The 54,919-nt window shown below is 67.2% G+C and carries 55 protein-coding genes and 3 tRNA genes; 17 read left to right on the forward strand and 41 right to left on the reverse strand.

What is annotated here, in order from left to right; genetic code table 11:
* From ACMPH2_RS04940 to ACMPH2_RS05065, 26 genes are all read right to left on the reverse strand, one after another.
* Positions 1-155, reverse strand: a 155-nt coding sequence (locus tag ACMPH2_RS04940) for a BMC domain-containing protein (RefSeq protein ID WP_417118907.1), incomplete at its 3' end; no start/stop codon positions are given.
* Between the two features lie 48 nt (positions 156-203).
* Positions 204-1,106, reverse strand: a complete 903-nt coding sequence (locus tag ACMPH2_RS04945; RefSeq protein WP_062530923.1) for a phosphate propanoyltransferase — start codon at positions 1,104-1,106, stop codon at positions 204-206.
* 15 nt (positions 1,107-1,121) lie between these two features.
* Positions 1,122-1,391: a EutN/CcmL family microcompartment protein gene (locus tag ACMPH2_RS04950; protein WP_062530921.1), complete on the reverse strand. Its 270-nt coding sequence runs from the start codon at positions 1,389-1,391 to the stop codon at positions 1,122-1,124.
* Positions 1,378-1,683 carry a BMC domain-containing protein gene (locus tag ACMPH2_RS04955; RefSeq protein WP_062530919.1) on the reverse strand — a complete coding sequence of 102 codons (306 nt, stop codon included), beginning with the start codon at positions 1,681-1,683 and terminating at the stop codon, positions 1,378-1,380. Before ACMPH2_RS04955 ends, ACMPH2_RS04950 begins: the two co-directional genes overlap by 14 nt.
* Positions 1,676-2,524: an ethanolamine utilization protein EutJ gene (gene eutJ, locus ACMPH2_RS04960; RefSeq protein WP_062530917.1), complete on the reverse strand. Its 849-nt coding sequence runs from the start codon at positions 2,522-2,524 to the stop codon at positions 1,676-1,678. Before eutJ ends, ACMPH2_RS04955 begins: the two co-directional genes overlap by 8 nt.
* Positions 2,525-2,527: 3 nt before the next feature.
* Positions 2,528-3,142: a hypothetical protein gene (locus tag ACMPH2_RS04965; protein ID WP_062530915.1), complete on the reverse strand. Its 615-nt coding sequence runs from the start codon at positions 3,140-3,142 to the stop codon at positions 2,528-2,530.
* A 56-nt stretch (positions 3,143-3,198) separates the two neighbouring features.
* The gene (cutD, locus tag ACMPH2_RS04970) at positions 3,199-4,143 is read right to left on the reverse strand and encodes a choline TMA-lyase-activating enzyme (protein ID WP_417118770.1); all 945 of its coding nucleotides are present in this window, start codon (positions 4,141-4,143) and stop codon (positions 3,199-3,201) included.
* A 66-nt stretch (positions 4,144-4,209) separates the two neighbouring features.
* Positions 4,210-6,756 (reverse strand): choline trimethylamine-lyase, encoded by a 2,547-nt coding sequence (cutC, locus tag ACMPH2_RS04975; protein ID WP_062530912.1) that lies wholly within the window; start codon positions 6,754-6,756, stop codon positions 4,210-4,212.
* Positions 6,757-6,758: 2 nt separating this feature from the next.
* Complete coding sequence (locus ACMPH2_RS04980) at positions 6,759-8,297, reverse strand: aldehyde dehydrogenase family protein (protein ID WP_417118771.1); 1,539 nt, start codon at positions 8,295-8,297, stop codon at positions 6,759-6,761.
* 10 nt (positions 8,298-8,307) lie between these two features.
* On the reverse strand, positions 8,308-8,619 hold the full coding sequence (locus tag ACMPH2_RS04985; protein ID WP_304437896.1) for a BMC domain-containing protein: 312 nt from the start codon (positions 8,617-8,619) through the stop codon (positions 8,308-8,310).
* A gap of 9 nt (positions 8,620-8,628) precedes the next feature.
* A complete protein-coding gene (locus ACMPH2_RS04990) occupies positions 8,629-8,925 on the reverse strand; it encodes a BMC domain-containing protein (protein WP_062530906.1) in 297 nt (98 codons plus the stop codon).
* Positions 8,926-8,938: 13 nt separating this feature from the next.
* Positions 8,939-9,205 (reverse strand): hypothetical protein, encoded by a 267-nt coding sequence (locus ACMPH2_RS04995; protein ID WP_009278957.1) that lies wholly within the window; start codon positions 9,203-9,205, stop codon positions 8,939-8,941.
* Between the two features lie 2 nt (positions 9,206-9,207).
* Positions 9,208-10,299, reverse strand: coding sequence for a hypothetical protein (locus ACMPH2_RS05000; RefSeq protein WP_062530904.1), 1,092 nt, complete (start codon positions 10,297-10,299; stop codon positions 9,208-9,210).
* A 668-nt stretch (positions 10,300-10,967) separates the two neighbouring features.
* Entirely contained in the window at positions 10,968-11,717 is a 750-nt protein-coding gene (locus tag ACMPH2_RS05005; protein ID WP_062530903.1) for a type 1 glutamine amidotransferase, read from the reverse strand.
* A complete protein-coding gene (locus tag ACMPH2_RS05010) occupies positions 11,714-13,066 on the reverse strand; it encodes a MurT ligase domain-containing protein (protein WP_417118772.1) in 1,353 nt (450 codons plus the stop codon). The genes ACMPH2_RS05005 and ACMPH2_RS05010 overlap by 4 nt, the downstream gene beginning before the upstream one ends.
* A complete protein-coding gene (locus ACMPH2_RS05015; RefSeq protein ID WP_082719535.1) occupies positions 13,066-13,668 on the reverse strand; it encodes an Asp23/Gls24 family envelope stress response protein in 603 nt (200 codons plus the stop codon). Before ACMPH2_RS05015 ends, ACMPH2_RS05010 begins: the two co-directional genes overlap by 1 nt.
* 48 nt (positions 13,669-13,716) lie before the next feature.
* Complete coding sequence (locus tag ACMPH2_RS05020; protein ID WP_314638617.1) at positions 13,717-14,085, reverse strand: DUF2273 domain-containing protein; 369 nt, start codon at positions 14,083-14,085, stop codon at positions 13,717-13,719.
* Between the two features lie 3 nt (positions 14,086-14,088).
* On the reverse strand, positions 14,089-14,850 hold the full coding sequence (gene amaP / locus ACMPH2_RS05025; protein WP_417118773.1) for an alkaline shock response membrane anchor protein AmaP: 762 nt from the start codon (positions 14,848-14,850) through the stop codon (positions 14,089-14,091).
* A gap of 148 nt (positions 14,851-14,998) precedes the next feature.
* A complete protein-coding gene (locus ACMPH2_RS05030; RefSeq protein WP_062530896.1) occupies positions 14,999-15,367 on the reverse strand; it encodes an arsenate reductase family protein in 369 nt (122 codons plus the stop codon).
* A 39-nt stretch (positions 15,368-15,406) separates the two neighbouring features.
* Positions 15,407-15,967 (reverse strand): DUF454 family protein, encoded by a 561-nt coding sequence (locus ACMPH2_RS05035; protein WP_009278949.1) that lies wholly within the window; start codon positions 15,965-15,967, stop codon positions 15,407-15,409.
* Positions 15,968-16,073: 106 nt separating this feature from the next.
* On the reverse strand, positions 16,074-17,039 hold the full coding sequence (locus ACMPH2_RS05040) for a bile acid:sodium symporter family protein (RefSeq protein ID WP_314638619.1): 966 nt from the start codon (positions 17,037-17,039) through the stop codon (positions 16,074-16,076).
* Between the two features lie 119 nt (positions 17,040-17,158).
* Entirely contained in the window at positions 17,159-17,521 is a 363-nt protein-coding gene (locus ACMPH2_RS05045) for a hypothetical protein (RefSeq protein ID WP_314638620.1), read from the reverse strand.
* A 22-nt stretch (positions 17,522-17,543) separates the two neighbouring features.
* Complete coding sequence (locus ACMPH2_RS05050) at positions 17,544-18,395, reverse strand: PTS system mannose/fructose/sorbose family transporter subunit IID (protein WP_062530889.1); 852 nt, start codon at positions 18,393-18,395, stop codon at positions 17,544-17,546.
* A gap of 2 nt (positions 18,396-18,397) precedes the next feature.
* On the reverse strand, positions 18,398-19,261 hold the full coding sequence (locus ACMPH2_RS05055; RefSeq protein WP_062530887.1) for a PTS mannose/fructose/sorbose/N-acetylgalactosamine transporter subunit IIC: 864 nt from the start codon (positions 19,259-19,261) through the stop codon (positions 18,398-18,400).
* 39 nt (positions 19,262-19,300) lie between these two features.
* Positions 19,301-19,798: a PTS sugar transporter subunit IIB gene (locus tag ACMPH2_RS05060; RefSeq protein ID WP_009278944.1), complete on the reverse strand. Its 498-nt coding sequence runs from the start codon at positions 19,796-19,798 to the stop codon at positions 19,301-19,303.
* 28 nt (positions 19,799-19,826) lie between these two features.
* Entirely contained in the window at positions 19,827-20,258 is a 432-nt protein-coding gene (locus ACMPH2_RS05065; RefSeq protein WP_009278943.1) for a PTS sugar transporter subunit IIA, read from the reverse strand.
* 286 nt (positions 20,259-20,544) lie between these two features.
* On the opposite strand from ACMPH2_RS05065, the gene ACMPH2_RS05070 reads away from it, so the two are divergent.
* The 7 genes from ACMPH2_RS05070 (at position 20,545) to ACMPH2_RS05100 (ending at position 27,243) form a co-directional block, all read left to right on the forward strand.
* On the forward strand, positions 20,545-21,381 hold the full coding sequence (locus ACMPH2_RS05070; protein ID WP_314638624.1) for a Cof-type HAD-IIB family hydrolase: 837 nt from the start codon (positions 20,545-20,547) through the stop codon (positions 21,379-21,381).
* 175 nt (positions 21,382-21,556) lie between these two features.
* Entirely contained in the window at positions 21,557-22,318 is a 762-nt protein-coding gene (sufC, locus tag ACMPH2_RS05075; protein WP_417118774.1) for a Fe-S cluster assembly ATPase SufC, read from the forward strand.
* A gap of 28 nt (positions 22,319-22,346) precedes the next feature.
* Entirely contained in the window at positions 22,347-23,765 is a 1,419-nt protein-coding gene (sufB, locus tag ACMPH2_RS05080) for a Fe-S cluster assembly protein SufB (RefSeq protein WP_062530959.1), read from the forward strand.
* Entirely contained in the window at positions 23,765-24,886 is a 1,122-nt protein-coding gene (locus tag ACMPH2_RS05085) for a SufB/SufD family protein (RefSeq protein WP_417118775.1), read from the forward strand. The genes sufB and ACMPH2_RS05085 overlap by 1 nt, the downstream gene beginning before the upstream one ends.
* Positions 24,883-26,151, forward strand: coding sequence for an aminotransferase class V-fold PLP-dependent enzyme (locus ACMPH2_RS05090; RefSeq protein WP_062530882.1), 1,269 nt, complete (start codon positions 24,883-24,885; stop codon positions 26,149-26,151). Before ACMPH2_RS05085 ends, ACMPH2_RS05090 begins: the two co-directional genes overlap by 4 nt.
* Positions 26,144-26,644: a Fe-S cluster assembly sulfur transfer protein SufU gene (gene sufU, locus ACMPH2_RS05095; protein WP_417118776.1), complete on the forward strand. Its 501-nt coding sequence runs from the start codon at positions 26,144-26,146 to the stop codon at positions 26,642-26,644. Before ACMPH2_RS05090 ends, sufU begins: the two co-directional genes overlap by 8 nt.
* A gap of 107 nt (positions 26,645-26,751) precedes the next feature.
* Positions 26,752-27,243, forward strand: coding sequence for an RrF2 family transcriptional regulator (locus ACMPH2_RS05100; RefSeq protein WP_009278936.1), 492 nt, complete (start codon positions 26,752-26,754; stop codon positions 27,241-27,243).
* A 137-nt stretch (positions 27,244-27,380) separates the two neighbouring features.
* Here ACMPH2_RS05100 and hcp read toward each other — a convergent pair whose 3' ends face one another.
* On the reverse strand, positions 27,381-28,994 hold the full coding sequence (gene hcp, locus ACMPH2_RS05105) for a hydroxylamine reductase (RefSeq protein WP_417118777.1): 1,614 nt from the start codon (positions 28,992-28,994) through the stop codon (positions 27,381-27,383).
* A gap of 112 nt (positions 28,995-29,106) precedes the next feature.
* On the opposite strand from hcp, the gene ACMPH2_RS05110 reads away from it, so the two are divergent.
* A complete protein-coding gene (locus tag ACMPH2_RS05110; RefSeq protein WP_417118778.1) occupies positions 29,107-29,832 on the forward strand; it encodes a Crp/Fnr family transcriptional regulator in 726 nt (241 codons plus the stop codon).
* Between the two features lie 149 nt (positions 29,833-29,981).
* Here ACMPH2_RS05110 and ptsP read toward each other — a convergent pair whose 3' ends face one another.
* From ptsP to ACMPH2_RS05135, 5 genes are all read right to left on the reverse strand, one after another.
* Positions 29,982-31,685, reverse strand: coding sequence for a phosphoenolpyruvate--protein phosphotransferase (ptsP, locus tag ACMPH2_RS05115; RefSeq protein ID WP_062530873.1), 1,704 nt, complete (start codon positions 31,683-31,685; stop codon positions 29,982-29,984).
* A gap of 82 nt (positions 31,686-31,767) precedes the next feature.
* The gene (gene pfkB, locus ACMPH2_RS05120) at positions 31,768-32,694 is read right to left on the reverse strand and encodes a 1-phosphofructokinase (RefSeq protein WP_062530871.1); all 927 of its coding nucleotides are present in this window, start codon (positions 32,692-32,694) and stop codon (positions 31,768-31,770) included.
* A gap of 179 nt (positions 32,695-32,873) precedes the next feature.
* Positions 32,874-32,950: transfer RNA gene (locus ACMPH2_RS05125), tRNA-Arg, on the reverse strand.
* 75 nt (positions 32,951-33,025) lie between these two features.
* Positions 33,026-33,997, reverse strand: a complete 972-nt coding sequence (locus tag ACMPH2_RS05130) for a type I phosphomannose isomerase catalytic subunit (RefSeq protein WP_062530869.1) — start codon at positions 33,995-33,997, stop codon at positions 33,026-33,028.
* Between the two features lie 39 nt (positions 33,998-34,036).
* Positions 34,037-34,684, reverse strand: coding sequence for an NUDIX hydrolase (locus ACMPH2_RS05135; protein WP_314638719.1), 648 nt, complete (start codon positions 34,682-34,684; stop codon positions 34,037-34,039).
* A gap of 226 nt (positions 34,685-34,910) precedes the next feature.
* On the opposite strand from ACMPH2_RS05135, the gene ACMPH2_RS05140 reads away from it, so the two are divergent.
* From ACMPH2_RS05140 to ACMPH2_RS05155, 4 genes are all read left to right on the forward strand, one after another.
* The gene (locus tag ACMPH2_RS05140; protein WP_417118779.1) at positions 34,911-36,482 is read left to right on the forward strand and encodes a DEAD/DEAH box helicase; all 1,572 of its coding nucleotides are present in this window, start codon (positions 34,911-34,913) and stop codon (positions 36,480-36,482) included.
* A gap of 501 nt (positions 36,483-36,983) precedes the next feature.
* On the forward strand, positions 36,984-37,574 hold the full coding sequence (locus ACMPH2_RS05145; RefSeq protein ID WP_314638721.1) for a hypothetical protein: 591 nt from the start codon (positions 36,984-36,986) through the stop codon (positions 37,572-37,574).
* Positions 37,575-37,643: 69 nt separating this feature from the next.
* Positions 37,644-38,501: a hypothetical protein gene (locus ACMPH2_RS05150; RefSeq protein WP_417118780.1), complete on the forward strand. Its 858-nt coding sequence runs from the start codon at positions 37,644-37,646 to the stop codon at positions 38,499-38,501.
* A gap of 43 nt (positions 38,502-38,544) precedes the next feature.
* On the forward strand, positions 38,545-41,445 hold the full coding sequence (locus ACMPH2_RS05155) for an InlB B-repeat-containing protein (protein WP_417118781.1): 2,901 nt from the start codon (positions 38,545-38,547) through the stop codon (positions 41,443-41,445).
* A gap of 468 nt (positions 41,446-41,913) precedes the next feature.
* On the opposite strand, the gene ACMPH2_RS05160 is transcribed toward ACMPH2_RS05155, so the two are convergent.
* Positions 41,914-41,989: transfer RNA gene (locus tag ACMPH2_RS05160), tRNA-Lys, on the reverse strand.
* Positions 41,990-42,004: 15 nt separating this feature from the next.
* Positions 42,005-42,080 (reverse strand) — tRNA-His (locus ACMPH2_RS05165).
* Positions 42,081-42,183: 103 nt separating this feature from the next.
* Here ACMPH2_RS05165 and ACMPH2_RS05170 point away from each other — a divergent pair.
* The 4 genes from ACMPH2_RS05170 to ACMPH2_RS05185 all read left to right on the forward strand — a co-directional run bounded on the left by ACMPH2_RS05170 (position 42,184) and on the right by ACMPH2_RS05185 (position 45,576).
* Positions 42,184-43,041 carry a hypothetical protein gene (locus ACMPH2_RS05170; protein ID WP_417118782.1) on the forward strand — a complete coding sequence of 286 codons (858 nt, stop codon included), beginning with the start codon at positions 42,184-42,186 and terminating at the stop codon, positions 43,039-43,041.
* 117 nt (positions 43,042-43,158) lie between these two features.
* Complete coding sequence (locus ACMPH2_RS05175) at positions 43,159-44,046, forward strand: transporter substrate-binding domain-containing protein (protein WP_129583173.1); 888 nt, start codon at positions 43,159-43,161, stop codon at positions 44,044-44,046.
* Positions 44,047-44,114: 68 nt separating this feature from the next.
* Entirely contained in the window at positions 44,115-44,753 is a 639-nt protein-coding gene (locus ACMPH2_RS05180) for an amino acid ABC transporter permease (RefSeq protein ID WP_009278922.1), read from the forward strand.
* On the forward strand, positions 44,746-45,576 hold the full coding sequence (locus ACMPH2_RS05185) for an amino acid ABC transporter ATP-binding protein (protein ID WP_314638727.1): 831 nt from the start codon (positions 44,746-44,748) through the stop codon (positions 45,574-45,576). The genes ACMPH2_RS05180 and ACMPH2_RS05185 overlap by 8 nt, the downstream gene beginning before the upstream one ends.
* A 175-nt stretch (positions 45,577-45,751) precedes the next feature.
* Here the strand turns inward: ACMPH2_RS05185 and ACMPH2_RS05190 are convergent, their stop codons facing one another.
* The 5 genes from ACMPH2_RS05190 to ACMPH2_RS05210 form a co-directional block, all read right to left on the reverse strand.
* The gene (locus ACMPH2_RS05190) at positions 45,752-46,294 is read right to left on the reverse strand and encodes a glutathione peroxidase (protein WP_417118783.1); all 543 of its coding nucleotides are present in this window, start codon (positions 46,292-46,294) and stop codon (positions 45,752-45,754) included.
* 124 nt (positions 46,295-46,418) lie between these two features.
* On the reverse strand, positions 46,419-47,426 hold the full coding sequence (locus tag ACMPH2_RS05195; protein WP_417118784.1) for a CPBP family intramembrane glutamic endopeptidase: 1,008 nt from the start codon (positions 47,424-47,426) through the stop codon (positions 46,419-46,421).
* 185 nt (positions 47,427-47,611) lie between these two features.
* Positions 47,612-48,262: an FAD-dependent oxidoreductase gene (locus ACMPH2_RS05200; protein ID WP_417118785.1), complete on the reverse strand. Its 651-nt coding sequence runs from the start codon at positions 48,260-48,262 to the stop codon at positions 47,612-47,614.
* Positions 48,198-49,574, reverse strand: a complete 1,377-nt coding sequence (locus ACMPH2_RS05205) for an oxidoreductase (protein WP_417118786.1) — start codon at positions 49,572-49,574, stop codon at positions 48,198-48,200. Before ACMPH2_RS05205 ends, ACMPH2_RS05200 begins: the two co-directional genes overlap by 65 nt.
* A gap of 153 nt (positions 49,575-49,727) precedes the next feature.
* The gene (locus tag ACMPH2_RS05210; RefSeq protein ID WP_417118787.1) at positions 49,728-51,047 is read right to left on the reverse strand and encodes a M18 family aminopeptidase; all 1,320 of its coding nucleotides are present in this window, start codon (positions 51,045-51,047) and stop codon (positions 49,728-49,730) included.
* A gap of 110 nt (positions 51,048-51,157) precedes the next feature.
* On the opposite strand from ACMPH2_RS05210, the gene ACMPH2_RS05215 reads away from it, so the two are divergent.
* Positions 51,158-52,126 carry a 3'-5' exonuclease gene (locus ACMPH2_RS05215; RefSeq protein WP_417118788.1) on the forward strand — a complete coding sequence of 323 codons (969 nt, stop codon included), beginning with the start codon at positions 51,158-51,160 and terminating at the stop codon, positions 52,124-52,126.
* A gap of 141 nt (positions 52,127-52,267) precedes the next feature.
* Here the strand turns inward: ACMPH2_RS05215 and ACMPH2_RS05220 are convergent, their stop codons facing one another.
* Together ACMPH2_RS05220 and htpG are read right to left on the reverse strand one after the other, a co-directional pair.
* A complete protein-coding gene (locus ACMPH2_RS05220) occupies positions 52,268-52,501 on the reverse strand; it encodes a hypothetical protein (protein WP_009278915.1) in 234 nt (77 codons plus the stop codon).
* 424 nt (positions 52,502-52,925) lie between these two features.
* A complete protein-coding gene (gene htpG / locus ACMPH2_RS05225; RefSeq protein ID WP_417118789.1) occupies positions 52,926-54,911 on the reverse strand; it encodes a molecular chaperone HtpG in 1,986 nt (661 codons plus the stop codon).
* Positions 54,912-54,919: the final 8 nt, after the last annotated feature.

Raw genomic sequence — 54,919 nt, forward strand, 5'->3', positions numbered from 1 at the left:
TCGCCGCGGACGAAGACGGTCACGAGGCCGCCCCCCACGCGCTCCTTGCCGACGAGGCGGACGTTCGCCGCCTTGACCATGGCGTCGGCGGCCTCCACGGCCCCGACCATCCCCTTGGTCTCGATCATGCCCAGTGCCTCAGTCATGCCTGCCATCTTTCTTCCTCCCTGGGCGTGCCGCCCATTCCCGAGCTGGCGCTCGCGTTACCTGACTACCCGAAGCGTGGAGCCGCACTTGACGTGAAGCGCGTTGGCCTCCTCGGTGTCGATGTGACAGTCGAGGTTGCCGCTCTCGGTCACGCGGACGATGACGTTGTCGAGCGTGCCGCCGCGCTCCCCGCCGACCTTCAGCGAGACGACCTGTCCGTCGTGGAAGCCGCGCTCCGCCGCCTGTGCCGGGCTCATGTGGATGTGACGGGCCGCGACGATGGTGCCCTCCTCGAGGACGACGGTGCCCTTGGGGCCGATGACGGTGACGCCCGGCGTCCCCTTGAGCTGCCCGGAGAGGCGAACCACCTGGGGCACGCCCAGCTTGAACGTGTCACCCGCCAGGACCTCGACCTGCGTCTGGGGACGCACGGGCCCCAGCACGCGGACCTTCTGGATGACGCCCTTGGGGCCGGCGACGGTCACGCACTCCTTGGCGGCGAACTGTCCGGGCTGGCTCAGGTCCTTGAGGGGGGTGAGCTGGTAGCCCGCGCCGAAGAGCCGCTCGAGGTGCTCCTGCGACAGGTGGATGTGACGGCCCGAGACCCCGACGGGGACCATGTCCGGGTCGACGGCAGGGGCCTTGAGCCCGAAGATGCCCTCGACGTCCTCCTTGCTCCAGATGCCCCGCTCGAGGGCCGCGGAAATGACCCGCTCGAGCTCGTCCGCCGAGAGCGGGGGCTCGACGGGCCTCTCGCCCTCGTGCGAGCCTGGCTCGTGGTGGACGGCAGCCGGCGCCTTGCCGTCGTGCGAGGCGGGGCACGGGCCCTCGAGGAGGACGCCCCTCTCCCTTGCGACGTCGCGCGCCTGGGCGGTCACGATGGTGTTCTCGTCCACGACGAGGTTCTCGTGGCGCTCCGCCGCAGCCACGACCTCCCGAGCGCTGATCAGCCTCTTCATCCTTTCCTCCCTTCCCTAAAGACTCACGTCTTCGTCGATGATCCCTACGATTACCGCGTCGACCGGCGCGTTCCTCTGGAACTCGTCCCTCACGAAGTGGTAGGCGGCCGCACCGGTGGTGACTATGACCCTATCCCCCACCCCTGCGCTGATCGTGTCCACGCAGATGAGCTGGGAGCCCACCTCCCCTCCCGCAAGCACCTCGACGCGCATGAGCTTCATGCCGCTGAGTTCGTCGTACTTGCGGGTGGCCCAAATCGAGCCGACGAGCCTACCGACGATCATGGGTGCCGTCACCTCCGCCGCGTATCTTCTCCAGGCATTCCATGACCTCCGCCGTCTCGCCCGCGATGGCGAGCATCACCATGTTCTGCGGGCAGGAGCCCCTCACGTCGGTCACGGTCACCCCCGCCGTCTTCTCGGCGATGTCACTCGCGACCACCATCTCGATGAGCTTGCCCTGCACCAGCCCCACCGCCGCCGGACGGAAGTCCTCGCCCCAGCGGGCGCCGCTCCTCTGGCGGATGATCTGCATGGTCCCCTCGGCGGGGGCCCTGATGACCCTCACGTCAAGCATCCCGGCGCTCCCTTGCCTTGAGCGCGCAGCCGAGCGCGATGCCCATGGGGGTGACGAACATGGGGTGGCTGGGCTTGTGGACCTCCATGCCCAGGCGGCTCGCCACACGCCCCTCGATGCCGGAGAGCTCGGCGGTGCCACCCACCAGGACGACCTCGGGAACGTCGTAGTCCTCGCAGGCGCGCTGGATGATGGTGGTCACCTTGTCGATGGTGGGAGCAACGATGGGAAGGACCTCCGCGTGGTGCTCGGGAGCCCTCTTGTACAGCTCCGCGTCATCGAAGCTCATGCCCTTGGCGCCCGCGAGCACGAGGGAGAAGTGGGTTCCTCCCGTGGACTCGTCAACGCACCTCACGACCTCCCCATCCCTGAAGACCGAGATGCCCGTGGTCCCGCCTCCGATGTCGACGACGGCGCCGTTCTGCACGCCCAGGAGGAGGTTTGCCGCCGTGGGCTCGTCGAAGACGGCCGTGCACTCGAGGCCGCAGCTCTCTGCGACGTTTCGCACGACGCCTCCGTCCAGCGACTCGGTCTGGGGAGGGATGGCCACCGCGCACTCCCCCAGCTCAACTCCCAGCTCGGACTCGACCTGCTCCTTGAGGCCCCGCGCTATGTCGCAGGCGCCGACGTAGTCGACCACCATGCCGTCACGCACCACGCCGGCGAACTGGTACTTGCAGTCGACGGGGCTGCCGTCCTCGTCCAGGACGACGAGCACGATGAAGGCGGTTCCCAGGTCAAGCCCACAGTAGAGGCGCTTGCCGGCCCGAGGGGCCCTGGGCTCGTCCACGCAGGAGAGCAGCTCCTCCAGCCTCCTGTTTGCCGCATCGAAGTCTGACATTGGCTACACCTCCCTTCCCGCTCGCTCCACGGACGCCCGCAGCGTCTCGCACATCCCTGACAGCTCCCTCAGCCAGGCGGCTATGACCCGTGCCTCCTGCGGCCCCGCCCCCTCCTGGGCCCGCCCCCACGCGTGGGCGAAGCGGCCCAGCTGGGCATGCGCGCACGACATCTCGAAGTAGACGGGATGCACGCCGGCGTCGAAGGGGGGAGCCGGGGCCTGGGGCGGCAGCTCCGGGGCGGTCGCATCCCCTTCCCCGCCGAGGACCAGGTCCTGGGGCGACCCCGCCACCTGCCAGCGTCGTCCCAGGGACTCCGCCTCGCGGGCCACGGAGTTGTCGACCCCCAGGGACCTGCGGGCGAGGAGTCGCAGCCCCGCCCCCAGGAGGTTCGCGTCGTGCACGAGCGCGCCAAGCTCGCAGCCGTCCTCTGTGCCCCTCGGAGCCCCGACGGAGCCAGCCTCGGCGCGCGGCGACGCCTCCGGCCCGAAGGCGATCCTGAAGTCAATCAGGAACTGCCGTGCTCCCGGAGTGAGGCGAGAGCCCTCGGGCAGCTCATAGCGCCCGAAGGGGGCGGCGGCAAACGCCTCGCGGAGCTCGTCCTCGGTCACGTAGTGCATTTCTTCCTCCTCCCTGTGCCTTCGGCCCCAGACTCCGGGGCATACGTTCCTTTGGGCTAGTGCCTCACGAGGTTCACCTTGAAGTCGGCGTCCTCGATCCAAGACTCCACGCGGTTGAGGTCCTCGTCCGTGAGCGACGGGTCGTCCTTGATCTCGTAGTCGCGGCCGAGCGACGCGTACTTCCCAACGCCCAGCTTGTGGTACGGGAGGAGGTCGACGCCGTCGAAGTTCTTCTGGTAGCGATAGGGCTTGAAGAAGGCGATCACCGCGTCGACCTCCTCCTTGGAGTCGTTCACCCCCTTGAGCAGGGGCATGCGCACGCGGACGTTGAAGCCGTTCTCGAGGAGCTCCCTCACGTTCGAGAGGATCTGCTCGTTGTTGACGCCCGTCCAGAACTTGTGCTTGACCGGGTCCATCTGCTTGATGTCGAAGAGGAAGAGGTCAACATAGCGGGCGACCTTGAGGATGGTCTCCGTAGGCGCGTATCCGCAGGTCTCGATGGCGGTGTGGTAGCCGCGGGCCTTGGAGGCCATGAGGATGGCGAGCGTGGCCTCGCTCTGGGCGAGCACCTCTCCGCCCGAGAGGGTGATGCCGCCGCCCGACATCCTGTAGAAGTCCTTGTCCTCGTCGAAGAACTCCACGATCTCGTCCACCGACCTGTCGTCGCCCATGACCTGCAGGGCGCTGTACATGCAGGCACGCTCGCACTGGCAGCAGCCGATGCACTGCACCCCGTGGTCGACGACGTGCGATCCGTCGACCATCTTGTGCACTCCGACGGGGCAGACGGCGACGCAGGCGCCGCAGTTGGCGCAGTTGGCGCTCTTGAACATGACCTCGTGCGCGCGCAGCTGGCTCTCTGGGTTCGAACACCACTTGCAGCGCAGGGGACAACCCTTGAGGAAGGCCATGGACCGCACGCCGGGCCCGTCGTACATGTTGTACTTCTGAAGGTTGAAGACGCGTGCCTTGCGCTCCACGCTTCCCTGCTCATGGCTCATTGCGGTCTCTCCCTTCTCCCTGACGTGCCGCGGCGTGCGGCTGGCCTGATTGGCGAACCTTGGCTCCTAGAACCTGGTGAGCATCGTGCGGCTGATGATCTCGTCCTGGACGTCCTTGCAGAGCTCGTTGAAGAAGGCGGAGTACCCCGCGACGCGGACCACGAGGTCGCGGTGCTTCTCGGGATGCTGCTGGGCGTCGATGAGCGTCTTGTTGTCCAGGTAGTTGAACTGCATCTCTCCGTTTCCGAACATGGAGGCGGTGCGCAGCAGCGTGATGAGACCGTTCTCGCCCTCGGGAGTGTCGAGTAGTCCGCTCATGAGTTTGAAGTTGTGCACCATGCCGATGTTCATGGAGTCGTTGGAGAGCTTGGAGACGGACTTGATGATGGCGGTGGGGCCCTTGTGGTCGGCGCCCTGGGTGGGGCTGATGCCGTCGGACAGCGGGGTCCATGCGTTGCGGCCGTTCGCGGTGGCGCCGGTCATCTCGCCGAAGGGCGTGTTGTTGGAGATGGAGAGGGTGCCCGTGGACATGTGCGAGTACAGCGTCTTGAAGTCGAGGTGGATGCGCTCGGTGTAGTCGATGATGTCGGCCGCGATGCTGTCGGCGTAGTCGTCGTCGTTGCCGTACTTGGGGGCGTCCAGGCAGTCCTGCCTCATCTGCTCGAAGCCCGCGAAGTCTGCCTTGAGCCCCTCGAAGAGCTCGCCGAGGGTGTACTTGTGGTCGTCGAACACGAGCTTCTTGATTGCCGCCATGGAGTCGGCATAGGTCGCAAGGCCCGTCCACACGACGCCGGGGCCATAGTTGTACATGGCGCCACCGGACGAGACGTCCTTGCCGCTCTCCATGCAGCCCTCGTACATGATGGACATGAGGGGCTTGGGAGCCACGTCGCGCGCGACGCGCTGCGAGATGACCGTGGCGACGTCGGTCCACTTGGTCACGTAGTAGATGGTCTTCTTGACCGCCTCGTCGAACTCCTCGAAGGTCTTGTACTGCGAGGGGTCGCCGAGGTCCGGCGTGACCTGCTTGCCGTACCACAGGGGGACGCCGTGGTTGAGCGTGAGCTCGATGCAGATGGGCCACTGGGTGTAGGAGGTGGATGTCCACTGGTAGAGGCGGCCGGACTTCTGGGGTTCGACGCAGCCCATCATGCAGTAGTCGCGCGCGTCCTCGACCGAGACGCCCTTGGCGAGCATCATCTTGATGTGGGTGTCGTCGAAGTGACAGGCGGGGAAGCCCATGCCGGAGCGCACGATGTCGACGATCTTGCGCATGTACTTCTCGGGCGACTTGTTGTGGATGCGGCAGGCGATGGAGGGCTGGTAGACCTTCACGTGGCGCACGGCGTCCATGAGGACGTAGGTGAGCTCGTTGGTGGCGTCGTGCCCCTGGCGGGTGACTCCGCCCAGCGTCATGTTGACGAAGGGCTGGTAGCCGGCGAAGAACTCGGACTGCCCGCGGGAGGTGACCCACATCATCTCGCTCATCTTGATGAGCATGCAGCCGGCGATGTCGAAGGCCTGGTACGGGGTGAGGCGTCCCGCCTCGATGTCAGCCTTGTAGAAGGGATACATGTACTGGTCGACGCGGCCGAGTGACATGCCGGTCTGGTTCTCCTCGACCGGAAGCAGGCTCTCGATGACGAAGACGGACTGCACCGCCTCCCAGAAGGTGCTGGGCTTGTGGGCGGGAACGTGCGAGAGGATCGTCGAGATCTGCTCGAGCTCGGCCTTGCGCTTGGCGTCGTGGCAGGCGGAGGCAAGCTCGTGGGCGTAGTCGCTCATGCGCTTGGCGTAAGTCATGACGCCCTCGGTGGTGTCGATGACCGACTTGTAGAAGTAGATCTTGTCGAGGTCGTCGGGGTTGGCGTAGTCCAGATGGGCGAGATGCTCCTTCGCCTCGTTCTGGATGTCGATCATGCCCTTCTTCATGAGGATGACGTCATAGCCGGGGTTGGAGTCGCCGCCGCCGCTCATGGCGTGGTAGGAGCAGTCAGAGACGAAGGACTCGCCGGAGAGCTCCCACACCCCCGCCTCGCGGTACTGGTCCTCGCAGACCTCGTCCTGGGACTTGCCCTCCCAGAAGGGGAAGAGGACCTCGCGGCAATACTGCTTGTCCTCCTCCGAGATGTAGAAGGGGTCCTGGGGGCGGTCACCGATGGTGTCGAGCTCGTCGCGCAGCCAGCGCCAGGCGAGGTCGGGCGAGAACGCGCCCGCTCGCGGCGCGCCACAGGGAGCTCCCACCACGAGCTCGTCGTCCTGGATGACCAGAGGGGCGGTCTCGCAGCAGCGGCGGAAGGCCTTGGCGCGCAGCTCGATCTTGGGCATGCCCGGGTTGGCCTTCATGGTCTCGGTGACCGCGCGGGCGCGGTGCATGGTGATGGTGGGGACCTGCTTGAGGAAGTTGTCCTTCAGGCGAAGCTGGCGGTCGGTGGGGCCGTCGGGCACGTCGTAGGGATCGTGCGAGCCGGCAGTGGCCGCGTGCCCCTCGGACAGCGGCACCTCGAGCTGGTCGGCCACCTTCTCGAACATGCGGCGAACGGTGGCGCGCTGCTCGTCAGACATGTCCTTGGTCGCCTCGGAAAGCTCCTTCGCGAACTCCTTGATGTCCATTCTCACTCCTCCACGAAATCGTTCTTCATTGCTTGCACCACGCCAGAGAACCAGTCCTGCGGCTCCTTGCCTGACCCTGCGGCGACCTCCCGCCGCGTTCCGCCCGGCCCGTCGGGGTCGGGAAGGCGAACCTTGATGACGACGGGCGTGTGGTCGCATGACCCCGCCTTGTCGAGAAGGGCCCGCTCGGCCTCCCCGCCCGATATGCCCACCTGGCGCCTTCGTACGAAGTCCTCGTAGGTGACGCCGAGCCTGGACGTGGTGGCACTGTTCCAGCCCGTCACCGTGAGCGTCTTGGGAAGGTCGCTGTGGCAGCCGATGCATCCCAGCGCGGTGCTCACGTTCACGAGGACCCTGCCGACGGGCTTCTTGAGGATGAACTGGCGAATGACCTCTGGGTCCTTCGAGAAGATGGCGAGGGCGTTCCCGCTCCCGCTGCCCAGGATCAGCTCTATGCACTTCTCGCAGGCGTGGCGCCAGTCGTCCTCGACGAAGTACGAGAGCACGGGCCCGAACTTCGCCCTCGAGAAGAGGCTCCCCTCGCTCACGTAGGGCCTCTCCACGACCAGGACCTTGGTGGACTCGAGGACCTCGACGTCAGCCCGACGGGCGAGGTCGAAGGCGCTCTTGCCGATGAGCTCGCGGTAGGGGCGGCCGTCGGGCATGAAGAGGGACGAGACGAGCCGCTCCGCCTCCTCGTCGCTCAGGAAGTGGCAGCCGCGACGGCGCAGCTCTTCCTGGAAGCGTGTGTCGACGGCGCGCTCCACCACGACGCTCTGCTCGGCTCCAGGGAGCATGCCGTAGCAGTACGACTTGCCCAGCACCACCTCGTCCGCGCAGGCGCTCAGGTCTGCCGTGGACTCCACGAACACGGGGTTGTTGCCCAGCGTCGCGAAGTAGACGTCCTTGCCTGCGGCGTCGAAGCGCCGGGGGTCCGAGCCGTCCTCGCGCGAGTCGATGACCACGCGCACGCAGGGCTGGGAGCAGACCCACTCCTCGCCCTCGGGGCAGAAGATGCTCAGGTACCCGAGCGCCTCGGCGGGATAGTGGCAGAACTCGGCGATCTTGAGCACGTCTCCCATGACCATCGCGCAGGTCTCGTGCACGCGCGCGCTCGCCGAGAACACGACGGGGCTCTTGGAGCGCACCGCCATGACGAGCTGGCTCAGCATGGTGGGTACCGAGAGCCAGTCGGGGAGCAGCGAGACGACGACGCCCTTGGGAAGGCAGACCTCCGCCGAGCCGTTGCTGGAGCGGACAATCCTCTGCACGGGCGTCTGGGCGCTGACCTCCCCCAGAAGGTCGGTGAGGACCCACTTCGTGAGGCCCGCCTCGTCCTCGGGAGAGCAGTAGTCGCTCTCTGCGAAGGCTTCCTCCGCGTACTCCCCCGCCTTGGGGAGCAGTCCCTCCCGCAGGTGCTGGAGGAAGTCGTCGACCAGCGTGCCCGGGAGCCCCTCGAGGACCTCCGCGGAGTCCGCGGCACGCTCCAGGAGGATGCGCGCCTCCTGGATGGAGAGAAGGTCGTTGTCGATGAGAGACATGGGCACCCCCTTAGTAGGGCAGGAGCTTCTCGACGGTGTACTTGTCGGTGATCTTCTTGAGGCTGGGGTGGGGGCGGGCGATCACGACGGAGCTGTAGACCTCCGCCCCCAGGGCCTCGACGGCCTTGACGCCGGCGGTGACCGCGGCCTCGCAGGCGGCGACGTCGCCCTCGACGAGGATCGAGATGTAGCCGGAGGCGGTGTTCTCGTAACCGATGAGCCTGACGTCTCCCGCCTTGCACATCGCGTCACCCGCCTCGAGCACCCACACCAGGCCGAAGGTCTCGATGGCGCCGAGCGCGTTCATAGCAGAATCAGACATGGGATCCTCCTAGTAGTCCACGTCGTGCACCGAGACGACGTCGCCGATCTCTGGCACGGGGCGCTTCATCACGTTGTGGGCAGTGAGCTTTCCGATGCGGGCGGCCGCCTCTGCCCCCGCCTTGACGGCCGCCTCGCAGGCGGCGACGTCGCCCGTCACCACGACGGTCACCAAGGTCGAACCGACGTTCTCGTACGACACGAGCTCGGTGTCACCCGCCTTGAGCATCTTGTCGGCGGCCTCGAGCGCGGGGACCATCCCGATGGTCTCTATGAGACCGATTGCCTGCTCTCCCCTGTATCGCATGGGCTGCTCCTCGCTACTTGATGTAGGAATCGATCGTCTTGCGCTGCTCGTCGGTCGCGCGGTAGTAGACGCGCAGATCGCCGGCGGGGTCGAGGTCGAAGCGAGACTCCTCGATGAGGGCGTTCTTCTCTGCCGTCATCAGGGCCTCCTGCACCTTGTCCTTCGTGAAGGCGGCGAAGCCGGAGTACTCGCCCTCGAGGGCCTCCAGGACGTCGTCCGCGCACGCCTCGTCGACGGTGGTGAAGTGCTTGAGGATCGCGTAGTTCAATGGCCTGCTCATGCTTACTGCTCCTTCTTAGACAGGTAGTCCGCAGGGTTGACGGCGACCAGGAAGATGCCGACGACCATGACCGCCGCGGCGATCCATGCGATGGGCGCCAGGGCGTAGCCGTTGATGCCCATGGCAAGCCCGACGATCAGCCAGGTGAAGAAGGGTCCATGGAAGGTGTAGGTGCCGTTGCAAGCCATGCCCAGCGCGGTGCCGCACATGGAGTTGCCGCGATACCAGCGGGCGAACGAAAGGTACGCGCACAGGCCGCTCAGGATGAAGAAGACGAGCGAGGGGAGGTCAGTGAGGGCGTCACCCACGTAACCGAAGGTCTCGCCAAGAGAACCTGCCCCGACGAGGGTGAGGACCGGGAGCACCACGATGAGGTTGAGGATGCCCGAGGTGGTCTGACGGATGGTGATGCCGATCTGCGAGTCGATCATCGCGGTGCCATAGCCGGCGATGCAGCCCTCCGCACCCCAGCCTACGGCGGCCAGGAAGGCGAGCGCCAGTCCGAATCCGGTGCCAGCGGGCACGTCACCGGTGAGCCCGGTGGAGCCGATCATGACTCCCGCGATGACACAGACCACGATGCCTGCGACCATGTGGGGCTTGAGGGGCTGCTTGTAGAGGACGCGGGCGAGAATGGCGCCGACGGCGGGGTTGAGCGCGGCGATGGGCACGGCAAGGGTGCCGGCCTGGCTCAGCGCGATGACGTAGGCGACGCTGGCGATGGGGCCTCCGACGGCTGCGGCGCAGATCATGATGACGCCCGGCTTGGTCTTGAGCGTGCGACCGAAGTCGGCGAGCTTGCCCTGGGCAGCGGTGATGATGAGCGCCCAGACCGCGCTGATGCTGTCGTTGAGCGTGGAGGCGATGGCGGGGAGGATGAACACGGCGAGGAAGCTTCCCGCGGTGACGGTGGTCGCCCACCCCACCCATGCTCCCGTGTTCTGTGCGGCCGTGATGAAGGCCGTGTAGAAGCCATACAGAAGACCCGAGAACAGAGCGACCAGGATTCCCTTCTTGAAGAAGTTCTGGTCGAGCTGCCTCTTCTTCTCTGCTGCCAGCGAGTCGCTGGCGACCGTCGTGGATCCCTCAGCCATTCCCCCCACCCTTCCAGAATCGATTCGTCACATACCGCTCCTTGCGCACGTGGCAAGGAGCCGCCGCACCAATGCGTTCGGCGGTAATTGGGACTCGTTTTAGGGATTGCCCCTTGGGGAAGGTCAAGGGCTCTTGCGCGGCACGTTCAAACGGAACGGGCCAAGGGGGTGAGCGGCGTAAATTCATTGGCAAGCGGCAGGGTTTCCTACCTTTCTTTTCCTCGCCTTAAAAATGCTCGTCGCTCACAAGCATTTTTTTGTGCACGACGGGCGGCTGTTGCGTATATGCTGCAGTCTTGCTCGTAATTTCCCCGGCACACGCTCATGGATCACGTCCGTGCTGGTAGACGCAGGTTCGCCCTGTCGTCTCAAGCAGCTTTCCCATCGTGTCAGACTTTGGGAGAAATCTTGGATAGTCCCTTGCGGTCACCACGCACGCCATCGAAAAAACTGCATCGAATTACACTGCAATGCATGCGTCGAGCGGGATGTGAGGCCCCCACGCACCAACGGCGCGAGCCGCAGGACGGCCGCCGTCCAGACGTCTGGGACGACGGACGTCCTGTCGGTACGTGCCTGCGTGCCTCCCCGCGCGTGCGTCCCGCCATTCCGATTCCGGCGGCGCGTCGCCTCGTGTCGCGAGCGTCTATCCGCCTGCGGCCCGTCGGTCACATCCTTGGTGTCGCGTGGGCCAGCATGCGATCGAGCATCACCTGATTGGCGGCGAGCTCCTCCGAGTCGTCGAGCGGCTCCAGCTCCGCCGTGCCGTACCTGCGCTCCAGGGCGCGCAGGAGGAGGTGGTCGGCAACCCCGGGGTTCTTGGGCAGCAGCGGCCCATGCACGTAGGTGCCCACGACGTTCTTGTAGAGGCAGCCTTCGAAGCCGCTCTTCCCATCGTTGCCGAAGCCGCTCACCACCTCGCCCAGGGGTTCGACGCCGGGTCCCAGGTGGGTCCTGCCCCCATGGTTCTCGTAGCCCACGATGGGCTGGGGGCTGATGCGGCTGCGCACCGCCACGTTGCCGATGAGCCGGGGGGTGGCACGGGTCGTCTCGAGGTCGACGAGCGAGAGGCCCTCGACCTTCTCGCCCCCCATCTCGTAGCTGTGGCCGAGGAGCTGGTAGCCACCGCAGACCGCCGCGAGGACCCCGCCGTCCTCGATGAACGACTCGAGCTCCGCACGCTGGTCGAGCAGGCGCTCGCACACGATGCGCTGTTCGCGGTCGGTTCCCCCTCCTATGAACACCATGTCGAAGTCGACGAGGCTCGGCCTGTCGCCCATGTGCACCTCGGTGATGCCGCAGCCAAGGCCGCGCCAGGCAAGGCGGCGTCGCAGCACGAGCATGTTGCCCGAGTCTCCATAGAGGTTGAGGAGCTCGGGGAAGAGGTGCGCGATGCGCACGCCATGCGCATGGCTCATCGGCGCCCACCCTGCCTTTCCAGCTCCTCCTTGGCGGGGAAGAGCGCTGAGTAGTTTGCCAGCACGTAGAGAGGGCGGTCGGTCGGCACCCCAGAGAGCCTGCCCACCACCTCCGAGACGCTCTCGCAGACCTGGGCGTCGATTCCCGCGTACTTCATGCGGACCTGCACGTCGTTCGCCCGCGTGCCACCGGCGAAGACGAGTGGCGCGCGTCCGCCCTCCACCATCCGTTCGAAGTCGACGTCCCAGATCCACGAGACGTCCGTCCCGTCGTTGGCGTTGTCGTTCACCAGGACGAAGAGGGCCTTCTCGCGCTCGTCCTGCTCGAGCAGGCTCAGGTTCTGGTTGAGCCCGGCAGGATTCTTCGCCAGGTTGAGGACGACCTCCCTGCCGCCCACCTCGAAGCGCTGGAGGCGGCCGTTCTCGGGATGGTAGCCGTCGAGGGTCCTCTGGAAGTCGGCGACGTCCACGCCAAGAAGGCTCGTCGCGGCGAAGGCGGCCAGGAGGTTGTAGACCATGTAGGTGCCACCGAAGCCCGCGCTGACGCGGGAGCCCGGGGCAATGCCCGGACCAGAGACGTCGAACGACACCCCCTCGCGCCCGACCTCGACGCCGGTGGCCACGAAGTCGAGCGTCGGCCGCGCGAAGTCGCCGTTGGGACAACGGAACGCACCAAGCTGGGCATAGCTGCGGTAGAGGTACTCGAGCTCCGCGCCGCACACCTGGCAGAAGCGCGCCTCGGGCACCCTGTCCTGGCGAAGTCCAAGGTCCTCCCCTATGCCAAACGAGAGGACCCTCGTGCCGCCCGCTGCGGCCCTCATGGCAACGCTCACGCACAGGGGGTCGTCCCCGTTCACGACCAGGGTGGTGCCCGAGGACCCGAGCAGGGCCCGGACGATGGTGTCCTGGACGCGGTCTATCTCTCCCGCGCGGTCGAGCTGGTCCCGGAACAGGTTGAGGAGGACGAGGTAGTCAGGCCTCAGCTGGGGGAGGATGTGCACGGTCGAGAGCTCGTCGGCCTCCATGACCGCGAAGTCGGCCTCCCTGCCGGGCAGGAGGGCCGAGACGACGCCGGGCGCCATGTTGGCGCCGACGCGGTTGCAGAGCACCACGTTGCCCGCCCCCTCGAGCGCCGCGGCGATCACGTTGTTGGTCGTGGTCTTGCCGTTGGTCCCGCAGACGACGACGGAGGCGCGCCTGGCCTTGCGGGCAAGCTCCCTCATGAGCTGGGGGTCTATGGCCAGGGCGAGCCTCCCTGGAAGCTGGGAGGCGTTGCGGTGGAGCACGCTCGAGAGGCCCCAGTGGGCGAGCCTGCCCGCGCCCGTGGCAAGGGCGCTTCTGACCGACACTAGCGCCCGTCCTCTTCCGTCGCCTCGGCAACGGCGTCCTGGCGGGACTCCTCGGACTTGCTGGCGGCATACTCCTCGGGCGTGAGAACGTCCTCGATGCGCAGGTTGACCCCCGCGACCTCCAGTCCCGTCATGCCCGTCACCTGCTTGACCACGGTGCGCTTGACGTCCTCGAACACCTGGGGCGCGTAGGCGCCGTACTCGATCAGCACCGAGATGTTCACGCGCACGGCCGAGTCCGGCGTGACCTCGACGGTCACCCCCTTGCGCGCGTCGCTGGCGCCCAGCACGTCCTGGATGCGGTTGAGCCACCCGCCCTTCATACCGATGACGCCGGGCACGTCGCGCATCGAGATGGCGACGATCTTCTCGATCACGCCGTTCGAGAAGGTGAGGGAGTCCTCCGAGTCGAGGTCCTCGTCCTCTCCCGCCAGCTGTACGGCCTGGCCCTCGGCCGGCCCCTCGTCTGTGGGGACGACCTCGGCGGCGATCGGCTCCACGGGCGCGGGCGCCTCGTCGGCCTCGTCTGCGGGGGTTCCCCCCGCCAGGTCAACGACCTCCTCGGTGATGGCGTCGGGCTTCTGGGTCTTGGGTTCGGACATGGCTGTCTCCTCTCGGATGCCTGTGCTGGTCAATGGGGGTTCATCACGTTAGCCCTGGTTGCCCCTCAGGACGCGCTTGATGGCGTCGAGCGCCCGGGTGTCGCCATCGAGGCTCTGCCCGACCACCACTCCGACGGCCACGCAGAGCGCGACGAAGAGGGCCCTCCACAGCCCCAGGGCAAAGACGAGGACCGCGACGCAGAGGCCGGCGAGCCCTCCCACGACCGCTCGCTCGTGCCCCCTTGCCATCCGTCGCAGCGAACTTCCGAGCTCGCGCGCGGAGGTCTCCTCATTGGGGCCCTGGCCTGTGCGCACCTCGGGCGAGAGGTCTCCCTCCTCCCCATTGGGAGTACCTTTCACCTGCGGCTCCTCGTCGCTCGCATCCTCTATTGCGAGCCGTGGCCTCTTCTCTGCCATGGGCTACCCCTCCCTCGGGACGGACGGTGCGTCCTCGTTCCCATGGGCCGCGCGACCCATGGGAACCGTGATCTCTGACGTGTCGCCCGAGTCGGCGGACGTGGGGTCGGCGGGCCGATGCGCCAGGGCGTCCTGCCCAAGGTCCGTCTTGGCCACCGTGACGGCACCCATCGGCTCGGGCTCCGCCGGCGGCTCGAGGGACGGCTCGGCTGCGATGGCCCGGGCATCCGCGAGCTCGGACTCGCTCTGGTACTCGCTCGCGTCGAGGAACTCCAGGTCTATGGAGTCGACGTTGTCCCCGCAGACGACGCGCAGCCCGGACGCGAGCCTCTCGTGGAGGTCGGACCCAGACTGTGCCACGTCAACCGTGTGCACGGGCTGGACGCGCGCGGCCACGCTGACCTTCCCGCGCCTGCCGATCCGCACGTCGACCCTCTTGGCCCTGAGGAAGTCCCCCTCCTCGATGACGTGGGTTGCCTGGGAGGCGATCGCATCGCGGGTCACGCTCACGTGGTCGGATCCCTCGCGCGCGACCTCGACCGTCGGACGACGGTGCTGGGCGAAGATGGAGCGAAGCAGGAAGAGGAGGAGGCCGCCGGCAAGGACCGCGACCATGCCCTCCACGACGTAGTAGTAGACGTCGACTCCCATGAGGGCCGTCGCCTCGCGAGTCCAGGGACCCCACCAGGGCAGCACCAGCGCGGCCAGGGCGAGTAGCCCGGCCAGCGAGAACACGAACAGGCACAAGCGCTTCATGATGCCCATGAGCCAACACCCCTCCCTCGGGCGCCACCCTGCCGTGGCGCAGACGTCAGCTCAGAGGATAGCGCAGGGACGAGGCGGGGCGGACATGGAGTCGGCGCGCCACGCACCCCGCACGACAAAAGGCGGGCACGGGCCGTGCCAGGCATCCCTAGAGGAGGCGGCCCTCCCACTCCCGCTCGCGAAAGCCGACGAGCGCGAAGCCGTCGCCCACCACGAGGGGCCTCCGCACCAGCATGCCGCTCGTGGCGAGAAGCCCGTAGCACTCCTCGTCCGTCATTCCGGCGTCGAGCCGAGCCCTCACGCCCTGCTCGCGGTAGAGCGTGCCGCTGGTGTTGAAGATCCTGCGGATGGGAAGGCCGCTCAGGCGATGCCAGGCGGCAAGCTCCTCCGCGCTGGGGTTGTCCCGCACGATGTCCCTGAGCTCGTACGGGATGCCGTGGTCGTCGAGCCACCTCAGGGCCCTCTTGCAGGTCGAGCAGCGCGGGTGGCAAAGGACCAGCAGGTCACGCTTGGACATGGGTTCCTCCCTTGGACGTTGGCCCGTGGCGGCGTGACGCTAGCGCCCGCCGCCCTTGATCGTAGCCTCGGGGTCGCGCACGTACAGGTAGAGGTAGCACCAGCTGACGACCCATGCGAGCGACACGACGATGCGAAGCCCCCAGCGGACGTAGCGCGCGATGGGCAGGACGAGCGAGGAGGCCAGGAGCAGCGCCATCCCCACCGAGATTCTCGTCATTACGACGTCCTTGCGACGGTGCGCCATGACGGGACGCCTCGCCTTTTCCTGGGGCTCGTTGAGCTTCTCGATGAGCCAGCGGTAGATCCTGGTCGACCTGAGGAAGCGCCCGAAGGACGGGAAGGCGTGCGAGAGCGATATCGCGGCGAGCACCCAGAAGGGGATGGCGGGCAGCACCGGGAAGATCGCCCCTATGACGGCAAGGACCACGCACGCCACGGTGGCGAGCAGATAGAGCGCCCGCTCGGCAGGGGTGGGGGGCTCGTCCTCGTCGAAGTCCAGGTCGAGGAAGGGGTAGCGGTTACCGCTCCTCTTGCGCGCGCGTCGTGCCTCGACGCGCATACTGACGCCACCGAGCTTCCTCTTGCCTCGTGCCTTCATTCACCACCGCCCGTCACAGAGGGCGCCCCCTTGGGCGCGAACTCCCCCATCCTATCCAAGCGGTGGCGGAGAGGTGTGAAGTTCCCACGCATTCCCGCGGGCGTGACTACGCCTCCGGGGAGGGCTCCCCCTCGCCGCCGAAGCGACGCCCGAGGAGGGAACCGAAGGCGGCGGCGAGGAACTGCTGGAACAGCGTCCCCATCATGACGGGAAACATGACGGCCGGGCCAAAGAAGCGCTCTGCGATGACGGCACCGGCGCTGATGTTGCGCAGCCCGCAGTCGAAGGTGAGCGTCACCGCCTGGGGCCTCCCCAGCCTCATCAGCTTCCCCAGCAGGAGCCCGACGACGAACCCCGCGCTGGCGAAGCAGCCGACGAAGAGCATGATCCCCAGCAGGCGCGGGCTCAGGTGCAGCATGTAGTCGGATATCCCCGTGGAGTTCGCCGCGATGATGAGGACGAGGATCACCCTGCAGGCAGGGGAAAGCGCGGGCGAGAGGACCTCGCCTCCCCAGCCGCGGCTCAGCTGGTTGACGGCCATCCCGGCCACGGCGGGCAGCGCGATCATGAGGAGCATCTCCTGCATCATGGCCAGCGGGTCCATGCTCACGGTCGCGCCCACCAGAACGGAGAGCATGAGCGGGATGCTGAGCGGCGAGAGGAGCGTGGAGGCCATGAGCGTCGCCAGGCCGAGCGTCACGTCCCCCTCGAAGAGACCGACCCACATGATGGAGACGACCCCGATGGGGACGCTGTACTCGAGCACGAGGCCGCAGGTGGTCTGGGGGTCCCGAAAGATCGCCTGGCCGAGCGCGCAGGCGACCGCCGGCATGGCGACCGAGGTCACCAGGAGGGCGACGATGAGGGGAAGCGGCCTCCTCAGGCAGGCGAGGAGGTCGTCGAAGCCGCTCGTGAGGGAGCCTTGGAAGGTCATGAGCGCGAACAGCGCCGGCACCACGGGGTTGAGGCGGGAGAACACTCCCGGCAGGAAGATGCCTCCCGCAAGGCAGAAGGGCACGATGTAGATCATATGCCCTGCGATGAACCTGCCAAAGGCCTGCCACCTGGCCATGCGACGCCCCTCTCCACGGAGGAACATCCTACGCCAAGCGTCGGCGCGCACCGCGAAGAGAGGGGCGGCCCGCAACCTTCCGGTCACGGGCCGCCCCGTCTGCCAAGCATCGGTCTGGGCTACGCGTAGCGCCTGCTGGAGCTCTTGGGGTCGATGGGGACCTTGCCGTGCTCCGACTCGTAGGCCTCTATCATGCGGTCCACGTTGCGCTTGGCGTTGCGGATGCCCAGGTGGAGCACCACTGACGCAGGCACGGAAAGGACGAGGAGGGCTATTCCCGCCACGCCCGCCCACCTGTCTCCGGCCCCGTAGAAGCCCCATCCCACGAGGATGGCACCAACCGCCAGGCCAGAGTAGGCAAGGCGCTTCCAGGTCTCCAGGCGCATGATCGCCTGGGTCTGCAGCTCCGCCTCCCTGAGCAGGGCGTCGCGCGCGGGAGCGCGCCCACCCCTCCGTGACTGCCTGCCGTCCGCCTTCGCCATCTGCGCTCCCAGCCGCCCGCGCCTAGTAGGAGAGGCCGGGGTTGAAGATGGAGGTGTTGATGCCAGGGATCGTGATGCAGCCCACGAGTGCGACGATGACCAGGATCAGCATGACGATGGTCGGCGAGATCTTCTTCTTGGTCATGAGCCACCAGCACAGCCAGACGAAGAAGAAGTTCAGGGCCTTGGGCATGATACCGTCAAGCGTGTTCTGAAGCGCGAAGGAGGAGTCCGCGCCGAACTCGACCGCGAAGGAGGTCGAGATGTTGATCCACGTCGCCGCGACGGCGCCGATGACCATGGTGCCCACCATGACGATGGAGCTGCGCAGGGCCGCGGACTGGGGACCGACGAGGGCCTCGACCGCCGAGCCGCCCAGGGAGTAGCCCTGGTTGTAGGCGAACTTCATGCCGAAGTACATGAGCACGTTCCAGGCGACGATGTAGAAGATCGGGCCCAGGGGGTTGCCGCCGGTGGAGAGGCCCAGGGCGATGCCCAGCAGGATGGGGATGAAGGTGCCGACGATGATGGAGTCGCCGAGGCCCGCGAGCGGGCCCATCAGTCCGGCGCGGATGCCGTTGATGGTCTCGGCGTCCATGGGCTCGCCGTTGGCGCGCGCCTCCTCGAGGCCGACGGTCAGGCCGACGACCATGGTGCCGATCTGGGGCTCGGTGTTGAAGAAGGTGGTGTAGGTGCGCAGCGCCTCGACCTTCTCATCGTCGCTCTCGTACAGCTCGTCGACGATGGGAAGCATGGCCCACAGGTAGCCGAAGGTCTGCATGTGCTCCTGGGAGAAGCAGGTCAGGTTGCCGTAGATCCAGTGGAGGAACGACGCCTTGCGCGCGGACTCGGAGGTCTTCTTGAGCTCTGCCATGATTAGATGTCCTCCTCATCGTCGTCGTCGACCGACGCCGCCTGGGCAGCCAGGGCCGGGCGGTTGGTCTTGACGGACTGGATCTCGAAGTTGATAAGTGCGAAGAAGACGGCGATGATGGCGGACGCGATGAGGTTGCAGCCCATGACCGCGGCGAGCAGGAAGCCCACAGCGAAGGTGACCCAGTCAAGCGGCTTGGTGATGACCTGCTTGCAGAGGATGCCGACGCCGACTGCGGGGAGCAGCGAGCCCACGGTGAAGAGGGTCTTCATCGCGAGACCATCCATGGGGAGGTACTCCTTCATGAGGTCGACCATCGTGGGACCTGCCATGCAGATGACCACGGTGGGGATGAAGGAGAACAGGATGTGGGAGACCCAGGGGAGCACCGTCTCGACCATGGGGATGGTCTTCTTGATGTTGTCCCACCTGCCACCCTCGACGGCCTTCCAGCCGATGCCCTGCCACACGAGGTTCAGGGTCGCGGTGCCATAGAAGAGGACGGTTCCCAGGGTGCCGACTGCGGCGCCCAGGGCGGCGGCGAGGCCGGTGGCGGCGTCGGACGAGGGGTCGAGGCCCTGCGCCGAGATTGAGAGCATGGCCAGCGGGATGCCGATGTAGGTCACGGCGCGCACGTCGGCCGAGACGGTCCCGCCGGGGGTCACGAGCGCGATGTAGACGACCTGGATGGCAGCGCCGACGATGATGCCGAGCTGCAGGTTGCCCAGGATGATGCCCACGACGAGGCCGCCCACGAGGGGACGTCCGAGCGTGTAGTTGCCGATGGTCGTGCCGCCCATGCCCGGAAGGGACGCGAGGCACGCGAATATTCCAAGCAAGACAGCCTGGAAGATGCTGATCGTCATAGTCAAACCCACCTTCCCAGTTTGTGGTTCGCCCGAGCGCTAGTGGACGTCGAACTGGCCGCGGAACTTGGGCCAGTCACCAATGGATACGTCGGGGAGCAGGGCGAACTTGACCTCATAGCCAGCCTTGGCCATGTCCTCGAAGGCCTGGGCCTCCTCGGCGGTGATTGACTGGTTGTTGCCCAGCTTGGTGGTGCCGGGACGGTCGTTGCAGGGTCCGACGACGACGCTCTTGACGTCAGAGGGGACGAACTTCTCGTCGACGAGGATCCTCTTCATGTCGAGGGGGTTCTTCGTGATGAGGAAGTAGCGCGACGCCGAGGAGAGGACCGTGTCCTTCTTCTCGAGGAAGTGCTCCATCGTCCAGACGAAGATCTTCTTGTCTGGCGCGGCGCCCTTGTAGGCGGCCTTGAGCACGGAGTTGCTCGCGGCCACGTCGTTGACGGCGATGATGCCGTCGCAGGGCCGCTCGAGGGCCCAGCGCGTGACCGTCTGACCGTGGATCATGCGGTCGTCAATGCGAACGAACGAAATCATTTCCACTCCTCTTGTCTGCCTGCATTGCCTACAGGTCGTCCTCGTCCTCGTCCTCGACCTGCAGCTGGATCTCCCTGACCGCCTCCTTACCGTCGTTCAGGATGCTCGCCTTGAGCGCGGCATCGTCGAGTCCGTCGTCGAAGCCCATGAGGGCGGCTATCGCCATGGCGAGGTTGAGCCCGCCAAAGGCCACGGTGTTGCCGAGGAGCCCGGCCTCGGTGAGGGTGTTGAGGGCGTTGGTGAGGGGCGAGCCGCCCATGATGTCTCCCAGGACCACGACCGAGTCCTCCGGCCTGATGGGGGCGATGACCTTGCGCACGCCCTCGACGTAGGCGTCTGCGCCGACGCCGTCCTCCATGCTGTGGGCGAGCACGTCCTCGCGCGGCCCCAGCAGCATGTCGATGACGCTCTTCACCCCAGGCGCCATCGTTCCGTGGCTTACCATGAGCAGATACCTCATAGGACCTCTCCCTTCGCGTCGTCCGCGCTTGGGGGCGGCTGGGACTGCTGGCTCGCAGTGGGTCGACCAAGCCGGTGACCTAGTGCAGACATGCCAATACAATCTCACCAAGTATACACAATTATCCCAAAGACCCTCCACAAGTTTGCACTTTCCCAAAACCCGTCCGGCTTCCCGGCCGACGGAAGCCGACACGGGCCCAGGAGAGGGACTCCCCCCCCTCCCCTGGCCTGATGGGATGCCGGCGTGGGATACAATCCATGCAGTGCCGAACAAGGGGGGACGCATGTACAAGATCGTTGCCAGCGACATGGACGACACCTTCCTCGCGAGCGACCACACCATCCCCGCGGCGAACGTCGACGCCGTGCGCCGCCTGCGCGAGCTGGGCTGCCTCTTCGTCCCCTCCTCCGGGCGCGCCTACGGCTCGATCATGGAGTCCCTGCATGCGCTTCCCTCGGACCTCCTCGAGGGCTCCTACGTCATCTCGTACAACGGCGGCTGCATCACCCGCGTGGGGGACGACGCGCCGCTCTCGTCGCACTCCCTCCCCTTCGAGCGCGTGCGCGCCCTCTTCGAGTACGGCCTCGAGCAGGCGGGGCTAAGCTTCCACGTCTACGAGCTGGGCGGGAAGGTGTGGACCTACCGCCTGCAGCAGGACGAGCGGGACTATCTCGAGGGCCACATGGGCCACGAGGAGCTGCGGGAGGGGTCGATTGACTTCCTGCGCGACGTGCCCCTGGCGAAGATCCTCTACTGCCTCCCCGACGGCCTGTCCGAGCTGCACCGCATCCTCGACCAGATGCCGCGCGAGCTCTGGGAGGGGACCCTGCCCACCTTCTCGAGCCACCGCTACCTCGAGTTCAACCCCGAGGGCGTGGACAAGGGGGCCGGCCTCAGGCGCCTGGCGGAGCTGCTCGGCGTGGGCATCGAGCAGACCATAGGCTGCGGGGACTCCCTGAACGACCTGGCCATGATCCGTGCCGCCGGGGTGGGCGTGGCCGTCGCCAACGCCAGCGACGGCATCGAGCTCGAGGCCGACTACCATGCCCGATCGACCAACGACGACGGCGTCATCGCCGAGGTCGTGCGCGAGCTGGTGGAGCCTGCCGCACGGGGCTAGACGAGCCGAAGCGCGGCGTCGTTGCGCTGCGAGCGTTTTTTGCGATCGAGGGGCCTACGTTCCCCGTGGCGGGGTAAAATACCCCCCGGTAAGTAGGATTTTGAGAGAGGCCATGGCGGCGGGGGCCGCACGCCTCGCCAACGACCGCGCAGACGCGCATCCAGAGAGAGGCACCATGGCCAGTCAGCTGCTCAGCATCTCCGGGCTCTCGGCCGGAACCGAGGACAAGCCCATCCTTCATGACATCGACCTCGAAGTCGGCGCGGGCCAGACCCACGTCCTCATGGGACCCAACGGCGCCGGCAAGTCCACGCTGGGCCACGTCATCATGGGCGACCCCAGCTACCGCGTCAGTTCCGGCAGCATCGCATTCGATGGGGAGGACATCACCTCCCTCTCGCCCGACAAGCGCTCGCTCGCGGGCATCTTCCTCTCGTACCAGGCCCCGGTCGAGGTTCCCGGCGTGCCCCTCTACAGCTTTCTGCGTACCATCTGCCAGATGAGGCCCGAGCTCAAGATGACCGCCCGCAGGTTCCGCGAGCGCGTGGCGCAGATCTCGGAGCAGCTCGACATGGACGACGCCTTCCTCACCCGCGAGCTCAACGTGGGCTTCTCCGGCGGCGAGAAGAAGAAGGTCGAGATGCTGCAGCTCCTCCTCCTTCGCCCCAAGCTCGCCATCCTGGACGAGACGGACTCCGGCCTGGACGTGGACGCGCTCTCCATCGTATCGCGCGGCATCGAGGCCTACCGCAGCGAGTGCGACGGCGCGCTCCTCATGATCACGCACAACACCCGCATCCTCGAGAGGCTCGACGTCGACCGCACGCACGTGATGGTCAGGGGTCGCCTGGTGGCCGAGGGCCCCGCCTCCCTCATCGAGGAGATCGACTCCAACGGCTTCGCCCGCTTCGAGTCCGAGCAGATTGCCGAGGCCTAAGGTGAGCGAGAGGTATAACGCGGGCGAGGTGGACGAGAGGGGCCGCTCAAAGGTCGCCGACGTCGACCGCTCCCTCTATGACTTCGTGAAGAGCGAGGAGGGCTACGAGCGCTACGCCGACGGGCTCACGCCCGAGATCGTGCGCGCCATCAGCGCCAAGAAGAACGAGCCCGCCTGGATGCTCGACCTGCGCCTCGAGGCCCTGGAGGTCTTCCACGAGCGCAGGATGGCGGACAACTGGGGCCCGGACGTGTCGGGCCTGGACATGGACCACATTTCCACCTACGTGAGCCCCCAGACCAAGCAGGCCCGCGACTGGGACGACGTGCCCAAGGACATCAAGGACACCTTCGAGCGCCTGGGCATCCCCGAGGCCGAGCGAGAGAGCCTGGCCGGCGTGGGCGCCCAGTACGACTCCGAGATCGTCTACCACAACATGCGCGAGGAGGTCGCAAAGCAGGGAGTGGTCTACACCACGATCGAGGACGCCCTGCAGGACCCCAGGTGGGAGAAGGTCGTCCACGAGTACTTCGGCAAGCTCATCCCCATGCGCGACCACAAGTTCGCGGCCCTGCACTACGCCGTGTGGTCGGGCGGCTCCTTCGTGTACGTCCCCGAGGGCGTCACGCTCGACTACCCCCTGCAGAGCTACTTCCGCCTGAACGCCTCCGGCGCCGGCCAGTTCGAGCACACGCTCATCGTGGTCGAGCCCGGAGCAGACCTGCACTTCATCGAGGGATGCTCCGCGCCCAAGTACTACGAGGCCAACCTCCACGCCGGTGCCGTGGAGCTCTACGTGAAGGACGGCGCGCGCCTGCGCTACTCCACCATAGAGAACTGGTCCAAGAACATGTACAACCTCAACACCAAGCGCGCCACCATCGGCTCCGACGCGCGCATGGAGTGGGTCTCGGGCTCCTTCGGCAGCCACGTGAGCTACCTCTACCCCACCACCATCCTGCAGGGCGACCGCTCGAGCTGCGAGTTCACCGGCATCACCTTCGCCGGTGCCACGCAGGACCTGGACACGGGCTGCAAGGTGATCATCAACGGCGCCGACTGCACGACGTCCGTCGACACCAAGTCCATTTCCAAGGACGGCGGCATCAACACCTTCAGGAGCTCGCTGGTGATCGGCCGCCACGCCGACAGGGCGAACGCCTCGGTGTCCTGCTCCTCGCTCATGCTGGACGACATCAGCCGCTCTGACACCATCCCCGCCATGGACGTGCGCAACCGCACGGCCCAGGTGGGGCACGAGGCGACCATCGGCCGCATCTCGGACGACACCGTGCTCTACCTCATGAGCCGCGGCTGCTCGGAGTCCGAGGCCCGCACCATGGTGGTCAACGGGTTCGCCAACCCCGTCTCGAAGGAGCTCCCGCTGGAGTACGCCGTCGAGATGAACAACCTGATCAAGCTCGAGATGGAAGGGGCGATCGGCTAATGGCAGAGACGATTGCCGAGGCGCCGTCGTACGCGGCCGTCGAGCACGTGAACCAACCGCCCGCGCAGACCTGGAACCACCTCAGGATCAACGGGTGCAGCCTCCGCCTCCCCTCCCCCGCCCGCAAGGGAGAGGTGCTCGCGCGCCTGCCTAGAATCTTCTCCCAGCTCGAGTGCGGCATCGGCGACGAGGCCGTGAGTTGGGTCGAGTCCGTGGCGGGAGACGCCCGCTACGTGGAGGTCCCCCAGGGGACGCGTCGCGTGGAACCTATCGTCGTGGACGTCGACGCCAGCGGATTCGCCGTCGAGGACACCGGCGTGATGCTGCGCGAGGGCTCGGAGGCCACCGTCGTGGTCTCGGTCCGCGGCCAGGGCGGCCACTCCGCCTCCCTCCTCCGCGTCATCGCCGAGGCGGGCTCCAGGCTCCACCTCGTTGAGGTCGTCGCTCCCGGCAGTGGGAGCACCCACCTCGAGGGGGTGGGCATCGAGGCCGCCGAGGGCGCCCGCATCGAGGTGCGCCAGTACGCGCTGGGGGGCAAGAGCCTGGCCATGGGCTTTGCCACCAAGCTCGGGGGCACGTCGTCGCGCCTGCAGCTCGACTGCCGCTACGTCGTGCGCGACGCCGACGAGCTCGACGTGAACCACGTCGTGCGCCAGCTCGGCCGCAACAGCCGCAGTGACATCGTCACCTCGGGCTTCCTGGGCGAGAGGGCCCACAAGGCCATGCGCGAGACCATCGACCTCACGCACGGCGCCAAGGGCGCCCGCGGCAACGAGACCGAGACCGTCCTCATGGGCGGCGACGAGGTCGTGAACAAGACCCTTCCCGTCATCCTCTGCGACGAGGACGACGTCCAGGGCAACCACGGCGCCTCCATCGGCTCCGTCAGCGCCGAGCAGCTCGGCTACCTCACCGACCGCGGCCTCAGCGAGGAGGAGGTCAACGACCTCTTCGTGCGCGCCATCTTCGACGACGCCGCCATCCACGCGCCCGAGGCGAGCTCCCGCGAGGCCGCACTCGCCCGTGCGGAACAGCTGCTCGGGCCCGAGGCCGCCCGCGACGTGGCCGAGGGCCTGGGCCTCTCGCCTGCCACCACCGACGCCAGAGAGGTGTCCGCATGAGTCTCGACGCATCCCAGCTCGCGAGCATCGCGGAGAACCCCTACAAGGATGACTTCCCCCTGCTCGCCAAGCATCCCGAGATCTGCTTCCTCGACAGCGCCGCCACCTCCCAGCGGCCGGCGGCCGTGCTCGACGCACAGAGGCGCTTCTACGAGGAGATGAACGCCAACCCGCTGCGCGGGCTCTACGGCCTGTCGGTCGAGGCGACCCAGGCCATCGAGGGCGCGCGCGACCACATAGCCCGCTTCATCGGCGCGGTGGACGACGAGGGAAGGCCCCAGGGCAGCGAGGTGGTCTTCACCCGCAACGCCTCGGAGTCGCTCAACCTCGTCGCCCAGACCCTGGGCAGGAGCGTCCTGCACGAGGGCGACGAGGTCGTCGTCTCGATCATGGAGCACCACTCCAACATCATCCCCTGGCAGCAGGTCTGCGCCCAGACGGGCGCCCGCCTCGTCTACCTGAGGCTCGACGACGACTTCCGCATCACTCAGGAGGAGCTCGAGGCGAAGGTCGGCCCCAAGGCGAAGATCGTCTCGGTGACGCAGGTCTCCAACGTGCTGGGCGTGCAGAACGACATTCCCGCCATCTCCACGCGCGCCCACCAGATGGGCGCCCACATGGTGGTCGACGGGGCGCAGAGCGTCCCGCACCTCAAGGTGGACGTCCGCGAGCTGGGTTGCGACCTCCTGGCCTTCAGCGCCCACAAGATGGGTGGCCCCATGGGCATCGGGGTCCTCTGGGGCAAGGCCGCCCTCCTCGACCAGATGCCCCCCTTCCTCACGGGAGGCGAGATGATCGACTCCGTGAGCGAGACGGACGCGGTCTGGGCGCCCGTCCCACAGAAGTTCGAGGCGGGCACGCAGGACGCGGCGGGCAGCTACGCCTTCGACGCGGGCCTGGGCTACCTCGAGTCCAAGGGCTTCGCCGCCCTGGAGGCGCGAGAGAGGCTCCTCTCCGCCTACCTGACCGAGAGCCTGGCAGCCCTCGACTTCGTCGACGTCATAGGCCCCGAAGACGGCTTCCGCCACGTCGGTGCCGTCGCATTCAATGTACGTGGCGTCCACCCACACGACGTGGCCTCCATCCTGGACGGGTCGGGCGTCTGCATCAGGGCCGGGCACCACTGCGCCCAGCCCCTCCTCTCCTACCTCGACGTGGCCATGGGCAGCACCTGCCGCGCGAGCGTGGCGTTCTATAACGACAAGCAGGACATCGACCGCCTGGTCGACGGCCTCAAGACGGTTTGGCAGGTCTTCAATGGCTAATGCGAGCGTCGCGTCACTCTACAACGCACAGTTCATGGACCACGTGTCCCACCCCGACTACAAGTACCCGCTGGAGGACGCCACCCTCACGCACGAGGGCGTGAACCCCTCCTGCGGCGACGAGCTCACCTTCTACGTCCGCCTGGGGGACGACGGCACGATAGAGGAGGCGGCCTACCAGGGCCACGGCTGCGCCATCAGCCAGGCCTCCGCGGACATGATGAGCGACCTCGTGGTGGACAAGACCCCCCAGGAGGCCATCGGGCTCTGCAAGCTGTTCGGTCGCATGGTGCGCGGCGAGGAGACCGACGCCGACACGCTCGCGCAGCTGGACGAGGCCGCCTCGCTCAGGGACATCTCGCACATGCCCGCACGCGTCAAGTGCGCCGAGCTCGCCTGGCGCACGCTCGAGGAGATGCTCGAGGCCGGGAGCGAGGAGGCCAGCGTGGCCGTTCCCTTCCACACGCACGAGCACGACGGGGCGAACGACTAGACGAGGGCAGGCGCCTGGGGAGAGGACCACCACGTCCCCATCCCGCGCACCCACATGCACGTAGGACGACCACGGTAGGCGGCAGGGGCGAGAGGGGGTAGGCACGGATGGCTGGCATGTTCTCCACCAGGGGCAAGTACGCCCTGCGAGCCATGGCGGACCTTGCCATGCACGACGGGTGGGTGTCGCTGGGCGACGTCTCCCGCAGGCAGAATATCTCGCGCAAGTACCTCGAGCAGGTGGTGTCACGCATGCACAAGGTGGGCTACGTGCAGAGCCTTCGCGGCAAGGGCGGTGGATACCGCCTGAGCAAGCGACCCGAGGAGTACACCCTCGGCCAGATCCTTCGTGCGGCAGAGGGCTCGCTCGCGCCTGTGGCCTGCCTCGACTGCACGAACGGCGAGATCTGCCCCATCATCGACACCTGTCCCACCGTCACCGTGTGGCGGGACCTCGGGAAGGTCACCGCCGAGTACCTGGACAGCAAGACCCTGGCGGACATCGTCCGCGACAGGCAGGAGATCGCAGGCCTCACTGACTGGAACCCGCGCGAGAGCCGAGGACCACAACAGAGTCAGGGACGCGTGAGCTGCGACTAGTCACCCTGAGCCAGGGAGCGCACCCCCTGGCGTTGTCGCGACAGCCGGCTCCGGACGGCTCGACCTTCCCGGCAGAATGACGCCCGCATCCCCTCGGGGGATGCGGGCGTCCCTTTGGCATGGCTCCGTCCCGAGCCCTAGGCCAGGCACTTCGCCAGGTCGTCCTCGACGTTGGTGGTGGGGGCGATCCCGTAGTTCCTCACCAGGACGTCCAGTACGTTGGGCGAGATGAAGGCGGGCAGGGAGGGCCCCAGCAGGATGTCCTTGATGCCCAGGTGCAGCAGCGTCAGGAGGATGCAGACCGCCTTCTGCTCATACCAGGAGAGCACGAAGGAGAGGGGCAGCTCGTTGACCCCGCAGTCGAAGGCCTTCGCGAGCGCCACCGCGACCTGGATCGCTGAGTACGCGTCGTTGCACTGGCCCATGTCCAGGATGCGCGGAAGGCCGGCCACGGTACCCAGGTCGAGGTCGTTGAAGCGGAACTTGCCACAGGCCAGGGTCAGGACCACGGAGTCCTCGGGCGTCGCCTTGACGAAGTCGGTGTAGTAGTTGCGGCCGGGCTTGGCGCCGTCGCAACCGCCCACCAGGAAGAAGTGGCTGATCTGACCAGCCTTGACGGCGTCGACCACCTTGTCGGCGACGCCCAGCACGCTGGCGTGGCCAAAGCCCACGGTCACGCGATGGCCGCCGTTGATGCCCGTGAGCTCCTGGGGTTCGGCATAGCCGCCCAGCTCCTTTGCCTGTGCGATGAGTGCCGAGAAGTCCTTGTGGCCCCTCTCGTCAGCCTCCACGTGGGCGCAGCCGGGATACTCCACGACCCCCGTGGTCCACACCCGGTCGCCATAGGAGCCGCGAGGGGGCATCAGGCAGTTCGTGGTCCAGAGCACGGGAGCGGGAATGGCGTCGAACTCCCTCTGCTGGTTCTGCCAGGCGGTACCAAAGTTGCCCTTGAGCTGGGGGTAGCGCTTGAGCTCGGGATATGCGTGAGCGGGGAGCATCTCGCCGTGGGTGTACACGTTGACGCCCGTGCCCTCGGTCTGTTCGAGGAGCTCCTTGAGGTCGCAGAGGTCGTGGCCCGTCACGACGACGAAGGGGCCGGGCTCGACGGTCAGCGGAACCTCGGTGGGAACCGGGGTCCCGTAGCTCGAGGTGTTGGCCTCGTCCAGGAGCGCCATGCACTCCAGGTTGACGGCGCCGGCCTCGTCGACCAGCGCCAGCAGGGCGTCCGCGTCATCCAGACCGGCGATTCCCGCCAGGGCCTTGTAGAAGAAGGCGCTCACCGCCTGGCTGCGGCGGCCGAGAGCGGCGGCATGGTAGGCATACGCCGCGATGCCACGGATGCCAAAGAGCACGAGCGACTTCAGGGAGCGCAGGTCGACGTCCTCGGCGTGCCACACGAGGTTCAGGTCGTAGTCAGGCGTGTCATCGCCGGGCGCGATGCCGTCCTTCGCGGCATGGACGCGCGCGATCATGGCACGAACGGAGACAGCGTCGAAGTTGACGTTGGTGATGGTCGTGAAGAGCCCCTGCACGACGACATCGTCCGTGAGCGCGTTGGGCGTGGCGCCAGACATCACCGCCTGGGAGAGGGCCACCATGGCGCCCGTGAGCTCGTCCTCGAGTCGGGCGACCTCCGCCGACTTGCCGCAGACGCCCTGCCTGGAGCTGCAGGCGACCCCACGCGCGGTCTGCTCGCACTGGAAGCAGAACATCTCCTGTACCTTCTCGGGCGTAAGCGTGGTTTGAACCATTCTTCTCCTCCTTGCCTGACGGCCCTTTGGCTGCCGTCCCCGTCCTTCGAGAAGAAGGGTATTGCTATGATTCAAACGTTTCCGTTGCTTTTACAACATAAAGGGAAGAAATATGACAAAATCGAGAGAGAAGGAGATGGCCAAGGTCCCGACGGGCCTCTCGCTCGTGCCCAAGGAGCTTCTCCCCCAGGTCGAGGCCGCACGCAGGACCCAGCTCTTCTCCGGCATGGACGCGCTCGAGGTCGCCCGCATGCTCCCCTGCCTCGGGGCGAGGACGGTCTCGTTCGAGGAGGGCGAGTACGTCCTGCGCGTGGGAGAGCGGGACGCCCACGTGTGGGTGGTCGAGTCGGGCGAGGTGCACGTGATCCGCGAGGACTGGCTCGGCAATCGCAACATCCAGGGCAGCTTCGGACCGGGAGAGTCCTTCGGCGAGGCCTATGCCTGCTCCCCAGACGCCAAGCTCCCGGTATCCGTCGTGGTGGTGAGGGACGTCCGGCTCCTCAGGCTGGACGTCCGCCGCATGCTGCGGACCTGCTCGTCCGCCTGCCCCTTCCATCTGCGCCTCCTCTCCAACCTGGTAGGGCAGATGGCCTCCAAGAACCTCATGCTGGGAAGCAAGCTCCGCTACCTCAGCCAGCGCAGCACGCGCGACAAGCTCCTTGCCTTCCTCTCCGACGAGTCGGCACGCCAGGGCAGTCCCAGCTTCGCCATCCCCTACACCCGCCAGCAGCTCGCGGACTACCTCTCGGTCAACCGGAGCGCCCTCTCAAGCGAGATCTCGCGCCTTCGCGACGAGGGCGTCCTGCAAAGCGAAAGGAACCAGTTCACGCTCCTGTAGGTGGAAGCCAGCACGAGGGCACCATGGCCCGGGTTCCAGCAGGCCTGGCGCCGGTCGGCCCTGCCAAGACGGGCGAGGCTTCACAAAAGGGAGGGGGAGGGCGCCAAGGCGGCGGCCCTCCCCCGACGGAGTCTATGACGCGCCAAGAGCTACTTGGCGGCCGCCTGCAGGACGGCCTTGACCTCGGCCGCGGTCTTGAGGCTCAGGACCTTCTCCGTGAGGGCGTCCGCCTCCTTCTTGGTCCACTCGCTGATGATGCGGCGAGTGCGCAGGATCGAGGGGGCAGAGACGGAGTACTCGCCCAGGCCGAAGGAGATGAGCACGGGGATGAGCAGCGGGTCTGCCGCGGCCTCGCCGCACATGCCCACCATGATGCCCGCCTTGTTGCCCTCGGTGATGATGCGCTTGAGCGAGCGAAGCACCGCGGGCTGGTAGACCTCATAGAGGTAGGCGACGCAGTCGTTGCCGCGGTCGGCGCACATGGTGTAGCCGATGAGGTCGTTGGTGCCGATGGAGAAGAAGTCGCACTCGGCGGCGAGGTCGTCGGCGACGAGGGAGGCCGCGGGGGTCTCGATCATCGTGCCGACCTCGATGTCCTTGTTGTAGGCGACGCCGCGGGCGTCGAGCTCCCTCTTGCACTCCTCGATGAGGGCCTTGGCCTGGCGAATCTCCTCGAGGGAGGTCACCAGCGGCAGCATGATCTTGATGTCGCCGAAGGCGGAGGCGCGCAGGAGGGCGAGGAGCTGGACCTTGTACTGCTCGGGGTTGTTGAGGCAGTAGCGGATGGCCCTGAAGCCCATGAAGGGGTTCTCCTCCTTCTGGAGGTTCAGGTAGGGGATCTCCTTGTCGCCGCCCACGTCGAGGGTGCGGATGATGACCGGTTGGTCCTTCATGCGCAGGGCGACCTTCTGGTAGGCAGCGAACTGCTCGTCCTCGCTGGGCAGCTCGGAGGCGTCCATGAAGAGGAACTCCGAGCGGAAGAGGCCGATGCCCTCGCAGTCGTGCTCGGCGGCGTTGTTGGCGTCCTCGGGATTGCCGATGTTGGCGACGAGCAGGACCTTGTCACCGTCGCCGGTCACGGTGTCCTTGCCGCGATAGGCCTCAAGCGCGGCCTTCTCGTCCGCATACGCCTTGGCCTTGGCGCGGTACTTCTCGAGCTCGCCTGCCGTGGGCTGGGCGACGACCCTGCCCTTGCTGCCGTCCACGACGACCATGTCACCCGTCTTGATGTTGGTGGTGGCGCCTACGACGGAGAGCACCGCGGGGATCTCGAGCGCGCGGGCGATGATGGCGGAGTGAGAGGTACGACCTCCGGTCTCGGTCACGATGCCGGCGACGTTCTCCTTGTCGATGTCGGCCGTCATCGAGGGGGTGAGCTCGTGGACGACGACGATGGAATGCTCGGGCAGGGTGGAGAGGTCGACGACCTCCTTGCCCAGGAGGTCGGCCAAGAGGCCGGTCTTGACGTCGGCGACGTCAGCCGCACGCTCGCGGAAGAGCTCGTCCTCCATGTTCGAGAACATGTTGTAGTACATGTCGTAAGCCTCGCTCACGGCCTGCTCCGCGCACATGCCGGAGTCGATGGAGCCGTTGACCTTCTCCTTGATGCCCTCGTCCTCGGCGAACTCGATGTGGGCACCCATGATGAGGGCCGCCTCGTCGCCGACGCTCTTCCTCATGCGCTCGATCTGGGCGTTGGTCTGCGCGACGAACTTCTCGAGCGCGGCGTCGTAGCGCGCCTTCTCCTCGCCCGCGTCCTCGGGCACCTTGGGTGTGAAGCTGAGGTCTGGGGCAACCGCGACCTGTGCCACGCCGATTCCATAGCCGTCTGATGCGTTGACGCCTTCGAACATAGGGTCCTCCAAACGATTCGATCCCAATAATGTGGTTTCGCGTTGGCTGCCAGGAAGGTGGTTCTATGGAACGGCACCGGCCCTAGGCCTGTGCGGCGATGATCTTGTTCAGCTGCTCGTAGACGCGGTCGACGGTGGCACGCTTCGCGATGGCCTTGCTCGCCGCGGTGGCCGTGCCGCAGGCGGATGCGAAGCGCAGGGCAGTCTCATAGTCGGCGCCGCCCTGGACCTGCGCAACGAAGCCCGCCACCATCGAGTCGCCGGCACCAGTGGCGTTGACCAGGCGGATCTTGGCGGTGGGAACCGTGTGGACCTCGTCGTTCTCGTCATAGAGCAGGGAACCGTGGCCGCCGCACGAGACGATGACGTTCTGGGCGCCGCGCTCGTGGAGCTCCTTGGCGAAGGGGATGCACTCCTCCGGGGTCTCGGGGCGGGCGTCGAAGATGCGACCCACCTCGTGGTTGTTGGGCTTGATGAGGAAGGGCTTGGCGTTGAGGGCCTCGAGCAGCAGGGTCCCGGGCGCGTCGACGACGAAGCGGATGCCACGGCCCTCGAGGCGCTTCATGATGACGTCGTACATGTCCTCGGGGAGCGACTTGGGGATGGAGCCCGTCAGCACGACCGTGTCCCCCGAGCCGATGTAGTCGATGCGCTCGAGGAGCTCGTCCACCTTCTTCTCCGAGATCTTGGGGCCCATGCCGTTGACGATGGTCATGACGATGCCCTTGAGCTTCACGTTGATACGGGTGAAGCCGTGCTCGAGCCTTACGAAGTTGGACGAGATGCCACCCTTCTGCAGCTCCTTGATGAGGTAGTCGCCCGTGAAGCCCGCAGCGATTCCCAGCGCGACGTTGGGGACCTTGAGCTCGTTGAGCATGGTGGAGATGTTGATTCCGTTTCCCCCGCAGTAGAGCTCCTCGCTCGACGAGCGGTTGGTGAAGCCCATGTCGAGCGTAAGGGGGTGCATTACGTAATCGATCGCCGGATTCAGCGTGACGGTATAAATCAACGTGTGCTCCTCTCGGCCACTGATCATGTAAGGTCATTATGCCTTAATTGGCCGTGTCTGGAGGAGAAATACCGTCCAACGTGCTCCAATTCGGGGTCGGGCTCGCAGCGTGCGACACGTCTTGGGAAAGGTCGCGGACCCGCCCGGAACTTGCCGGGTGGGCCCGCGCGTCTGGATCGTGGTGCGCCCTAGGCGATTCGAACGCCTGACCCGCGGTTTAGAAGACCGATGCTCTGTCCAGCTGAGCTAAGGGCGCACGCAAAGGGCACGACCATGGTACCACGGAGGGGCGGCTCGGTCCCGCGAGCCGGAGGCGAGGACCCGAGGCGGCCTACCTGGGCACGTACGAAACGACCAGCTCCATCCTCCCCGCAAGGGCGAGCCCGCCGTGGCCGCTCGGGACGACGAAGTGGTCGCCCTTCCCCACCGCATGCCCGCCCGCGCTGCCCGTTCCGTCCACCACGCTCGCGCAGGCGAAGTCCCGGAAGGGAGGGAGGGTCCTCTCACCCGCGACCCTGACCCGCTCCACGGCATAGCGCTCGCAGCTCACGAGCTCCGTCACCCCGTCGGCCTCCCTCGCGTCGACGTGGCCGGAGGAGATGGGCTCGGCGTCGTAGTCGATGACGTCCAGGCTCTGGGCGAGGTGCAGCTCCCTCTTGCTGCCGTCCGCCTGCAGGCGGTCGTAGTCCCACACGCGGTAGGTGACGTCGCTCGACTGCTGGGTCTCGAGCACCATGGTCCCCGCCTTGATGGCGTGCACGGTGCCCGGGTCGATCTGGAAGAAGTCCCCCGTGTGGACGGGGACCTCGTTGAGGAGCCCGTCCCAGTCGCCCTCCTCCACCTTGCGGGCGAACTCCTCGCGGCTCCTCGCCCGCTGCCCCACCACGATGGTCGCACCGGGGTCCGCGTGCAGCACGTACCAGCACTCGCACTTGCCCAGGGAGCCGCCCTCGTGCTCCGCAGCGTAGGCGTCGTCCGGATGGACCTGGATGGAGAGGTCGCCCTCCGCGTCAAGGATCTTGACCAGGAGGGGGAAGCGGTCACCTGTGGCGCCGCCGAAGAGCTCGCGATGACCGTCCCAGAGTTCCGAGAGCCTCTTGCCCTCGAAGGCGCCCGACGCGACGCGACAGTCTCCCGCCGGATGCGCCGAGATCGCCCAGCACTCCCCCACCGGGCCGTCGGGGATCTGGTAGCCAAACTCCTCCTGGAGCCTCCTGCCCCCCCAGATCTTCCCGTGGAAGACGGGCTCGACGAAGATGAGGTCGCGCTCGGGGGAGCAAGACGGGTCCTTGGCTGTGCTCATGGGCCTTCCTTTCGATGGTGCGGCGTTTCCTCGATGGTATCAGGCGAGCCCGTGTGCCCGCAGGGCCGCCGCCTGGGCGGCGACGATGGTCTTCCCGTCGTCGATGAGGCCCGCCCGTATCCCCGCGAGGACCTCGTCCAAGGGGACCCAGGCGACGTCCACGAGCTCCCCCTCGTCGGGATGGGAGCTGCCGGCGCTCAGCTCGTACGCCAGGAAGACCTGCGTCGCCTCGTCCGTGAAGCCGGGCGAGCCCAGCGAGCGGGCCACGGGCTCGAGCCTCCCGGCCACGAGGCCCGTCTCCTCGCCGAGCTCGCGCGCGGCGCAGCGGGGGCCGTCCTCGCCCGGCTCGAGCCTTCCCGCCGGTATCTCGAGCGAGACCCTGCCCAGGGCCACCCGGAACTGCCTCACCAGGCAGATGCAGCCGTCCTCGCGGATGGCCCCGACGCCGGCGCCGCCGTGGTGGCGCACCAGCTCGCGCCTGCCGTGGCTGCCGTCCGGCAGGGCCACGTCGAGCAGCTCCACGGAGAAGACCCTTCCCTCCCACTCCGCGCTCGTCGAGCAGACGCGCTCGCACAGGCGGGGGTCGGGCTCCAGGAGCCTGCGGATGCGGGCGAGGGGACCCTCGTCCGGACGGGCCCGGACCCCTGCGCCAGCCCCCGCCAAGCCAGCCGCCTCCGGCTTGTCCATGCGCACCACCTCCCCTGGGACGCGCCCGCCGACGGGCGACGCAGACGACCGTTCGACCCCGATGATACCGAGTTGCGCTTATTTGGAAGAGCGGGGCGGTCGGCGACGCGCAGGTCGGCGCCCATGCGTACCATGTAGTCGCGAGTCGGGGCCGTGCCTGCAGCCTGACCCCCTCGCCTTGGAAGATTGCCGCGCAGGGTCGCGGAAGCAAGCAGATGGGAAGCGCATGAGCAATCAGAACGGCGGCCGGTCCGGCCGTGGCATGGCGGCCGTCCGGGAGGACTCGGACGGCTTCGGGGGGCTTGGGCTCTCGAAGAGGGCCCTCGCGGCCGTGGAGGAGCTGGGCTACGACGAGCCGACGCCGGTGCAGAGCCTGGCGATACCCCAGGTCATCGCCGGCAAGGACGTGATGGCGGCCGCCCAGACGGGAACGGGCAAGACGGCGGCGTTCCTGCTGCCGACCCTCGACGGACTGGGGCACGCGGGCAAGGGGGAGGGACCCCTCATGCTGGTAGTGACCCCAACCAGGGAGCTGGCACAGCAGATCGAGGACGCGGCGGAGCTCATCTGCCGCCACACCGGGCACAGGACCGTCGTGCTGGTGGGAGGAGTCGGCTACGAGCCCCAGAGGCAGGCCCTGAGGAGGAGCTGCGACCTGCTCGTCGCGACGCCGGGCCGCCTCCAGGACCTCATGAACCAACACGAGGCGGACCTCTCGTCCGTGCGCGTCCTCGTCCTGGACGAGGCAGACCGCATGCTCGACATGGGCTTCCTCCCCGACATGCGCCGCATCGTCGCCGCGACCCCGAGCCAGCGCCAGACGCTCCTCTTCTCCGCCACCCTGGACGACGACGTCCTCTCCAACACCAAGTCGCTGGTAAGGCGCCCCGTCCGCGTGGAGGTCGCCCGCAAGGGCACCGCGGCCGAGACCGTCGACCAGTACGTGCTCCCCGTGTCCCCCGAGGCGAAGAACGCCGTCCTCGCCGAGCTGCTCCGGCGCGAGGGCTCGCGGCGGGTGATCGTGTTCTGTCGCGGCAAGCACCGCGCCGACGGCATCTGCCGCAAGCTCAGGAAGGCGGGCGTGCTCTGTGCGCCCATCCACGGCAACCGCTCGCAGAACCAGAGGGAGCGGGCGCTGGCGAACTTCCGTGACGGGCAGGTTGACGTCCTGGTCGCGACCGACGTGCTGGCCCGAGGCATCGACATACCCGACGTCTCGTACGTGGTCAACTTCGACGTGCCGAGCGACGCCGAGGACTACATCCACCGCATCGGCCGCACGGGCCGCGCGGGAGAGAGCGGCTGGGCGCTGAGCTTCGTGACCGAGGACGACTACCTCGACCTGCGCGACGCTGAGGGGCTCATGGGCAGGGTGATCCCCCCGTTCCCGCGCGCCGAGGGACTCGACCTAGGCAGGGACCCGGTTAGGATGGACCCCGGCCGCGACCCGCACGAGAAGCTCCCCGGAAAGAAGGCGCGCAAGAAGATGGCGGACGCCCGCAGGGCGCGGAAGGCCGCGGCGGAAGGCCCGGCCGCGGCAGGCATGGCCGCCGAACGCCCCAGGCCAGGCACCAACAAGGCGGGGCAGGCCACTTCCCGGCAGGTCCGCGCCAAGGGGTCCGGCCGCCCGTCACGGAAGGACGGCGGGGCCAAGCCGGCCACGACCCAGAGGCCGCGCCCCCAGTCCCGTCGAAGGGCGAAGGCGGCGGAGAGTGACTTCAACCTCTCTCCCGACCGTGGCGAGGCGGGCGCCAGGCGCGGCAGGAGGCATCCCGGAGACAGGGGCGGAACCCGCTAGCCAGACATCGCGACACGACACGGAAGTTACGACGGAGGGGCAGGCCGGACTGGTTTTCGGCCTGCCCCTCCGCCATGCCGCGCGGGCGAGCCGGTCCCCACCGGAGGTCGTGGAACCGCTCGACCGGCTCGACGACCGCCATGCCGAGCGAGGGTGCCGGTCCCCACGGCGCGAGCGTGCGCGAAGCGGCGACGCGGCGCATCGTCATGGCATCCCCCTGCATAAAAGTTCCGTCACCGCTCGCCTCACCGCCCCCTGCGGGCGCCCTTTGCCCGCCAACGGCGGCGGATGGAGGGGCATGGCCGCCTGCGTGCGTCCATGCACGTCCTCCCACCTGCGGCGCCGCAGACTGGCGCGAGCTATGCGCCAGCTTGCTGCCAGCTCGATCTAAAAGCCCGGGCCCACCGACGCCCTCCCGTCGGACGATTGTCTCACGCGCCCCTCGGGGCGGCCGCCATGCCAGGGAAGCACTTCCCTCGGCGACGGACGAGGAGGGACTAGGTGAAGAGGCGGAAGGCACGGGGACGCAGGGGCATGTCGGCCCGGAACCCACGAGGGACGAGGGTACTGGCGCTCGTCGTCCTCGGCCTGGCGTTCGCGGCGGCGGCGCTCCAGGCCCCACGGTTGCTCGAGGCCGGCTGGAAGGACCCACGGGTCAACCTGGGCTCCTACGACGCCCTGGCAAGGGAGGGCGACGGGGCGCGGGACCTCGACCGGCAGGCGGAGGCGGACGCCTATTCCATGGACATAAGCTGTGCCGCGGCGATGGAGCTCGAGGAGGGACAGACCTCGGTGGAGGCACGCCTCGAGAACCCCTCGACCAACCACTGCGACCAGCGCATACGGATCTTCGAGAGGGAGAGGCCCGACGACCTGCTCTTCGAGTCCGGCGCCCTCTCGCCTGGCGAGCAGCTGCAGACCGTCGACCTGAGCCACCCCCTCGAGGCGGGCACACATCATGCCGTGGTCGAGTTCCAGGGCTACGAGCGAGGCGTGTCGCTCCTCTCGAACGAGGGCAGGCTGCTCGGACACAACAGCTTCGGGGCGTCGTGCGCGGCGGAGGTGGACATCATCTGCCGTCCCCAGGAATAGGCGACCAGGGCGGGCGTCCGCCCGGATGCGGCAACAGGGACCACGGAGGAAGGCGGGAATATGCGGGACATGGGCAACACTTGCAGGAGCTGCGCGCGGATGGCCGTCATGGCCGGGCTGGGAGTGGCGCTGGCGCTCTCCTCTCCCCTGGCGGCACTGGCCGAGGAGGCGCGGGCGGACGCCGCGCCTGCGAGCGTGACGGACGCGGCCGCCGCGCCTCTGGCGGAGGGTGCGGACCAGAGGAACGGCAAGGGGGACGGGGGCGAGAGGACGGCCCAGCCCCCCGCCGACTCCGAAACCGCGCCTGGCAAGGAGACGGCGGGCTCGCCGCTGCCTAGCTCCAGGGGAGAGACGAGGCTCTACGTCGTGGCAGACGCCAGCGCCCTGACGACTCCCGAGGGCAAGGACCCGGACGACCCCGACGGGCTGTTGGACCAGATTCGCGTGACCATCCCGGTCGCCATCCATTACGTGGCCGACTCCGCGGGGACGCTGAGCGGCCCCAAGGACAACGTCATCAAGTTCTCCAACAACTCCACGATGCCCGTCCACGTCGCGAGCGCGTCCGTGAGCGACGGCAACGGCGCGGCCATCGTCACGAAGGAGCAGGAGGAGCAGGCGGAGCGCGAGGGCAAGGCCGACTCGATCTGGCTCAGCCTCACCAACTCGAACGGCGACTCCATCGACCTGGGCGACTACAAAGGGGAGCGCGACCTTCGGGCGGGCAAGTGGAACATCGCGAGGTCAACCAAGCCCTCGGGCGAGGAGCGCATCGCAGACGACGCCAACAAGCTCTACCTCAACGGCCTGACCGGCCGCATCTCGGGCTTCGGGGGAATCGACCCCGCGAAGGACACCCAGGTCGGAGAGATCCACTGGACCGTGAGGCCGGGAACCAACGCCGAGCCATCCGAGGCGCAGGCGTGAGGCGCGTGACGCGGGAGGGCCAATGGAGGGAGAGGAGAGGCAGATGAGAAGACCACCGTGCACGAAGGCCCATTGGGCCTACGGGTCATGCAGACGTCCGGCGAGGCTCGCCATATCGTGCGTCATCTCGGCGTCGATGGGCCTCGCGAGCATCCCGGCAGCGGCGGGGGCGCTGGGACGACAGTCGACGGACGAACTGACGCTCAGCTTTGACAAGAACTCCGAGCTCGCACGGGGAAGCAGCCCCGACCAGCCCCTTGCCGCGGGGAGGGCCTCCCTGCTCGACCCGTCGGGCATCAGCCTTGGCCCCCATGAGCCGCTGGGCTGGGCCCTGGACAAGGAGGGCACGGGGAGGCTCGTCAGACGAGGGACGCCGCTACGTGGGACCAGCCTCTGGGACGATGCGAACGGCAACGGCGAGGTGGACGAGGGAGAGTTGGAGGACCTGCTCCCCCATGCCAGGGACGGCGTGGTGACGCTCTTTGCCCAATGGCCCGAGGAGGCACTGGCGGAGCTCGACGACACCGAGGAAAGGGAGGCGCCAGGGCAGGGACAGCCAGATGGCAGAGAGCCAGAGCGCGACGGTCTTGGGCGCGGCGCCGACGGGTGCGACGAGGCCTCGGAGAGGGAAGGGGACGGAAAGAAGGACGTGGACCCTCCCGCGGACGGGGCGGACACGTGCGACGGGGAGACATCCGCAGCGGCGGCCGAGCCCCCATCGCCCGCGAGGGACGGCGCGGAGCCAGAGACACCCCCCGACACCGACACGACATCGAATCCCTCCGCCTCCGAAGGCGAGGGGCCCGCCCCAGCGGTGCCGGACGAATCCGACGGCGGGACCGGGGAGTCGGTCGGGCACGGCGCAGGCCCGTCCGACAGGCCCGTCGCGCCTGCTGGCGAGGGAACGACGGCAGGGAACGATCACGGGCTGGACAGTGACAAGGAGGTATGCCAGGAAGGCGAGCCGAGGATGGGAAAGCCGGAAGAGGCCACTGAGGGCACAGCCGGCCGGGAGGGCCCCGCCCCCGCCCAAGACGAGGCGACTGGGATGCCCTCGGATGACGGGCTGGCACCCATCGGCGTCAGCTACCAGGAACTCGTCGCGGGCATGGCGAGGGTCAGCTCGGCGTATGCGCCCACAGACAGCAAGTACGTGTACCCCAAGCTCAGCTTCAGGGGCTACTTCTGCAACCCCAACGACCGCAAGGGCGGCTGGACGGGCTGGTCAACCGCGAAGACGGACAACTCCCACACCGACGTCCCGGCAGACGCGGGAAGGGTCCTGGGAGGGAGGATCGACCACGGAGTCCTCAGCGGCCTGCAGGTCAGATGGGTCGGAGGCACGGACTCCGCCGGTTCCGTGAGCTACAGGCTGCTCTACTCGGACGGGTCCCACTCCGCCTGGGCGAAGAACGGCCAGACGGCGGGTCAGGACAACGTGGGCGGGCGCTCCGCGATAGGCTTCGCCGTAAGGCTCGAGGGGGAGGCGCTGAAGCACTACAGCGTAAAGTACCGCATGCATCCGCTGGAGAGCGCGGAGCAGAGCAAGACCGTGAGCGAGGGAGACGTCTCGCATAAGGGCATATACGCAGACGGCATAGTAATCTACCTGGACGTCCAAGAAAATACCGTGACCTTCGTGAATGGCGAGGACGGCAAGGTCATCCAGAAGAAGAAGGTCATCTACCACTCCAACGCGAGCACGCCCGAGCCGCCCACGGTGCGTGGCAGGACCTTCCTCAGGTGGGACGGCGACTACAAGCCCGTCACCGCTGACGTGACCGTGACTGCCCGCTACAGGAAGAACCGCTACACCATCGCATTCGAGGGAAACGGCGCCACCTCGGGTGGGACGCCCAACGTGCAGGCAAGCTACGACGAGCCCAGCACGCTGCCAAGGAGCGGGTTCAAGCGCGCGGGCCACGTGTTCAAGGGGTGGGCCCGCGACCCAAAGGCATCCAAGCCAGACTACGGTGAGGGGCAGCAGGTCAAGAACCTGTCCGAGAAGGACGGGGGCACGGTGCGCCTCCATGCCGTCTGGCAGAAGTCGTCCCAGCGCCTGACCGTGGACCCCATGGGCGGGACCTGGCGCAAGAGCGGCTCTCCCACCACCCTGACGCAGGAATACGGCAGCAGCACCACGCTCGAGCAACCGCAGAGGCAAGGCTACCAGTTCCAGGGGTGGAAGCTCGAAGGCGATGGCAGGGTCGACGGGGAGAGCTATCGCTTTGGCGAGGGAGACGCGACGGTACGGGCGCAGTGGAAGGCGATTCGCTACTCCATCCATTTCGACCCCAACGCCGAGGATACCGACGGGTCGGTGAGGGACCTCGCGGCGACATTCGACGAGGACGTCCGCATCCCCGACGGCGGCTTCGAGCGCGAGGTGTTCGACCTCGTCGGCTGGAACGCCGCTCCCGATGGGAGGGGCAAGTCGTACGAGCTCGGCCAAAGCGTGCGCAACCTATCGTCCAAGGAAGGCGAGAAGGTCACGCTCTACGCCCAGTGGAAGCCCAAGCGCGTCAAGGTCAGGATCCCCGTCGCAATCCATTACGAGGCCAAGCAGGACGGAAGCGTCCATGGGCCCGCAGACGGCGTCGTCGCGATCGCGAACCAGAGCGACATGGGAGTGCACGTGAGCCAGATCTCCGTCCACTCGGGAGGCGGCGTGAGGATCGTCTCCTCTGACCCACGTGACGGTGAGGTGGAGCTCGAGATGACCCCCGAGGGGGGAAGCGCCGTCAGGCTCGGAGACTACGCGCGTCCCTCGGCGCCGAAGAACCCCTTGGAGTGGAACGTCGAGAGGGAGCGGAGCCTCGCGCTCAACGGGCTTCGGGGGCACGTGAGCGACGCCACCCTCCTCGTGAGGGAGAGGCAGGTAGGCGGCATCAACTGGACCATCGCCCCTGGTGACCTCAGAACCAGGGGGGTGAGTTCGAGATGAGAGATGATGACCGTGGCCGCACCAGGACGGCGGGCACATTCCGGCTGGCAAGGATCGTCTTGGCGACCGCGCTCGCCCTGGCGCCCCTGGGGCTCGTGGCGCGAGCCGCCTGGGCGCAGGAGGGAATCTTCTCGAGGGGGAGGACCGGGCTCTATGTGACCCTGCAAGAGCCCAAGCAAGGCCAGGCACCGCAAGGGCAGGACTCGTCTTCCGGCGGAGGTGGGTCCAGGTCGATGCCCCAGACCGGAGTGGGCGTCGAGGCCCTCGGCCTGTTGGTGGGAGGCGCGCTTCTCGCGGCCGGGGGACACGCCCTCCTCAAGGGAGGACGGCAGCGTGCAATGAGCAAGTCAGGCAGGCGTCCCCCACGCATCCCCCCACGCATCCGTACGGATGACTTTGGGAGGAAGCTGCCCTAGAGACAAGAAAGCGGGCCACCAGCTGCTGGAGCTGATGGCCCGCGACTTCTCGTGGTGGGTCGTGAGGGGGTCGAACCCTCGACCTTGGGATTAAGAGTCCCCTGCTCTACCAACTGAGCTAACGACCCGCATGCGTTTGTGAATGGGGTGGGTAGAGGGGCTCGAACCCTCGACCTACGGAGCCACGGTCCGTCGCTCTGCCAACTGAGCTACACCCACCATTTGCCCCACCTCGTAACGCGCTTGATTATCATGCCCAAACTCGCTGCAGGATGCAAGGGTTAATTTGAAAAACTTCTCTCGAATGTGTCGGGGGCTTCACATGGCAAGGGTCAGACCGCCCAAAGCCGCAGGCGGAAGGGCCTGCGTGCGAATCCCGGCCCGGCGTCGCGGGCATCGTGGCACGCCACGCCGGCTCGCCGCCACGTCCCTCCTCCTCGTGGGCGGCTCCCTGCTCCTTGCCTTTCTTATCCCAGCGGCCCTCGGCCTGATCGAACAGGCACGCTACCAGGTCCTGGCCCAGGGACTGCGCCCGCCCGCCAACCAAGGCAACCCGGAAAGCGGCTCGCAGGGCCGCTCGCAGGGCCAGCTCCCGAACGGCGTGCGCGCATGGCTCCGCATCGAGGGGACGCCTATCGACTATCCCGTTGCCCAGGCAGACGTGAGGGACCCGCTCTTCTACCTCGACCATGACCCCTGGGGGCACCCCGCCCGGCTGGGCTGCCCCTTCGTCGATGCGCGCTGTGGGCCGACGTCGGAGCATCTCGTCGTCTACGGCCACCACTTCGCCGGGACGACGCTCATGTTCTCTTGCCTTCATGACGCCCACGTCCCACGAAACTTCGAGGAGCTGGCGGGCCGTGACCTCATCTGGGCCGACGGGCGGGGCGAGTCAAGGCTCAGGGCCCTCTGCGCCCTGCGCGTGCCCAGCGACTGGCCGGACGTCCAACGCTTCGACTTCGGCGACGACTCGTCACTCCCCGACTTCCTGTGCGGGATCTGCCGCTCCTCCTCCGCCAAGAGCCCTGACGCCGCAGTCCTCTGCCAGGCGCCGACGCGGGCCGTGACGCTCGTCACCTGCAGCTCCCTCTGGTCTGGGCAACCCTGGCGAACCCTGGTCGTCTATTGCGAGCCAGGCCGAGTGCGCCCCTCGCCCGTCTGTGGAGCGGAGGGAGAATGAGTACAGCTGGTTTCCGAGCTTGAACGCGTCCGCCTCGCGTCCTAGACTTACTCCACCCTACTAAAGTGCTTAGCCAATTTGATGCCTGACCATAGGGCAGGCGGGGCGGAGGAGAACATGAAGGCACACGACGTGACGATGGGTCGCAGGCAGTTCCTCAAGATGGCGACGGCGGCTCTGGCAGCGCCGGCGGCGGCCTCGCTCGCAGCATGCTCCAACGCGGACTCCGCCGGCTCCCCTGCGGCGGCCCCGGCGTCCGGAAGCGGCGTCGAAGGCTTCGACGGCACCCTCGTCGTGGGCTTCGACCAGGAGTTCCCGCCCTACGGATACGTTGGCGACGACGGCGCCTACACGGGCTTCGACCTCGACCTCGCCCAGGCCGTCTGCCAGAGGGAGGGCTGGACCTTCAAGCCCAGCCCCATCGCCTGGGACGCCAAGGACGGTCTCCTCAACAGCGGACAGATCAGCTGCATCTGGAACGGCTTCACGATCGAGGGTCGCGAGGGCGACTATGCCTTCACCGACCCCTACATGGAGAACCGCCAGGTCGTGGTGACGCGCGCCGACTCCCAGATCGCCGCCCTCGCCGACCTCGCCGGTAAGAACGTGGTCACCCAGTCCGACTCCGCAGCCTACGACCTGCTGAACGCCGACGGCGCGCAGGCGGAGCTCGCGGCGAGCTTCGCCCAGCTCCAGACCATCGGCGACTACAACACCGCCTTCATGATGCTCGAGAGCGGCGCCGTGGACGCCATCGCGGTGGACTACCCCGTCGCGAGCTTCAACATCGCGGGCAGGCAGGGCAGCTTCAAGATCCTGGACGAGGCGCTCAACTCCGAGCACTTCGGCGTGGGATTCGCAAAGACCGACGCCGGCCAGGCACTTGCGGACCAGGTCCAGAGGGACCTCCAGGCGCTTGACGCCGAGGGCAAGGTCAAGGAGCTCTGCGAGAAGTATGCCGACCAGGGGGTATCGTACGACCTGTGGGTCCTCCCCAAGGCCTAGGCGGGACGAGCCACCGACCGCGTAGGACCGACCAAGAGAGAGATGGGAAGCAGTTGGACGTCTCGACCATGACAGGAATGCTGCTGCAGGGCTATGTGACCTCGCTGCAGATCTTCGCCCTGACGCTCGTCGGGGCCATACCCCTGGGCATCCCCGTTGCCCTGGGCAGGCTCTCGCGCTTCAAGCCCCTCTCTCTCCTCTGCCAGCTCTTCATCTCCGTCATGCGCGGCACCCCGCTCATGCTGCAGATGTTCGCGGTCTTCTTTGCCCCCTACTACGTCTTTGGCCGGCAGACCGGCCCTGGCTACATGTTCGTGGCGGTCATGCTCGCCTTCGTGGTCAACTACGCCGCCTACTTCGCGGAGATCTACCGCTCGGGCATACAGAGCATGCCCCGCGGGCAGTATGAGGCCGCCGAGGTCCTGGGCTACTCCCGCTCGCAGGCATTCGCGCGCATCATCCTGCCCCAGGTCGTGAAGCGCATCCTCCCCGCCATGGGCAACGAGGTGGTGACCCTGGTGAAGGACACCTCCCTCGCCTTCTCCATCGGCGTGGCGGAGATGTTCACCACCGGCCGCGCCCTGGTGGCATCGCAGCGCACCATGCTGCCCTTCGCCATCGCCGCCCTCGTCTACTGGCTGACCTGCCTGGTCATCGAGTTCGTGCTCCGCCGCGTCGAGAAGAAGCTGGCCTACTATCATGATTAGCCCGAGCAACCCCAAGGAAATCCCCACCCCGGACCAGAGCTTCGCCACCTTCATGGGACTGCCAGCGGTCTACCTGCGCGGAGGAAGGAAGTCCTTTGGCGACAGGGAGGTCCTGAGGGGCATCAGCCTGCTCATCAACAAGGGCGAGGTGGTCTCGATCATCGGGCCCTCCGGCGCGGGCAAGTCCACGCTCCTCAGGTGCCTCACGCTGCTGGACACCTTCGACCAGGGCGAGCTCGCCTACGGCAACGTGCTCGTGGCGAAGGACGGGGATGAGGGCGGCTCCGGCAGCTCCTACGACCGCCAGGCAATGCGCCAGGCACGCATGCGCTTCGGCATCGTCTTCCAGAACTTCAACCTCTTCCCCCACCGCACGGTGCTCCAGAACGTCGTCGACGCGCCCGTCGTGGTGCAGGGCAGGCCGCGCGACGAGGTGGAGGCGCAGGCCCGCAGGCTCCTGGGCAGGCTCGACATCGCGGAGCAGGCGGACAAGGTCCCCTGCCAGCTCTCGGGCGGCCAGCAGCAGCGCGTCGCCATCGCCCGCGCCCTCTGCATGAACCCCCAGATCATCTACTTCGACGAGGCGACCTCCGCGCTCGACCCCCGGCTCACCGAGGACATGCACGCGCTCATCCGCGAGCTTGCGGGAGATGGCATGGCCGTGGGCATCGTGACGCACGAGATGGGCTTCGCCCGCGAGGTCTCTGACCGCGTGGCCTTCCTCATCGACGGGCAGATCGTGGAGGAGGGCACTCCCGAGCAGGTCATGAGCAACCCCCGCGACGAGCGCACGAGGCACTTCCTCTCCAGCTCCGTGGACTAGGACAGGGCAACTCCCAGACGCCGCCCGCGTCTTTGGTGCCCCGCCGGCACCCTAGCCTCATGACAGCGCAAGGCATGTCCAACCAGGAGAGAGGCCCCCAGCCACGAAGCCGGGGGCCTCTCTCTCCTTGTGTGCGCACCACGCGAGGCGGGGCGTCGTAACGCGCCAACAAGCCCTAGAGCTGGGACTTGACGCACTCCTCGACGACCCTCATGTCTGCCGTGGGCTCGAAGCGGGCGACGACGTTACCCGCGCGGTCGATGATGAACTTGGTGAAGTTCCACTTGATGTCGGAGTTGTTCTTGTAGTCGGGGTCAATGGTCTTGAGCAGGGCGGACATGGTCAGCGCCTTGGGGCCGTGCCCAAAGCCCTCGAAGCCCCTCTGGCCCTTGAGCCAGGTGTAGAGGGGCAGCTCGTTCTCGCCGTTAACGTCGGACTTGTGCATCTGGGGGAACTGCGTGCCGTAGTTGAGGGTGCAGAACTCGTGAATCTCCTCGTCGGTGCCGGGGGTCTGGCCCTTGAACTGGTTGCAGGGGATGTCAAGCACCTCGAAGCCCTGGTCGCGATAGTCCTCGTACATCTTCTCGATCGGCTCGTAGTGGGGCGTGAAGCCGCAGCCGGTGGCGGTGTTGACCACCATCACGACCTTTCCCTTGAAGTCGGACATCTTGACCTCGTTGCCCTGCAGGTCGGTGACGCTGTAGTCGTAGAAGCCCATGATGGATCCCTCCTGACGTAGTTAAATTGAGCACAATTAAATTGTGCGCTATTAATATAGGAAAAGCAAGGCATGGAGCGCGAGGTTGCTCACAGACGTCACAATCGCACGTCGGCGAGGCGTCCTACCACGGTCTGGACGGCCGGCCCTCCAGAGCGTCCCCTCCCGCCCCGTTCGTGTCACTGTCCTGGGGCAAGACGGGCACACCCTCGACAGGTGACGCCGCGGGCAATGTCGTGGGCTGCGTCCGGCACACCCCGTCCGGCACCGGCGGCGGCGTCTGCCCGCCCTCCGCGCGGGCGACCCCGCCAAGCTGGGGGACGTCCAACGCACGCAGCCAGAGCGCCGCCCTCACGACGGACGGCAGGTAGAGGATGGTCAGGACGGCATAGAGGGTCACCGTGGGCCAGGCGTCCGCCCCCGTTGCCACGTAGCTGACCTCACTCGACTCCCCCATCAGGCCGATGGAGACGAACATGGCCAGAAAGTCGTCAAGCCCATGGAAGAGCGCGGGGCCGAAGAGGCTGTCCGACTCGTCAGGACGGCCCGAGAGCGTGGCGGCCGCGAGCACGAAGCCATAGGTCCCCGTCTGCGTGACCTTGAGGGCCGCCTGGAGCAGCTGGACGGGGTCCGACGCGTCGAGTTCGGACACGTGAGCCAGGCCGAAGAGCAGCGAGGAGACGACGCAGGCGAGGACGACGCCCGTGCGCGTGCGTCCGCTTCGCGCGAGGAGGCCGTGCAGCAGCAGGCCGCGGAACATCGCCTCCTCCTCTATGCCGATGAGGAGGCAGAGCAGGGCCACGCCCGCGAGGCGCCCCACCCACCCGGGCTCGGGCGCCATCCCCGAGGAGACGAAGTCGTGGAGGTCCAGGACGCCCATCGCCGCGCCGACCAGGAGGAGCCACCAGCCCAGCCTCAGCATGCGCCTGATGCTCGCCACGTCGGGCCTGAGCATCTCCCAGCCCCCGAGGAGCGCGACGAAGCCCGTCGCGGCAATGGAGCCCGCCGCGACGTAGGCAAGGTCGTAGTCGATGCCCAGCGCGTCGGAGAGCGACTCCCCAAGCGCCGCCTCGACGAAGAAGGCCATCACGAACAGGAAGAGCGCGAGGGCCGCCCTCCGCCCGCTCGCCACCTTCCGTACCCTCCCAGCCTGACCCATCGCGCCTCCGATCCGCAACGTGTGAGACCAACAATCAGGCATGACGGCGCCACATGCAAGGGGCCCGCCGCGAGCGCGAGGCTCGGACGGACCCCAAGATCGCCCACCACAGGCCCAGGCCAGCCGCCCGGGATCGTGGCGCGACTCTCCCCTGGACGCTATGCGATGGAGCGGGCTGCGTCGTAGCCCGTGCGCACCGCCTCCTGTATGCGCCCGATGCCCAGGGCGTCACCCGCCACCCTCAACTCGAAGCCCCGGCCCTTGAGCCACTCCGGTGCGGGCACGCCCTCTATCCCAAGCGAGAGGACCAGGCGGTCGAACTCGGCCACGGCCTCGCTCCCATCGGCCTTCTGAAAGCGTGCCCGGCCGTCCTCGACCGAGACGAGCCTATGGCCGGGGAAGAACTTGGTGTCGGTCTTGCCCAGCCTCCCCATGATGTCGATCATGTTCTGGAAGAAGATACCGGGACCGATCTGGTCGACCATCTCGTACAGCCCCACCTCGTTGCCCTGCTCGGCGAGCATCTCGGCGCACTCGATGCCCGTCATGCCCGAGCCCACCACGCACACGCGCTGGTCGCGCAGGGCCGGATCGGCCATGATGGCGTCCGGCGCCGTGAGCACGCAGGGAAGGTCGAGGCCCGGGATGCTCGCGGGCAGCACGGGCACCGACCCGGCCGCCCACACCACGGCAGAGGGAGAGAGAGCTCGTCCATGAGTTCGGGCGCCGCCTCGCAGCCGAGCCTCAGCCCGACGCCCAGGTCGCCCAGGACGTTGCGGTAGTAGTCGACGAGCCAGCCCAGGCGCCACTTCTTAGGCGGGCGCTCCGCGAGGACCAGCTGGCCGCCCAGGCGCCCCCCCGCTCCACCAGCGTCGTCTCGAACCCGCGCAGGGCGAGCACCCGGGCGGCCTCGAGCCCGGCCGGGCCGGCGCCAACCACCACGGCGCGCCGTCCCTCCCCGTCGCGCTCGATGGCGGCGAGCTCGCACTCGCGTCCGGCCTCGGGGTTCACCGAGCAGACCATGGGCGTGTAGGGGTCCTCGTGGGCGGCCATCAGGCTCTCGATGCAGCGCATGCAGCTGATGCAGGGGCGGATCCGGTCGGCGTGGCCGTCACGCACCTTGTTGCCCCAGTCCGGGTCGGCGAAGAACTGGCGGGCAGAGCCCACCATGGAGACGCCGCCCTCCACCAGGTCCATGGCCGTCTCGGGATGGCGCACGACGGAGCAGGCGATCACGGGGATGCCCAGCTCGCGCGCGATGGCCTTGCCGTTGGCGGACTTCCAGCCCTCGTCGAAGCCCACGGGCTCCCAGGCCCAGTTCATGGTCTCGTAGTTGCCGGCCGAGACGTCGATCGCATCGGCGCCCCAGGACTCGAACATCCGGCAGTACTCGATGGCGAGAGGCAGCGTGATGCCGTCGTCGATGCCCACCTCACGCAGGTACTCGTCGGCCGTCAGGCGCACCAGGATGGGGAAGTCGGGTGCCGTGCGCTCGCGGATGCCCCTGATGATGCGACGCACGACCTCGGCGTTCCTCTCGGGCGTGCCGCCAAACTCGTCGTCACGGTGGTTGGTGTAGGGCGAGAGGAACTGGCAGAGCAGGTAACCGTGGGCGCAGTGCAGCTCGACGGCGTCGAAGCCGGACTCCCAGCTGCGGACGCCCGCGCTCACGAAATCCTCGACGACGCCCTCCACCTCCTCGGCCGAGAGGGCGCGGGTCGGCGCGCGCAGGAGCTTCGACTCCTGTCCCGAGGGGCTCACCAGCATGCCGTCCTCGCAGAGCGCGGGCACGCCCTGACAACCCGGGTGGTAGATCTCGAGCGCGAACTTGGCGCCGGTCTCGTGGACGGCGTCCACCATCCTCCTGAAGCTGGGGATCTTGTCGTCGGAGTCGAGCAGGAGGTTGCGCGCGTCTCCCCTGCCGTGCCTCGCGTTGACGGAGCAGATCTCGGTTATGACCAGGCCGCAGCCGCCCCTGCCGCGCTCGGCGTAGAACGCAGCGTCGCGCTCGCTGGCGTTGCCGTCCAGCTCGGCGTAGTAGTTGCCCATGGGCTCGAACACGAGCCGGTTCTTGACCTGCATCCCATTGATCGTGACGGGCTCGAACAGCTTCTCGTACATGGCTCCCCCCTCGATCGCCGGAGGGGCACCCCCTGTGTCCCCGTCCGGGACTCGCATGGGACCATGTTATTCCGACTCGCGGCGAAGCACCGCCAGCCGTCCGCAAAGGGACGGGGCGAGAGGGGCATGGCGTCCCTCTCGCCCCCATCGTGCCTAGGACAGGGTGAAGCCGTCCGCCCCATCGATCCTGAGGTCGCAGGAGTAGAAGGCCTCGAGCGCGCGGATAGCGTGGACGGTGTCGCGGACGCCCGCGGTCTCGTAGGCCGAGTGCATGGCCAGCTGGGGCAGCCCCACGTCCACGGCATGCATGCTGACCTGCATGTTGGAGAGGTTGCCCAGGGTTGACCCACCCCTGCTGTCGCTGCGGTTGGCGAAGCACTGCACTGGCACGCCGGCACGGCGACAGATGGCGAGGAAGGCCGCGCGCGAGAAGGCATCCGTGGTGTAGCTCTGGTTCGCCGCCTCCTTCACCACGATGCCCCCGTTGAGCCAGCTGCGGTTTGCCTCGTCGCACTTCTCCGGGTGGTTGGGGTGCACGGCGTGCGCGTTGTCGCAGCTCACCATGAAGGAGCGCGCCAGCGCACGCGCGAGCTCCTCCCCGTCCCTGCCCAGGCCGGCGTTCACCCGCACGAGCACGTCGCGCAGGAGGGTGGAGAGCGCGCCCTGCTTGGTGTTGGAGCCCACCTCCTCGTTGTCAAGGCAGGCGTAGACGCTCACGTCGTGGGGGTTGGCGCTGGCGAGGAAGCCCTTGAGCGAGGCGAAGGCGCACTGGAGGTCGTCGAGGTGCCCGGCCGAGACGAACTCCCCCGTCGCACCCCACACGCGCCCCTCCACGCGGTTCGTGAGGAAGAGGTCGCGCGCGAGGACCTGTCCGACGTCAACGCCAAGCTCGTCCGCGACCAGCTGGTCGAGCCACCCCGCCCCAAGCTCGCCCGCGGAGGCCAGCGGGCAGAGGTCGACCTGGTGGTTGAAGGCGTAGCCGTCATTCACGTCGCGGTTCATGTGCACGGGGACGCTGGGGATGAGCAGCAGGTCGCGGTCCGGCGCGAAGAGCTCGCTGCGCACGGAGTCTCCCTCCTGCACCATGACGCGGCCGGCGAGCGAGAGGGGGCGGTCGAGCCAGCTGTAGTCGATCATCCCACCGTAGCCTTCGACGTTGAGGCGGAGGTAGGGGCCGGGACCCTCGAGCTCGGGCACGCTCTTCACCTTGAAGCTGGGAGAGTCGGAGTGCGACGCGGCCAGCTGAAAGTGGTAGCCGTCGAGCTCCTCCCCCACGCGAAACGCCACGACGCTGGAGTTGTTTCGCGTCGTGTAATAGCTCCCTCCCGGCTCGAGCTCCCAGCGCGAACCCTCGGGCAGGAAGGCGAACCCCGCCTCGTCCAGGTACCTCGCGATGGTGCGAGCACTGTGGAACATGCTCGGGCTGCTCGCGACGAAGTCGACGAGCTCGCCGGATGCCTCAGCGTCTGTCATGCGTCCTCCTCCTGTTCGATGGTGGCGACCTTGGTGCGCCCGCCACATTGGTGCGCCCGCCACAGTGTACACTGGGGGGTCAGTCCCAATCGCAAGCGAAGTGGTGGCACATGAACCTCAGCCAGGCCCTAGAGCACGCAAACGCCTTCGTCTTCCCCGGCTTCCTCACCGACGCCGAGGCGCTCAACGCCGAGCGCCAGAAGAACGAGGAGGCCATCCAGCTCCTCATGGACGCATGGAGGACGAGCGCGCCGGGGACGGAGCCCTTCTCCTTCGACCTCGTGAGGAACCTGGCAGACCGCAACCGCACGACCTGCGACAGCTATGGCACCGAGCTCCTACGCGACCTTCCGCCCACCTCGCTTTCGCGCAAGCTCAGCGACGAGGACCTGATTTGTTCCGTTGCGGCGCTCCAGCACCGCAGCTTCGACGAGGTCGCGCGCAGCGCCGGCCCGGACGCGCGGGACCTCGCCACCGCCTACGTGGAGGCGCCCGTCTCGGGCACGATCCTGGGCATCGACATCGAGACCACCGACCGCGACCCAAGCCGTGGCTACATCATCAACGTGGGCCTCGAGTTCATGGAGCTCACACCCAAGGCGAAGCCCCAGAGGCCCTTCATGGGCTACTGCGGCCTGCCCGACCTGTATCGCGAGAAGGGCGTGCCCCTGAGCTTCGTGCACCACATCGGCTGGGCGCAGCTCGAGGGCAGGAAGCCCTTCCGCCAGGACCGCAAGATGCAGGAGGCGCTGCTCGCCGCCATGGAGGCCTTTCCCTACATGGCGCACAACGCCGCATTCGAGGACTCCTGGTTCATGCTGCAGCTGGATGGCTATGCGGAGGCGCGCAAGGCGGGACGTATTGTGCCCATAGACACGCGTGACATCTGCCGCAGGGTCGACCCCGAGTACAAGATGCTCCCTCACGACTCCCGTCCGGCGGCGCTGGAGAGCTGGGCCCGGCGGCGCGGCACGCTCAAGGCGTCGGAGAAGGAGAAGCACCTAGGGCTCGAGGACGTCGACCTCATGTTCCGCACCGTCCAGGCGGAGTTCGCCGAGAGGAACATGTTCGCCGAGTAGCCGGGCGGTCACTGGCGAGTAGTCAGGCGTTCGCCGGCGACGTCCACCTGCGCGAAACAAGGCAAGACCCCGCCGCCTGCAGGGTCACAGCAGGTGACGGGGTCGAGAATGCGTAGTGCTAGGACAGAATCCCCAGGCCGTTTACCAGGCCTTGGCCTCGTCGGCAGAGACGGGCTTGATGTCCTCGCCCTTGGCGTAGGGAGACTGGTCGCCGCCCTTGCCGACCACGAAGTAGAGGCCCTGCTTGGTCTTGTAGAGGGTCTCCTCATAGCCGGCGGGGTCGCCGAACTCGCCAAAGCTGCGGGTACCGAGCTGCTCGGCCTTCTCGGTGTCGTAGGTGTGCCTCTTGCCGCCGAACGTCTTGACCTTGCGCATGTGAATCCAATCGTCGATGCAACCATTTCTGGCGCGCGTACGCCTTGCGTTTATAGGATAGAACAAAAGCGCAGGTCATGGGTTCGACGCGTAATAAGCTATTCATAAGTGTCGTTAAATGTACCCAGATTACAGGTCAAGTTGCGTGTTTTGGCCCACCACGATGCCCCTGCGCCTGCCCGCGCGACCCCTCGTGGCATGCCCTGCCGTTCTCGCATGATTCGCTGTTCGTGCGAGAGAATCGCTCCCTCAACAGGCCAAACGTCGGCCACGCTCGCATTCTGGCAAGATTCTGCGAACGGCGCTGACCCCTGCGCCGACGGGCGCCTCCCCACGAAGAGGGCCCGGCGCCACGCGAGGTGGCTACCGGGCCCAATCAGGGCGAGGACATGCCCTGAGGCGAGAGGGACCTACATCAAGGGACCTACATCAGCTCGGTGACGTTCTTCGCGAACTGCACGGGGTCGTCGATGGGAAGCCCCTCCACCAGCAGGGCCTGGTCGTAGAGGATGTCGCCGTAGAGCTTGAGGCGGTCCTTGTCGCCTGCCTCCTCGGCGGCCACGAGCTTCCCGAACACGGGGTGCGCGGCGTTGAGCTGCAGCACGCGCTGGGCCTTGGGAGCCATCTCGCCCTCGGGACCCCGCGCGATGACGCGCTCCATCTCGAGCGAGACGGGACCCTCCGCGGCGATGGTCGCCGGCGCCTCGCCCAGGCCCGCTGCGGCGCGAACGCCCGTGACCTTCTCGCCCAGGGCGTCCTTGAGCTCGTCGAAGAGGCCCTTGTGCTCGCTGGTCGCCTCCTCGGCGGCCTTCTTCTCGTCCTCCGTCGCGAGGTCGAGGTCGGCGGTGGACACGTTGACCAGCTCGAGGTCGCGCGCATCCGTGCCCTTGTGCTCGGAGTCCCCCGCGACCGCGTCCTGGTGCCAGCTGCGCATGGCCTGGAACATGAACTCGTCCACGTCCTGGGTGCAGAGCAGCACGTCAAAGCCGTGGTCCACGGCACTCTTCACCACGGGCGACTTCTGGAGCCGCTCTCGGGAGTCCCCCGCCGCGTAGTAGACCTTGTCCTGCCCCTCGGCCATGCCCTCGGCGTACTCGGCGAAGGTCAGCATCTTCCCCTCGCGGGCCGACCAGAAGAGCAGGAGGTCGGCCAGCTCCGAGACCTTCGAGCCGTAGGAGTTGTAGATCCCAAACTTGAGGCCGCGACCAAAGTTGTCGAAGAACTTCTCGTACGCCTCTCGGTCGTCACGCAGCATGCCCTTGAGCTCCGAGGTGACCTTCTTCTCCACGCGACGGGCGATGGCGCGCAGCTGGGAGTTCTGCTGCAGCGTCTCGCGGCTGATGTTCAGCGTGACATCGGGGCTGTCCACCACGCCGCGCACGAAGTTGTAGTGGTCGGGCAGGAGGTCGGCGCACTTCTCCTGGATGAGCACGTTGGAGGAGTAGAGCGCCAGGCCCTTCTCGTAGTCCTTGCTGTAGAGGTCGAAGGGCGCCTGTCCCGGGATGAAGAGCAGGGCGTCGTAGCTCAGCGAGCCCTCCGCGTGGAAGCTGATGGTGCGCGCGGGGTCCACCCAGTCATGGAAGGCGGAGCGGTAGAACTCGTCGTAGTCCTTCTGCTCGACCTCGCTCGAGCGCTTCTTCCAGATGGGCGTGATGGAGTTGATCGTCTCGAGCTCCTGGTACTCCTCGTACTGGGGCTTGTAGTCGTCGCCGGCGTCCTCCGGACGCGGCAGCTCGCGACTCTTGCTCACCATCATCTGGACCGGATGCCGCACGTAGTTGGAGTAGCGGCTCACCAGGTCGCGCAGGCCCCACTCGCTCAGGAAGCGGTCCGGGGACTCCCCGGCCTCGGGGTCGTCGGAGTCCGCCTCGCGCAGGTACAGCGTGACGTCGGTGCCGTGGTCGTCCTCGCCCGAGCGCTCCCCCTCCGCCGCAGGCTCGATGCTGTAGCCCTTGACGCCGTCGGACTCCCAGGCGTAGGCCTGGTCGGAGCCGAAGGCGCGGCTCACCACGCGCACGCGGTCGGCCACCATGAAGGCGCTGTAGAAGCCCACGCCAAACTGGCCGATGATGTCGATCTCGTCTCCCTGGTGGGCGGCGTTCTCCTCCTTGAACTGCTCGGAGCCGGAGTGCGCGATGGTGCCCAGGTTGCGGTCGAGCTCCTCCTGGGTCATGCCGATGCCGTTGTCGCTCACGGTGATGGTGCGCGCATCCTTGTCGAAGGAGAGGCGAATCGCCAGGGAGTCCGCGTCCAGCTTCACGCTGGGGTCGGTCAGGCTCTTGAAGCTGAGCTTGTCGATGGCGTCGGAGGCGTTCGAGATGAGCTCGCGCAGGAAAATCTCGCGGTTGGTGTAGATCGAATTGATCATGAGGTCCAGGAGCTTCTTGCTCTCGGTCTTGAACTGCTTCATTGGGGGCG

Origin of the sequence: Olsenella phocaeensis (assembly GCF_048189965.1) — a bacterium.
In the GTDB taxonomy this organism is placed as follows: Bacteria; Actinomycetota; Coriobacteriia; order Coriobacteriales; family Atopobiaceae; genus Olsenella_I; species Olsenella_I phocaeensis.

What these genes read in the sequence shown, in the direction of transcription:
- ACMPH2_RS04945 (WP_062530923.1), bottom strand. Translation starts at nt 1,106, where the DNA reads ATGAAGAGGCTGATCAGCGCTCGGGAGGTCGTGGCTGCGGCGGAGCGC.
- ACMPH2_RS04950 (WP_062530921.1), bottom strand. Translation starts at nt 1,391, where the DNA reads ATGATCGTCGGTAGGCTCGTCGGCTCGATTTGGGCCACCCGCAAGTAC.
- ACMPH2_RS04955 (WP_062530919.1), bottom strand. Translation starts at nt 1,683, where the DNA reads ATGCTTGACGTGAGGGTCATCAGGGCCCCCGCCGAGGGGACCATGCAG.
- eutJ (WP_062530917.1), bottom strand. Translation starts at nt 2,524, where the DNA reads ATGTCAGACTTCGATGCGGCAAACAGGAGGCTGGAGGAGCTGCTCTCC.
- ACMPH2_RS04965 (WP_062530915.1), bottom strand. Translation starts at nt 3,142, where the DNA reads ATGCACTACGTGACCGAGGACGAGCTCCGCGAGGCGTTTGCCGCCGCC.
- cutD (WP_417118770.1), bottom strand. Translation starts at nt 4,143, where the DNA reads ATGAGCCATGAGCAGGGAAGCGTGGAGCGCAAGGCACGCGTCTTCAAC.
- cutC (WP_062530912.1), bottom strand. Translation starts at nt 6,756, where the DNA reads ATGGACATCAAGGAGTTCGCGAAGGAGCTTTCCGAGGCGACCAAGGAC.
- ACMPH2_RS04980 (WP_417118771.1), bottom strand. Translation starts at nt 8,297, where the DNA reads ATGTCTCTCATCGACAACGACCTTCTCTCCATCCAGGAGGCGCGCATC.
- ACMPH2_RS04985 (WP_304437896.1), bottom strand. Translation starts at nt 8,619, where the DNA reads ATGTCTGATTCTGCTATGAACGCGCTCGGCGCCATCGAGACCTTCGGC.
- ACMPH2_RS04990 (WP_062530906.1), bottom strand. Translation starts at nt 8,925, where the DNA reads ATGCGATACAGGGGAGAGCAGGCAATCGGTCTCATAGAGACCATCGGG.
- ACMPH2_RS04995 (WP_009278957.1), bottom strand. Translation starts at nt 9,205, where the DNA reads ATGAGCAGGCCATTGAACTACGCGATCCTCAAGCACTTCACCACCGTC.
- ACMPH2_RS05000 (WP_062530904.1), bottom strand. Translation starts at nt 10,299, where the DNA reads ATGGCTGAGGGATCCACGACGGTCGCCAGCGACTCGCTGGCAGCAGAG.
- ACMPH2_RS05005 (WP_062530903.1), bottom strand. Translation starts at nt 11,717, where the DNA reads ATGAGCCATGCGCATGGCGTGCGCATCGCGCACCTCTTCCCCGAGCTC.
- ACMPH2_RS05015 (WP_082719535.1), bottom strand. Translation starts at nt 13,668, where the DNA reads ATGTCCGAACCCAAGACCCAGAAGCCCGACGCCATCACCGAGGAGGTC.
- ACMPH2_RS05020 (WP_314638617.1), bottom strand. Translation starts at nt 14,085, where the DNA reads ATGGCAGAGAAGAGGCCACGGCTCGCAATAGAGGATGCGAGCGACGAG.
- amaP (WP_417118773.1), bottom strand. Translation starts at nt 14,850, where the DNA reads ATGGGCATCATGAAGCGCTTGTGCCTGTTCGTGTTCTCGCTGGCCGGG.
- ACMPH2_RS05030 (WP_062530896.1), bottom strand. Translation starts at nt 15,367, where the DNA reads ATGTCCAAGCGTGACCTGCTGGTCCTTTGCCACCCGCGCTGCTCGACC.
- ACMPH2_RS05035 (WP_009278949.1), bottom strand. Translation starts at nt 15,967, where the DNA reads ATGAAGGCACGAGGCAAGAGGAAGCTCGGTGGCGTCAGTATGCGCGTC.
- ACMPH2_RS05040 (WP_314638619.1), bottom strand. Translation starts at nt 17,039, where the DNA reads ATGGCCAGGTGGCAGGCCTTTGGCAGGTTCATCGCAGGGCATATGATC.
- ACMPH2_RS05045 (WP_314638620.1), bottom strand. Translation starts at nt 17,521, where the DNA reads ATGGCGAAGGCGGACGGCAGGCAGTCACGGAGGGGTGGGCGCGCTCCC.
- ACMPH2_RS05050 (WP_062530889.1), bottom strand. Translation starts at nt 18,395, where the DNA reads ATGGCAGAGCTCAAGAAGACCTCCGAGTCCGCGCGCAAGGCGTCGTTC.
- ACMPH2_RS05055 (WP_062530887.1), bottom strand. Translation starts at nt 19,261, where the DNA reads ATGACGATCAGCATCTTCCAGGCTGTCTTGCTTGGAATATTCGCGTGC.
- ACMPH2_RS05060 (WP_009278944.1), bottom strand. Translation starts at nt 19,798, where the DNA reads ATGATTTCGTTCGTTCGCATTGACGACCGCATGATCCACGGTCAGACG.
- ACMPH2_RS05065 (WP_009278943.1), bottom strand. Translation starts at nt 20,258, where the DNA reads ATGAGGTATCTGCTCATGGTAAGCCACGGAACGATGGCGCCTGGGGTG.
- ACMPH2_RS05070 (WP_314638624.1), top strand. Translation starts at nt 20,545, where the DNA reads ATGTACAAGATCGTTGCCAGCGACATGGACGACACCTTCCTCGCGAGC.
- sufC (WP_417118774.1), top strand. Translation starts at nt 21,557, where the DNA reads ATGGCCAGTCAGCTGCTCAGCATCTCCGGGCTCTCGGCCGGAACCGAG.
- ACMPH2_RS05085 (WP_417118775.1), top strand. Translation starts at nt 23,765, where the DNA reads ATGGCAGAGACGATTGCCGAGGCGCCGTCGTACGCGGCCGTCGAGCAC.
- ACMPH2_RS05090 (WP_062530882.1), top strand. Translation starts at nt 24,883, where the DNA reads ATGAGTCTCGACGCATCCCAGCTCGCGAGCATCGCGGAGAACCCCTAC.
- sufU (WP_417118776.1), top strand. Translation starts at nt 26,144, where the DNA reads ATGGCTAATGCGAGCGTCGCGTCACTCTACAACGCACAGTTCATGGAC.
- ACMPH2_RS05100 (WP_009278936.1), top strand. Translation starts at nt 26,752, where the DNA reads ATGGCTGGCATGTTCTCCACCAGGGGCAAGTACGCCCTGCGAGCCATG.
- hcp (WP_417118777.1), bottom strand. Translation starts at nt 28,994, where the DNA reads ATGGTTCAAACCACGCTTACGCCCGAGAAGGTACAGGAGATGTTCTGC.
- ACMPH2_RS05110 (WP_417118778.1), top strand. Translation starts at nt 29,107, where the DNA reads ATGACAAAATCGAGAGAGAAGGAGATGGCCAAGGTCCCGACGGGCCTC.
- ptsP (WP_062530873.1), bottom strand. Translation starts at nt 31,685, where the DNA reads ATGTTCGAAGGCGTCAACGCATCAGACGGCTATGGAATCGGCGTGGCA.
- ACMPH2_RS05130 (WP_062530869.1), bottom strand. Translation starts at nt 33,997, where the DNA reads ATGAGCACAGCCAAGGACCCGTCTTGCTCCCCCGAGCGCGACCTCATC.
- ACMPH2_RS05135 (WP_314638719.1), bottom strand. Translation starts at nt 34,684, where the DNA reads ATGGACAAGCCGGAGGCGGCTGGCTTGGCGGGGGCTGGCGCAGGGGTC.
- ACMPH2_RS05140 (WP_417118779.1), top strand. Translation starts at nt 34,911, where the DNA reads ATGAGCAATCAGAACGGCGGCCGGTCCGGCCGTGGCATGGCGGCCGTC.
- ACMPH2_RS05150 (WP_417118780.1), top strand. Translation starts at nt 37,644, where the DNA reads ATGGGCAACACTTGCAGGAGCTGCGCGCGGATGGCCGTCATGGCCGGG.
- ACMPH2_RS05155 (WP_417118781.1), top strand. Translation starts at nt 38,545, where the DNA reads ATGAGAAGACCACCGTGCACGAAGGCCCATTGGGCCTACGGGTCATGC.
- ACMPH2_RS05170 (WP_417118782.1), top strand. Translation starts at nt 42,184, where the DNA reads ATGGCAAGGGTCAGACCGCCCAAAGCCGCAGGCGGAAGGGCCTGCGTG.
- ACMPH2_RS05175 (WP_129583173.1), top strand. Translation starts at nt 43,159, where the DNA reads ATGAAGGCACACGACGTGACGATGGGTCGCAGGCAGTTCCTCAAGATG.
- ACMPH2_RS05180 (WP_009278922.1), top strand. Translation starts at nt 44,115, where the DNA reads ATGACAGGAATGCTGCTGCAGGGCTATGTGACCTCGCTGCAGATCTTC.
- ACMPH2_RS05185 (WP_314638727.1), top strand. Translation starts at nt 44,746, where the DNA reads ATGATTAGCCCGAGCAACCCCAAGGAAATCCCCACCCCGGACCAGAGC.
- ACMPH2_RS05190 (WP_417118783.1), bottom strand. Translation starts at nt 46,294, where the DNA reads ATGGGCTTCTACGACTACAGCGTCACCGACCTGCAGGGCAACGAGGTC.
- ACMPH2_RS05205 (WP_417118786.1), bottom strand. Translation starts at nt 49,574, where the DNA reads ATGTACGAGAAGCTGTTCGAGCCCGTCACGATCAATGGGATGCAGGTC.
- ACMPH2_RS05210 (WP_417118787.1), bottom strand. Translation starts at nt 51,047, where the DNA reads ATGACAGACGCTGAGGCATCCGGCGAGCTCGTCGACTTCGTCGCGAGC.
- ACMPH2_RS05215 (WP_417118788.1), top strand. Translation starts at nt 51,158, where the DNA reads ATGAACCTCAGCCAGGCCCTAGAGCACGCAAACGCCTTCGTCTTCCCC.
- ACMPH2_RS05220 (WP_009278915.1), bottom strand. Translation starts at nt 52,501, where the DNA reads ATGCGCAAGGTCAAGACGTTCGGCGGCAAGAGGCACACCTACGACACC.
- htpG (WP_417118789.1), bottom strand. Translation starts at nt 54,911, where the DNA reads ATGAAGCAGTTCAAGACCGAGAGCAAGAAGCTCCTGGACCTCATGATC.